The organism is Pseudomonas sp. PDM09 (assembly GCF_014852305.1).
Lineage (GTDB): Bacteria > Pseudomonadota > Gammaproteobacteria > Pseudomonadales > Pseudomonadaceae > Aquipseudomonas.
In genome coordinates this window covers 1-55,911 of sequence record NZ_JACVBI010000007.1, presented here as the reverse complement: position 1 = coordinate 55,911, position 55,911 = coordinate 1, and the positions used below count along the sequence as shown (strand labels likewise).

Here is a 55,911-nt window from a genome sequence, read left to right as displayed (position 1 = left end):
GGGTGTCAGCATGCCGTTGGTGTCGCTGCGTCTGGAAGGCTGGGGGTACGGCTCGTTCGCGATCGGCGTGATGGCGGCGATGCCGGCCATTGGCGTACTGCTGGGGGCGAAGATCTCCAGCCACCTCGCGGCCCGTCTTGGCACGGCCAATCTGATGCGCCTGTGCCTGTGGGCCGGGGCGGTGTCCATCGGTTTGCTGGCAGTGTGGCCGAGCTATCCGGTCTGGTTGGTGTTGCGGTTGATGATCGGGGTGATCCTGACCCTCGTCTTTATCCTCGGTGAAAGCTGGATCAACCAACTGGTGGTTGAGCAATGGCGCGGTCGACTGGTGGCGCTGTACGGCAGCAGTTACGCGTTGAGTCAGCTGGCCGGGCCGTTACTGTTGGGGGCGTTGGGCACCGAGCATGATTATGGTTTCTGGGTCGGCGTCGGTTTGCTGATGACGTCACCGTTTCTGCTGTTGGGCCGCGGCGGCGCACCCACCAGCGAAGCTTGCAGCGTAACCCTCGGTGACTTGTTGACCTTCTGCCGCGGCTTGCCGGCGATTGCCTGGGCGGTGTCGCTGTTCGCGGCGTTCGAAGCGATGATCCTGACCTTGCTGCCGGTCTATTGCCTGCGTCAGGGCTTCACCACGGAAATCGCCTTGGCGATGGTCAGTACGGTGGTGGTGGGTGATGCCTTGCTGCAATTGCCGATTGGCGCGCTGGCCGATCGCTTGTCGCGACGTACATTGTTTACCGGTTGCGCGATGCTCTTGTTGCTGTCGAGCCTGGCGATTCCGTTGCTGATCGACACGCTGTTGATCTGGCCGCTGTGGGTGTTGTTTGGCGCCAGTGCCGGCGGCTTGTTCACCTTATCGCTGATCTTGATTGGCGAGCGTTATCGCGACGATGCCTTGGTGCGCGCCAATGCCCATATCGCACAGTTATGGGGAATTGGTTGCCTGATCGGGCCTTTGGCAGCCGGTGCCGGGAGCCAGTGGATCAGCGGGCATGCCTTGCCGTTGCTGATGGCGGCGGGCGCGTTGGGGCTGGTGATTCTGGTATCGCGGCAAGGGGCGTTTGGTGTGGTGCAGCCGGTATAGATCAAAAGATCGCAGCCTTCGTCAGCTCCTACAGTTGAAATGCGATCCCTGTAGGAGTTGCCGAAGGCTGCGATCTTGGCAATTGAAGCTACAACATCCGCTCCAGGCCGACCATGCTGCTGAGCCATGAATTGAAGTGTCGCCACCAACCCCCCGGTTCTTTGGTCAATGTGTGCTGCTTGCCGTCATCTTCGGTGACCCAGACGATCTGACCCTTTTCCAGCCGGGCCTGATAGCTGAGGGCTGGCGCCATACCCTCCAGTGCCAGTTCACGCACTCGTCCGGCGAGCTGCGGGTTGTCCACCAGTACCCCGACTTCGGTGTTCCACAGTACCGATCGCGGGTCGAAATTGAACGAGCCGATGAAGGCTTTCTGTTGGTCGAAAATCATCGCCTTGCTGTGCAGGCTGGAGTCGGAACTACGGTAGGTCCCGCTGTGAAACAGGCGCGGCCCGCTGCCGCTATCACCGTTGTCGCCGGGCTGACGGCGTAATTCGAACAGCTGCACTCCATGCTCCAGCAAGGCTTTGCGATAAGGTGCGTAACCACCGTGCGTGGCCGGTACGTCGGTGGCTTCCAGTGAGTTGGTCAGCACACTGATCGATACGCCGGCATCGGCGCGACCGGTCAGGTAAACCAGCCCCGGTTGGCCGGGTACGAGGTAGGCCGAGACCATGATCAGCTCTTTGCTGACCCCGTTGAGCTCGGGCGCCAACTGGGTGCTCAGCAACAAGTGCGGATCCGGCTCGCCCTTGGACAATACCTTGCTCGGTGCGTCCCACAATGCCTGGTTCCAGGCCCAGATCAGCTCCCTGCGCCAGACATCCAGGCGCGGGTGAGTGGTGTAGGCCATCAACTGCTGATAAAGCGCGTGGTTCTGTTTGCGCGTTTCCTCCAGGGATTCATCCAGCCGGGTCCGGGTGTTTTTCAGATCCCTGGCTGTCGGCTTGGTCGAGAGAAACTGCTCGATCGGCTTGCTCAGGGCGCTGTTCCAGTACTGATCGAAGCTGTGCCCCAGTTGCTCTGCAACCGGGCCGACACCAAGCATGTCGATGTCGGTGAAATTCAGGTTGGGCTCGGCATTGAAATACTCGTCCCCCAGGTTGCGCCCGCCAACGATCGCCGCGCTGTTGTCCGCCACCCACAGTTTGTTATGCATGCGCCGGTGTTGCTGCGACAGGTTGAAGAACCGGCCCATCGTTCGCGTAACGACGGTGCTGCGGCCCAGGTGCAGCGGGTTGAATACGCGGATCTGAATCTTCGGATGGGCGGCGAGGGTCGCGATGATCCGGTCCAGGCCATCGCTGGTGGTGTCGTCGAGCAGAATCCGCACCCGCACGCCGCGGTCGGCGGCCTTGAGCAGCTCGCTCACCAGTATTCGTGTGCTGATGCCGTCATGGACGATGTAGTACTGCAGATCGAGGCTGCTTTGAGCGTTGCGAATCAGCTCGGCGCGGGCGGTGAAGGCCTCGGCGCTGTCGGAGAGCAAGCGAAAACCCGATTGGCCCTTATAGGGGAGGGCCTGGGCCTGGATCGAACGGCCGAACGCCGAATCGGCCGCTGGCAGGGCCTGACTCGGTTCGCGAGGGACATTGAGTGTTGTACAACCACCAAGGAGCGAGGCGAGTAACAGAAGAGCAAGCAGGGGCTGTCTGATTCTCACGGAGCGTATTCCGGATGGTGGCGGTTAGCATATGGACGCCGCATCCCGAAGAAAGGTCAGTCAGTTTCCGCGAGCAGTTTGATGGCTGTCGCACCGACCTTGCGCACTGCTTCTTCGATCTGCGGGGTTGTTTTGGCAGCGTAGTTCATCCGCAGACAGTTGCGGTATTTGCCAGAGGCGGAAAAGATGCTGCCGACTGCAATCTGAACGCCTTGGTCATGCAGCGCCCGATTGAGTTTCAGGGTATCGAAGCCCTCCGGCAGTTCGACCCACAGCATGAAGCTGCCTTGCGGACGGCTAGCCCGGGTACCGGCGGGGAAGTAGCGGGTTACCCAGTCGATCATCGCGTCGCGATTGCGCTGGTATTGCGTGCGCATCTTCCGCAAATGCGGTTCGAAGTGCCCGGCCTTGAGAAACTCGGCAATCGCAATCTGCGGTTGCGGCGCGGTGGAGCCAGTGCTGATGTACTTCATGTGCAGCACCCGTTCCAGATAACGGCCCGGTGCGACCCAACCAATGCGCAGGCCTGGTGCCAGGGTCTTGGAAAAAGAACTGCAGAGCAGGACGCGGCCGTCTTCGTCGAAGGATTTGATCGTGCGTGGGCGAGGGTAGGTGTAGGCCAGTTCGCCATACACATCGTCCTCGATAATCGCCACGTCAAAACGCTGTGCGAGCGTCAACAGCGCACGTTTGCGCGCCTCCGGCATGATGTAGCCCAACGGGTTGTTGCAGTTGGGGGTCAACTGTATGGCCTTGATCGGCCATTGTTCCAAGGCCAGTTCCAAAGCCTCGAGACTGATGCCAGTGAGCGGATCAGTAGGGATTTCCAGGGCTTTCATGCCCAGGCCTTTGAGCGTCTGCATGGCGCCGTGAAAGCTCGGTGAGTCCACCGCCACGATGTCACCCGGCTCGCAGATGGCGCGGATGCTGGTGGACAGCGCTTCGTGGCAACCGGTAGTGATTACCAGATCGTTGGCGCTCAACTGGCAGCCGGAATCGAGCATCAGGCGAGCGATTTGTTCGCGCAATTCGAGGGTGCCGTAGATGTTGTCGTAATACAGACCGGGCATGTCCTGCCGACGGCTGATTCGGGCCAGGCTGCGCAGCAGCGGTTTCATGGTCGGCGTGGTAATGTCCGGCATGCCGCGCCCCAGTTGCACGACGTCCTTGCGCGGTACGGCGCGGATCAGTTCCAGCACTTGATCCCATTGCGAAATATCCACTGGCCGTTGGGCTGGCCGGCCAACCGCTGGCAGCTCTGGCAGTTCGCGACTCACCGGTACGAAGTAACCGGACTTGGGTTTGGGCATAGCCAGACCTACGTCTTCCAGCACTCGATAGGCCTGCTGCACCGTGCTCAGGCTGACCCCGTGTTCGACACTCAGCGCTCGCACCGAGGGCAACCGGTCGCCGGGGCGATAGAAGCCTTGTTCGATACGCGTGCCGAGCAACTCGGCGAGATTGACGTAGAGGGTCATGGCGCAGTCTCGGTGTGAGTGATTCGGTTAACCAGTACAGATGAGGCAAAAATATGTAATTCAGAGGCAGAAACAGAAAATCTGTATGGAGTTAATACACCATTGTTGAATCTGTAATGCTTTTCGCCGTCCGCGCATCATGAAAGCTCTGGCTACCCAAGTAAACAGGAGCAATGAAAATGAACGGCTTGAGCGATGTGCGGCTGACGTTACACAGTCAGGAACTGGCGGCAGGGCAAAAAAACGGCACACGCGAGGCGGTGATGCGCAACGCACCGTCCTGCCTGGGTCGCTGGGGCCTGTTCTGGCATCGTCTGCACACGCGCAAGGTGTTGCTGACGTTGACACCGGAGCAGCTCAACGATGTCGGGTTGAGTCGAGAGCAGGCGCGGGAGGAGGGGCTTAAGCCGTTCTGGCGGATCTGAGTTTTATGACGTTCTTGCGGGCCTCATCGCGGGCAAGCCCGCTCCCACAATGGTTGCTGGTGTTCACAAGAATTGTGTTCACCGCTAATCCCTGTGGGAGCGGGCTTGCCCGCGATGAGGCCCGTAAGAACGCAGCTAACCGATCAGACCAACTCCTTCAGTCGATGCCACAACATCCCCAACGCCAACAGCGGAGAACGCAAATGCTTGCCCCCCGGGAAGGTGATATGTGGCACCCTGGCAAACAGGTCGAAACCACCGCTCTGCTGGCCGCTAATAGCCTCGGCCACCAATTTCCCCGCCAGATGCGTGGCGTTCAGCCCATGACCGGAATAAGCCTGGGCGTAATACACATTCGGCTGCTCCTTGAGCCGACCGATCTGCGGCAGGCGATTGGCGCCGATACCGATCATCCCGCCCCATTGATAGTCGATTTTCACCCCGGCCAGTTGCGGGAACACCGCCAGCATCTTCGGTCGCATGTACGCGGCGATGTCTTTCGGGTCGCGTCCTGAATAATGGCAGGCGCCGCCGAACAGCAAGCGTCGGTCCGCCGAGAGTCGGTAATAATCCAGCGCCACCCGTTGATCGCAGACCGCCATGTTTTGCGGCAGCAGCGCGTGGGCTTGTTCTTCGCTCAAGGGTTCGGTGGCGATGATGTAACTGCCGGCGGGCAGCACCTTGCCGCCGAGTTGCGGATTGAGATCGTTGAGGTAGGCGTTGCAACCCAGCACCAGCGTCTTCGTGCGAACCGTGCCCTGGGCGGTGTGGACTTTGACCTCGGGGCCGTAATCGATGCGGGTCACCGCCGATTGTTCGAACAGCCTCACACCCAATTGCCCGGCGGCCGCCGCTTCTCCGAGTGCCAGGTTCAAGGGGTGCAGATGCCCGGAGCCCATGTCGATCAAACCGCCGACGTAGCGCTCGGAACCCACCACGCTGTGCATTTCGTGGGCTTGTAGCAGACGGGTTTCGTAACGGTAACCGAGGCTGTGCAGCTCGATGGCGTCTTCGGCGAAGCCTTCCAGTTCGTGAGCCTTGTTGGCGAGGTCGCAGTAGCCCCAGGTCAGGTCGCAAGGGATCTGAAAACGCTCGATCCGCTGTCGGACGATTTCCACCGCTTCCAGGCCCATCAATTTCATCTGACGCACACCGTCTGCACCGATCACGTTGGCGAACTGGTCGAGACCATGGCCGACACCGCGAATCAACTGCCCGCCATTGCGTCCGCTGGCGCCCCAACCGATCTTGTGCGCTTCCAGCAGCACCACGCTGAAGCCGCGTTCGGCCAGTTCGAGGGCGGTGTTCAGCCCGGAGAACCCGCCGCCCACCACGCACACGTCCGCCACCAGCTCACCTGTGAGCACCGCAAGATCGGGCTGCGGCAGGCTGCTGGCGGCGTAATAAGAGGCCGCGTGTTGATGGTTCGAGGCAGGTTGCTGAACGGGGGCGTTCATGTGGTCATCCTGGGTGCATGTGTTTGAAAAAGTTGACGGAGCATAAGCCGCCGCTTCGGACACGGGCAACACCGGTCGGTTGGCGCTGTCTGGATCGGGTTTTTTGCGTCAGAATCCCGGTCTATTTCGTATTCGGTCACCGCTTCGATGAGTTGCAACAGTCAGAAAATTCGCACGCTGCGCCAACAGATTCCCTCTTTCGAGTGCGTGCCCGGCTGCCATGACTGCTGTGGGCCGGTGACCACCTCGCCCGAAGAAATGTCCCGCCTGCCGCGCAAGACCCGGGCGGAGCAGGATGCGGCGATGGATGAACTCAATTGCGTCCATCTGGGCCCCAATGGCTGTACGGTGTATGACGAACGACCGCTGATCTGTCGGCTGTTCGGTACCACCAAGACATTGCCATGCCCTAACGGGCGGCGACCGGTGGAGCTGATCCATCCGCGGGTCGAGAAGCAGATTCACGAGTACATGGCCAGCACCCGGCAGGTGTTGGTGTAGGGGTGATCGTTCCCACGCTCTGCGTGGGAATGCCTCAACGGACGCTCCGCGTTCGGCTCTTGGGACGCAGAGCGTCCCGGGCTGCATTCCCACGCAGAGCGTGGGAATGATCGGGTGGGTCAATCCGGAATCGGCAGGTTCAAGCTCTCTTTCACTTCTTCCATCACGATATAGCTTTTGGATTCGCGCACATGCGGCAGCTTGAGCAGGATGTCGCCCAGCAGTTTGCGGTACGAGGCCATTTCGGAAATCCGTGCTTTCACCAGGTAATCGAAATCCCCTGACACCAAATGGCATTCCAGTACGTGGGGCAGTTTCAGCACCGCGCGTCGGAACTCTTCGAAAGTATCGCCGGATTTGTAGTCGAGGCTGATCTCGACGAACACCAGCAGGCTACCCTTGAGGTGCTGCGGATTCAGGCGGGCGTTGTAGCCCATGATGATCCCTTCGCGCTCCAGTCGCCGTACCCGTTCGGTGCAGGGCGTGGTGGAGAGGCCGACCTTTTCCCCGAGCTCGGTGAAGGAAATGCGCCCGTCCGCTTGCAGGATCCGCAGGATGTTGCGGTCGATCTTGTCCAGCTCACGTTTGGTCTGAGTGTTGGTCCGCATAGGGGATGCGCCTCCGTGAAAAGGGTTTTTGCCGAGAATTGTCGCCAAATATAGGCACTTATATAGTGAAAAGCACTGGCTAATCTTTTTTAAACTGCCCACATCTTCGGTCTGCACAATAAACGTCAGCGGTAAGCCGCGATGAGGGATATGAAAATGCGCGTTCTGGTCTTGGGTAGCGGCGTCATCGGTACCGCCAGTGCCTATTATCTGGCACGGGCTGGCTTTGAAGTGACGGTTGTCGACCGCCAACCAGCGGCGGCCATGGAAACCAGTTTCGCCAACGCCGGGCAGGTTTCGCCGGGTTATGCCTCGCCGTGGGCCGCGCCGGGCGTACCGCTCAAAGCCATCAAGTGGTTGTTGCAGCGTCACGCGCCATTGGCGATCAAGGCCACCGCCGACATCGACCAATACCTGTGGATGGCGCAGATGCTGCGCAACTGCACCGCCAGCCGTTATGCGGTGAACAAGGAGCGCATGGTGCGCCTGTCCGAGTACAGCCGTGACTGCCTCGACGAATTGCGCGCCGAAACCGGCATTGCCTACGAAGGCCGCAGCCTGGGAACTACCCAGCTGTTCCGCACCCAGGCGCAGCTTGATGGCGCCGCCAAAGACATCGCCGTGCTGAAAGAGTCCGGCGTGCCGTTCGAACTGCTCGACCGCGCCGGCATTGCCCGGGTCGAACCGGCCCTGGCCAGCGTCACCGACATCCTCGCCGGTGCGTTGCGCCTGCCGAATGACCAGACCGGCGACTGCCAGATCTTCACCACTCGCCTGGCCGAAATGGCCACGAAACTGGGTGTGGAATTCCGTTTCGGCCAGGATATTCAGCGCCTCGACTTCGCCGGTGATCGCATCAACGGCGTGTGGATCGACGGCAAGCTGGAAACCGCCGACCGCTACGTGCTCGCTCTCGGCAGCTACTCGCCGCAATTGCTCAAGCCGTTGGGCATCCGGGCTCCGGTGTATCCGCTCAAGGGTTACTCGCTGACCGTGCCGATCATCAACCCGGCGATGGCCCCGACGTCGACCATTCTCGACGAGACCTACAAGGTCGCGATCACCCGTTTCGACAATCGCATCCGCGTCGGCGGCATGGCGGAAATTGCCGGTTTTGACCTGTCGTTGAACCCGCGTCGACGCGAAACCCTGGAGATGATCGTCAACGACCTTTATCCTCAGGGCGGCGATCTGCCCCAGGCGAGCTTCTGGACCGGCCTGCGTCCGACCACTCCGGACGGCACCCCGATTGTCGGCGCCACGCCGTTCAAAAATCTGTTTCTGAATACGGGCCACGGCACGCTCGGCTGGACCATGGCCTGTGGTTCCGGTCGTTTGCTGGCTGACCTGATGGCGAAGAGAACACCTCAGATCAGCGCCGAAGGCCTCGATATTTCCCGTTATGGCAACAAACTCAAGGAGTCCGCAAAACATGTCAATCCAGCGCCAGCTCACCAATGAGCGCATGAGCCAGATCGTTGTCCACAACAGTACGGTGTATCTGGCAGGGCAGGTCGGCGATGACATGAGCGCCGGGATTGAACAGCAGACCCGTGAAACCCTCGCCAACATCGAGCGTTTGCTGGATCTGGCCGGGACTGACAAGAGCCGTCTGCTGTCAGTGACGATTTACCTTAAAGACATCGACGCGCACTTCGCAGGCATGAATTCGGTGTGGGACCAGTGGCTGCCAAAAGGCGTCGCCCCGGCCCGCGCTACCGTTGAATCGAAGCTGTGCGAACCGCAAATCCTGGTTGAGCTGTCGGTTGTCGCCGCGCTGCCATAACGCTCAGCCAGAAAGATCCCTCTCCCGGCGCTGTTGGCGGTTCACGCTGTCAGCCAGCGCCGGTTTTTTTTCAATGACCGACTAGAAGTCTGCCGCCATGCGTCCAGCCCGTGCCCTGATCGACCTTCAAGCCCTGCGCCACAACTACCGGATCGCCCGTGAAGTCACGGGGGCCAAGGCCCTCGCGGTGATCAAGGCCGATGCCTATGGTCATGGCGCGGTACGCTGCGCCCAGGCGCTGGAAGCCGAGGCGGACGGGTTTGCCGTGGCGTGCATCGAAGAAGCGTTGGAGCTGCGTGCCGCCGGCATTCGTGCACCGGTGTTGTTGCTGGAAGGTTTTTTCGAAGCCGATGAGCTGTCGTTGATCGTCGAACATGACTTCTGGTGCGTGGTGCATTCGCTGTGGCAGCTCGAGGCCATCGAAAAAGCCGCGCTGAGCAAACCGATCACGGTCTGGCTCAAGCTCGACTCGGGCATGCATCGGGTCGGCCTGCATCCGGCGGATTACCAGGCGGCCTATCAACGGCTGCTGGCCAGCGGCAAAGTGGCGAAGATCGTGCTGATGAGTCACTTCGCTCGCGCCGATGAGCTGCACTGCCAGGCTAGCGCCGAGCAGGTTGCGGTGTTCGAGGCGGCGCGTCAGGGGTTGTCGGCCGAAATCAGCCTGCGTAATTCGCCGGCGGTGCTCGGTTGGCCGCAGATTCCGAGCGATTGGGTGCGCCCAGGCATCATGCTCTACGGCGCAACGCCTTTCGAAGAGGCCAATGCCGTGGCGTCTCGCCTGCAACCGGTGATGACCCTGGAATCGAAAGTGATTTGCGTGCGTGAACTGCCGGCTGGCGAGCCGATTGGTTACGGCGCGAAATTCATCACACCCAAGCCGATGCGCGTGGGCGTGGTGGCGATGGGTTATGCCGACGGCTATCCACGTCAGGCTCCGACCGGTACGCCGGTGATGGTCGCCGGGCAGCGCAGCCAGTTGATTGGCCGCGTGTCGATGGACATGCTCTGCATCGACCTGACCGACGTGCCGCAAGCCGGCCTTGGTTCGACCGTCGAGTTGTGGGGCAAAAATATCCTCGCCAGTGACGTTGCGACGGCCGCGGGCACGATTCCTTACCAGATCTTCTGCAACCTGCGTCGAGTGCCGCTGCTCTATTCCGGGGCCTGACGAAAAACGTTCCCGACCGAAAGTCGCTTCGCCAAACAGGATTCAGGCCCAAGTGTTGTAAATACTGAACGCTGTCGCCATGATAACGCTCAATATTTCTGCAACCTGAATTCCTGGAGGCTCCAGCATTGGACGTCGGTGAACGACTGCAATCGATCCGTAAGCTCAAAGGTCTTTCCCAGCGTGAGCTCGCCAAACGCGCGGGTGTTACCAACAGCACCATTTCGATGATCGAGAAGAACAGCGTCAGCCCCTCGATCAGTTCGCTGAGGAAGGTACTGGGCGGGATTCCCATGTCCATGGTCGAATTCTTTTCCGAAGAAATCCTGCAGGAAATCCCGACTCAGATCGTCTACAAGGCCCACGAGCTGATCGATATTTCCGATGGTGCAGTGACCATGAAACTGGTCGGCCGGGCTCATCCGAGCCGGGCTATCGCGTTCCTCAATGAAATCTACCCGCCAGGCGCCGACACCGGTGAGGAGATGCTCACCCATGAGGGCGAGGAAACCGGGATTCTGGTGGAAGGTCGGCTGGAACTGGTGGTCGGGCTCGAAACATTTGTGCTCGAAGCCGGCGACAGCTACTACTTTGAAAGTACCAAGCCACACCGTTTCCGTAATCCGTTCGATGCTCCGGCGCGACTAATCAGCGCAGCTACCCCGGCGAATTTCTAAGAGAAGAGGCGTCCTGCCCGGATTGTGGAGACGCCCCTGCTGTATTTCCTTCCCACGATAAGACCCCTTCGACTTTGGGGTTGTTTCAGTGTGACGGGCTTACCGCTATACTTGCGCCCGCCTGCGAACCGTGGCCGTGGGCGTGACTAGCCACCATTGAGGGTGTACGCGTGAACCTAATTATGAAAATGCTGGCCGCACCAGCAACCGTATTGGCCCTTTGGGCAGTCAGCGCACAAGCTGCGACCAACGACGATATTGCTAAACGTCTTGAGCCCGTTGGCCAGGTTTGTGTGCAGGGCAAAGAGTGCAAGGGGATGGAAGTCGCTGCTTCTGCGGGTGGTGGTGATGCCAAAACCCCTGACTCAGTGATTGCAAAACATTGCAACGCATGCCACGGCACCGGCCTGTTGGGCGCGCCGAAAATCGGCGATGCCGCCGCCTGGGGCGAGCGCGCCAAGAAAGAAGGCGGCCTCGACGGCTTGCTGGCGAAAGCAATCTCCGGCCTCAACGCAATGCCGCCAAAAGGCACTTGCGCCGATTGCACTGATGGCGATCTCAAGGGCGCCATCCAGAAGATGTCCGGTTTGAAATAAGCCTGTCTTCAACGAAAAAGCCGCTTTCCAGCGGCTTTTTTGTGCGTGCGATTTTCCCCTGAGGCTATGCTTTGCAGCAAAGACCCGGCAAGCTCGGTCCAACCCCAATTCATGGAGCGGCGGGAGGATCAGATGGTGCAGTTGTGTTCTATCGAACAGGCGGTCGATGACGTCCTGGCGCGGTTGCCGGCGCATATCCACATGGGATTGCCGCTGGGGCTGGGCAAGCCCAATCACTTCGTCAACGCGCTGTATCAACGGATCGCGCAACTGCCCGAGCGGCAACTGACGATTTACACCGCCCTGTGCCTCGGACGCCCGCCATTGGGCGATGGCTTGCAAAAGCGTTTCCTCGAACCCTTCATCGAGCGAGTGTTCGGCGATTATCCGGAGCTGGATTTCCTCGCCGATTTGCATCGCGACAGCCTGCCGGACAACATTCACGTCCATCAATTCTTCCTGCAGCCAGGCAGCCTGCTGAACAGCACATCGGCCCAGCAGGATTACGTCAGCAGCAATTACAGCCACGCGGCCCGGGACATCAATGCCGCCGGCTTGAACCTGATCGCGCAACTGGTCGCCAGCCACAGCGAGCATCCCGATCGCCTGAGCCTGAGCTGCAACCCGGACATCACCCTCGACCTGTTGCCGATGATTGCCAAGCGCCGGGCGGCGGGGGAAACGATCCTGATGGTGGGGCAGGTACACAACGATTTGCCGTACATGCCCGGCGATGCGGAAATCGGCATCGACACCTTCGACCTGCTGATCGACGCGAAGGACAACACCACGCTGTTTTCCACGCCGAACATGCCGGTGGGTTTTCAGGATCATTTCATCGGTCTGCACGCCAGCACGCTGGTGCGCGACGGCGGCACCTTGCAGATCGGCATCGGCGCCATGGGTGATGCCCTGACGGCAGCGTTGCTGGCGCGGCAGGCTGACAGTGACGGTTACAAGGCGTTGCTGGCGGATCTGAATCTCAGCCAATGGGCGCAGTTGATTGAGCGCGAAGGGGGTATCGAACCGTTCGCCAAGGGCCTTTACGGTTGCAGCGAAATGTTCGTCAACGGCTTGCTGGTATTAGCGGATGCCGGGATCGTGCGGCGCAAAGTCTACCCGGACGTGGCGACCCAGCAGCAGGCGAATGCCGGGACGCTGGACGAGGCGGCGCAGACTGACGGCATCTCGGTGCATGGCGGATTTTTCCTCGGGCCGCGCAGTTTCTACGAGCGCTTGCGCGAGTTGCCGCAGGCTAAGCGGCTCGAATTCAACATGACCCGCATCAGCTACATCAACGAGCTCTACGGTCAGGAGGAACTCAAACGCTTGCAGCGCCTTGATGCGCGCTTCATCAACACGGTCTTCACCATGACCTTGCTCGGCGCCGGCGTGGCCGATCAACTCGAAGACGGGCGGGTGCTGAGCGGCGTCGGCGGGCAATACAACTTCGTCGTCCAGGGCCATGCGCTGGAAGGCGCGCGTTCGATACTGCTGCTGCGCAGTTGGCGCGAGTCGGGCGGTGAAGTCAGTTCGAATATCGTCTGGGAATACGGCCACTGCACGATCCCACGACATCTGCGGGACATCGTCGTCACCGAGTACGGCATCGCCGATTTGCGGGGCAAGACCGACGCGGCGGTGATCGAAGCATTGCTGAACATCAGCGACTCACGCTTCCAGCCGGGGCTGATCGAGCAGGCGCAGAACGTTGGCAAACTGCCGAAGCATTTTCGACTCGATCCGCGTTTCGCCGACAACAGCCCACAGCGGTTGCAAGCCATTCAGGCGCGGCATTCGAATCTGTTTCCAGAATATCCGCTGGGCTGTGATTTCACCGCTGAGGAACGGGATCTATTGCGGGCGCTGAACTGGTTGAAGAGCAAGTTCAAGCTCACCGAGATTCTGGAATTGGGTAAGGCTGCGCTGGATGCGCCAGCGGCTTCGGAGTTTCCGGTGCATCTGGAAAGGATGCAGCTGACGAAGCCGGAGGGGTTGAAAGAGGATTTGTTTCAGCGGTTGTTGCTGACCGGCCTGAAGGCGACCGCGTAATAACGGCCACCACAAAAACCTGTGGGAGCGGGCTTGCCCACGATGGTGGTGGAACAGCCAACATCAATGTTGAATGTTATGACCTCATCGCGGGCAAGCCCGCTCCCACAGGTTCGGTGATGCAGCGGGTTTATTCGATGAAGGTTACAACGCCATCCTTCAGCGACTGCACCCGCGCCAACGATTCAACGCGATAACCTTGGGCGTCCAGTTCCGCACGCCCCCCCTGGAACGACTTCTCGATCACGATACCCAAGCCGGCCACAGTCGCGCCGGCCTGTTTGATGATCGAGATCAGCGCTTGCGAGGCCTTACCGTTGGCCAAAAAGTCGTCGATGATCAGCACGCGGTCGCTGCTGGTCAGGTGGCGCGGGGAGATCGCCACGGTGCTTTCAGTCTGCTTGGTGAACGAGTAGACGGTCGCCGACAGCAGGTTTTCAGTCAGGGTCAGGGACTGATGCTTGCGGGCGAAAATCACCGGTACGCCAAGGTTCAGGCCGGTCATGATCGCAGGCGCGATGCCCGAGGCTTCGATGGTGACGATCTTGGTGATGCCCGAATCCTTGAACAGCGAGGCGAATTCGTCGCCGATCAGCTTCATCAGGGCCGGGTCGATCTGGTGGTTCAGAAAGGCGTCGACTTTCAGGACCTGGTCGGAAAGCACGATGCCTTCTTCGCGAATTTTCTTGTGCAGTGCTTCCATGAAGCTTTCCTCTACTGACGCCATGTGCGCCTGGCGTGTAAAAAGTGTGCGGTTAAAAAGTGCTCAATTCTAGCGCTTTAACATCGCGCGTATATCCGCCAATGCGGTATTACCGCGCACGGCTTTGACTTCAACGGGAGTGTCGTCATTGCCTTCCCAGGCCAGGTCGTCCGGCGGCAATTCATCGAGGAAGCGACTCGGTGCGCAGTCGATGATCTCGCCGTATTGCTTACGCTTGGCAGCAAAGGTGAACGCCAACGTCTGACGCGCTCGGGTAATCCCGACGTAGGCCAGGCGGCGTTCTTCTTCTATGGTGTCGGCTTCGATACTGGAGCGGTGCGGAAGGATTTCCTCTTCCATGCCCATGATGAACACGTAGGGAAATTCCAGGCCCTTGGAGGCGTGCAAGGTCATCATCTGCACGCCTTCGGCGCCGTCTTCCTCTTCCTGCTGACGCTCCAGCATGTCGCGCAGGACGAGTTTGCCGATGGCGTCTTCGACGGTCATCTCGCCTTCTTCGTCTTTCTCCAGGGTGTTCTTCAGCGCCTCGATCAGGAACCAGACGTTACCCATGCGGTAATCGGCGGCCTTGTCGCTGGAGCTGTTGGTGCGCAGCCAGTTCTCGTAGTCGATGTCCATGACCATGCTGCGCAGGGCGGAAATCGGGTCCTCGCCGGCGCATTGCTCGCGGACCTTGTCCATGAAACGCTTGAAGCGTGACAGGCGATCGGTGAAGCGCGTGTCCAGATGCTCGCCCAAACCGATTTCGTCGGTGGCAGCGTACATCGAGATTTTTCGCTCGGTGGCGTAGTTGCCCAGCTTCTCCAGCGTGGTCGAACCGATCTCCCGGCGTGGGACGTTGATCACCCGCAGGAAGGCGTTGTCGTCGTCCGGGTTCACGATCAGGCGGAAGTAGGCCATCAGGTCTTTCACTTCCTGACGCCCGAAAAAGCTGTTGCCGCCGGACAGGCGATACGGAATCTGGTGGTGCTGCAGCTTCAGCTCGATCAGCTTGGCCTGGTAGTTGCCGCGATACAGGATCGCAAAATCGCTGTAGGGCCGATCCGTGCGCAGGTGCAGGGTCAGCAGTTCCACCGCCACGCGCTCGGCTTCGGCGTCTTCGTTGCGGCAACGGATCACACGGATTTCGTCGCCGTGGCCCATCTCACTCCACAGCTGCTTTTCGAATTCGTGCGGGTTGTTGGAGATCAGCACGTTGGCGCAGCGCAGAATGCGGCTGGTCGAGCGGTAGTTTTGCTCGAGCATGACCACTTTCAGGGACGGGTAGTCGTCCTTGAGCAGCATCAGGTTTTCCGGGCGGGCGCCGCGCCAGGCGTAGATCGACTGGTCGTCGTCGCCCACCACGGTGAACTGGTTACGCTTGCCGATCAGCAGTTTTACCAGCAAGTACTGGCTGGCGTTGGTGTCCTGGTATTCGTCCACCAACAGATAGCGGACCTTGTTCTGCCATTTTTCCAGGATGTCGTCGTGTTCCTGGAACAGTTTTACCGGCAGCAGGATCAGGTCGTCGAAGTCCACTGCGTTGAACGCCTTGAGCGTGCGCTGGTAGTGGGTGTAGACGATGGCGGCGGTCTGTTCCTTGGGGTTGCGCGCGTTTTCCAGGGCTTCGGGCGGCAGGATCAGGTCGTTTTTCCACGAGCCGATCATGTTCTTGATCTCGTCGACGCCGTCGTCGCCCGAGTATTCCTTCTGCATGATGTCGGTCATCAGGGCTTTGACGTCGGTCTCGTCGAAGATCGAGAAGCCCGGTTTATAGCCCAGCCGCACGTGTTCCTTGCGGATGATGTTCAGGCCCAGGTTGTGAAAGGTGCAGACCGTCAGGCCGCGGCCTTCACCGCCCTTGAGCAGGGTGCCGACCCGTTCTTTCATCTCGCGCGCGGCCTTGTTGGTAAAGGTCATGGCGACAATGTATTGGGCGCGGATGCCACAGTTCTGGATCAGGTGCGCAATTTTGCGGGTGATCACGCTGGTCTTGCCGGAACCTGCGCCGGCGAGCACCAAAAGAGGGCCGCCGACGTAGCTCACGGCTTCTTGCTGCCGGGGATTGAGTCGGGACATACGAAATCAGGGAGTCATTAGCGAAATGGGCCGGCATTTTAACAGGCTCAGCGAATTGTGCTGCTCTCTCCGACTTGTGACGTAACACGCGATCTCTAATTGCCGGTTTTGATACTTTCACGCAGGATGCGTAGTGAATTTGCGTCTAATGTTCGTATTCAAGACGCAAAAGCTGTGTTTGATAACCGATGTCATTTGGTCATTGGTTACCCGCGCGGCATAATGCCCGCCGCCTACATCTTTGCAGAGTCTAGGAGCTAGCTTGTCTACGCCTGTCGAACCCTTGCGTTTGCTGCTACTGGCCGAAGAGCCAGCGTGGGCAGCGTTGTTGCGCGAGTGTCTGGCTCCGATGGGGAGTTCGGCTGTGCTGCTCAGCGCGCCGAGCTGGGAGTCGGTCAGTAGCCTGTTCGATGACAACCGCAGCGCGGTGTTGTTGACGATTCCCGCTCTGCAGCCAGCACCCGGCCGTTGCAACTTGCCGACGGTGTTGCTGCTCGACCACGAGCCACTGACACCGCCCGACGGTGTGAGCGACTGGTTGGTGCGCAATCTGCTGGACCCCGGCATGTTGCGCCGCTGCCTGCGCCATGTGCGTGAGCGCGGCGTGCTGGAAAACACCTTGCAGCGTCTGGCCGAGCAGGACCCGTTGACCGGTATCGCCAACCGTCAGGGTTTCCAGACCTTGCTGGCGGCGCGCCTGGCCGAAAACGATGGTCGGGGCCTGGCCCTCGGTCACCTCGACCTCGACAACTTTCGACACGCCAACGACGCGCTTGGCCATCAGGCTGGCGATCGGCTGATCCTGCAAGTGGTCTCGCGGCTGAAAAGCCAACTGGAGGCCAGCGATCAACTGGCGCGGCTGGGTAGCGATGAATTTGCCCTGCTGATCGACACCCGCCGCGCCCCTCAGCGCGCCGAATGGATGGCCGAACGCATTACCGAAGCCCTGTCCGAACCCTATTGGATCGACGGCGAAAGCCTGTTGATCGGTTCCAGCCTCGGCATCGCCCATGCACGAGCGCAGGCCGGCGCCGACCCGTTGATGTGGCACGCGCACATTGCCATGCAGCAGGCCAAGAGCACTCAGGGCTGCACGTTTCACGTCTTCAACGAACGGATCAATCGTAATGCCCGCAGCATCGCTGACCTCGAAAGCGAGCTGCGCCGGGCCTTGCGCCGCGATGAGCTGGAGTTGCATTACCAGCCTCGTCTGAACCTTGAGGACGGCCAGATCGTCGGCCTCGAAGCGTTGGTGCGCTGGCGTCATGGCGAACGCGGCTTGTTGCCTCCCAGCGAATTCGTGCCATTGGCCGAGCAAAGCGGCTTGATCGTGCCGCTGGGTTACTGGGTGATTTCCCGGGCCCTGCGGGACATGCAGGCGTTGCGCGAACGAGGTCTGCCAGCGCTGCACATGGCAATCAACCTGTCGTTCCGGCAGTTCCAGGACAGCCAGTTGCTGTCGACCCTGAGCCGGCTGATTGCCGAGCGAGGCGTCGAAGCGCAATGGCTGGAATTCGAACTGACCGAAACCGCGGTGATGCGTCGCAGCGATCTGGTCAAGCAGACCATGGATGCCCTCGGGCGTTTGGGCGTGCGCTTCTCGCTGGATGATTTCGGCACCGGGTTTTCTTCGTTCGTGCACCTCAACAGCCTGCCGATTGCGTTGTTGAAGGTCGACAAGAGCTTTGTCGGCGGCATGGAAGAGCGGGAAGAGAATCGCAAACTGGTGCACGCGATGATCAACCTGGCACACAACCTCAACCTCGAAGTGGTCGCCGAAGGTGTGGAAACGCCAGAGCAGCTGGATTTGTTGCGCGGCTTTGGTTGCGATCAAGTGCAGGGGTACCTGATCAGCAAGCCGTTGCCTTTGGCGGAACTGGTTGAGTACCTGACGTTCGGCAGCAGTCAGCAGCCTGCACTGGAAGTCGTGGTTTAAACACGGACAAATGTGGGAGCGGGCTTGCTCGCGAAAGCGGTGTATCAGTCAACGTAGATGTCGACTGACACACCGCTTTCGCGAGCAAGCCCGCTCCCACAGGGGATCTCAATCTGGCTGGGCGATTTGGAAACTCGCCCCTGACGACGGCTCACGCCGAATCATCCGCTTCATCTTCCACTCAAACGCCAGCGTCAGGCTCACCGCCGCACACGCCAGCCCCAGCGCCAGACCCCACCAGACCCCCGTTGGCCCCCAATTCAAATGGAAGGCCATCCACCAGGCGGCGGGTGCGCCGATCAGCCAATAGCAACCCAAACCCACCAGGAATGTGGTCTTGGCATCCTTGAGTCCGCGAATGCAGCCCATGGCGATGGTTTGTGTGCCGTCAAACAGCTCGAACCATGCCGCCACCGCCAACAGGCTTACGGCCAGGTTGATGACTTCGCGGAACGCCGGGTCGTTGTGGTCCAGGAACAAGCCGATCAACTGATGCGGCAGCAGCCAGAAGACCATCGCAAAACCCAGCATTGCCGCCGCACCAAAGGCGATCCCGACCCGTCCGGCCAGCCGCGCATCAAGCAATTGCCCGGCGCCGTAATGTTGGCCGATGCGCATGGTGATCGCGTAGGAAAGCCCCGCCGGAATCATGAACGCCACCGAGACGATTTGCAGGGCGATCTGGTGCGCCGCCAGTTGCGTACTGCCCATGGTGCCCATGCACAGCGCGGCGAAGGCGAATAGACCGACTTCCACCGCATAGGTGCCGCCAATCGGCAGGCCCAGGCGCCACAGTTCCTTCAAGTACTGACGGTTGGGCCGCGACAGACCCTGGCGCAATGGATACGCGTCGTAGGCCGGATGCCGACGAATATGCAGCGCGAGCGCCAGCGCCATGAGGTTGGCAACGATCGCCGTGACCAGGCCGATGCCCACCAGGCCCATTTTCGGCAGACCGAACATGCCGGTGATCAACGCATAGTTGAGCAGGAAATTGGCCACGGTGCCGGCGAGGCTGATGACCATCACCGGTGTCGCCCGGCCGATGGCGCTGGTGAAACCACGCAGCGCCATGAAGCTCAGGTAGCCGGGCAGGGCGAACGGCAGGATCAACAGAAACTGGCCGGCAGCCTGGACGTTGGTTTCGGTCTGGCCGAACAGCAGCAACACCGGTTTGAGGTTCCACAGCAGCAAACCCGCCACCAGCGCCATCAACCATGCCAGCCACAACCCGGCTTGGGTCAGCCGCGCCGCGCCGATGATGTCACCTGCGCCCTGACGGATCGCTACCAGGGTGCCAACGGCCGCAATCACGCCGATGCAGAAAATCGACACGAACGAATACGTCGCCGCGCCCAGACCGCCGCCGGCCAGTGCTTCGGGGCTCAGGCGCGCCATCATCAATGTGTCGGTGAGGACCATCAGCATGTGCGCCAACTGCGAGGCAATCAACGGCCCCGCCAGCCGCAGGATGGCCCAGAGTTCACTACGCGCTGGATGCTGCATGATCATCACGCTCGATTGTCAGAGAGAACAGGAAGCGTCGATTCTCGGCGCTCTGCGGGGTTTTCACAAAGGGATAAAAAGGATGGGTGGCATGATTAAAACTCATGCAGGGGAGTTTCTGATAAGTTGGTTCCATCGCGCTATAGGAGCCTTCCTGATGTCCCGTCGTCTTCCTCCCTTGTATGCCCTTCGAGCATTCGAAGCGGCGGCGCGGCATAGCTCGTTTACTCGCGCGGCCGAAGAACTGTCGATCACGCAAAGTGCGGTCAGTCGGCACATTCGTACGCTCGAAGAGCATTTCGCCTGTCGGCTGTTTCATCGCAGCGGGCGCAACCTGCAACTGACCGAATCGGCGCGGCTGATCCTGCCCGGCATTCGCGAAGGCTTCACCGCCCTCGAGCGGGCCTGCAATACCTTGCGTGCCGAAGACGACATCTTGCGCATGAAAGCCCCATCGACCCTGACCATGCGCTGGCTGTTGGCGCGGCTCAGTCGTTTTCGGCACCTGCGACCGGGGAACGAGGTGCAATTGACCAGCGCCTGGATGGACATCGATACGGTGGACTTCAACCATGAACCCTTCGACTGCGCCGTCATCCTCAGCAACGGGCATTTTCCACCGGACTGGGAGGCAACTTTCCTGTTCCCCGAAGAACTGATTCCGGTGGGCGCGCCGAATCTTCTGAAGGATCAACCGTGGGACGTTGCGCGCCTGGCCAGTACCGAGTTGCTGCACCCGACGCCGGACCGCCGCGACTGGCGCAACTGGCTGGAGCGCATGGGCCTGACCGATCAAGTCTCGCTCAAGGGTGGGCAGGTGTTCGACACGCTGGAGTTGGGCATGATCGCCGCTGCCCGAGGTTACGGCGTGTCCATGGGCGATTTGCTGATGGTGGCGGAGGATGTCGCACAGGGACGTTTGAGTCTGCCGTGGCCGACGGCCGTCGCCAGTGGTGAGAATTATTACCTGGTCTGGCCGAAAACTCGCCCCGGCGGCGAACGTTTGCGTCGCCTCAGCGATTTTCTGCAGGGCGAAGTCCGGGCCATGGAATTACCGGATGTCGAACGTCTGGGTTGAATCGATGGAGCCGCCGCAATGGCGGCCTTGAGCCATATCCCCGTTAATTACTCAAGTATTCAGCTTTGCCGCCGAAAATCTGCTGATGGGACCTTGGTGCAGGTTCCGTGTTTTCCCCACCATCAGAAATTTTGCCGAGTGTGCGATGGGATCAGAATGATCCGGCCACTGGGTCAGGAGCTGTCATGTCTCAACCTCGTGCTCGGATTGCCTCACAGCTGGGTCTTGCGCTTGCCGTGATTCTGGCGATTGTCATCAGTGGCAGTACCGTGTTCGCCCTGCGCTCGCTGGACACCGCGAACCTCGCCACCCGCGAAGAGCATCTGGCCAGTGAGGCCCGCCTGCTTGCCGATCAGTTGAGCACCTTTCACGGCACCTTGCGTGAAAGCACCCAGCGCCTGGCCGGCCTGTTCGAGAAGCGCTTCAGCGCCGGTTTGAGCGTGCATCCGGATGAGCCGGTGACCGTGGCGGGCGTGCAGACTCCGGGCCTGCACTTGGGCAGTGAAGTGTTGAACAACAACTTTGCGGAAGTCGACGAGTTCAAGCAGATGACCGCTGGTGTCGCGACCGTGTTCGTGCGCAGTGGTGAAGAGTTCATTCGGGTCAGCACGAATGTCACCAAACAAGACGGCAGCCGTGCCATTGGCACTCTGCTCGACCACGCGAACCCGGCTTACGCCCGTTTGATGGCGGGGCAGAACTACGTGGGGCGAGCGTTGCTTTTCGAACGCTTCTACATGTCGCAGTACACCCCCGTACGCGACAGCAGCGGCAAGATCATTGCCGTGCTGTACGTAGGATTCGATTACACCGACGCGCAGAACGCGCAGTTCGCCAACCTCAAACGCTTCCGCATCGGCCAGACCGGCTCCCTGGCGTTGCTGGATGAACAAGGCAAATGGCTGGTGCCGATTGCCGGGGTGCAAGCGCTGGATCAGGCGGTCCCGAGCATTGTCGGTCTGACCAAGACACCGGGCAAAGGCGATTTCTGGAACGACACGTCGCAAGATTTTTACAGTGTTGCCGTGCCGTTCGAAGGCGGGCCGTGGTCGGTGGTGGCGAGCATGCCGAAAACCGAAATCCGCGCCGTGACCTGGAGCGTCGGCATTCAATTGGCGATCGGCAGCCTGCTGGCGATGTTGCTGGCAGTCGGTTCGGCTGTCTGGTTGCTGCGCAGCAAACTGGCGCCACTGGGTGATCTGGTGCGTCAGGCCGAAGCCTTGGGTGCCGGTGATTTGAGTGTTCGCCTGAACGTGTCGAGCAATGACGAAATCGGCCAACTTGCCCGCGCCTTCAACCAGATGAGCCAGGCTCTGTCGACCATGGTCGAGCACATCCGTAAAGCCTCGGGCGAGGTCAACAGCCGCGCCCAGGCGTTGTCCGGTTTGTCCGGTGGCGCCTATGAAGGGATGGAGCAGCAGTCTGGCGAAATCACCAGCATGGCCGGCGCCGTAGAAGAATTCAGCGCCACCTCGTTGAACATTGCCGACAACATGGGCAACACCCAGCGACTGGCGCAGGAAAACGCACAGCAAACCCAGATCGGTCGTACGTCGATGGACGAAGCGTCCTCATCCCTGGAGCAAATCGCCGGTGCTCTGAACAGCACCGCGACGGTGATCAATACCTTGGGGCAGCGCTCCCAGGAAATCGGCGGCATTGTCGGGGTGATTACCGCGATCGCCGAGCAAACCAACCTGCTGGCGCTCAACGCCGCCATTGAAGCCGCCCGCGCCGGTGAGCAGGGCCGCGGATTTGCGGTGGTGGCCGATGAGGTGCGCAACCTGGCTTCACGTACCCGCCAGGCCACAGACGAAATTTCCGGGATGATCCAAAGCATCCAGCAGGAAACCGGCAACGCCATCAGCACCATGGAGCAGGGCAACGTGCTGATGCAGGAAGGCCTGTCGCGCAACGCCAACGTCGCTTCGGCACTGGCACGGATCGATGAACAAAGCCGCTCGGCCGGTCAGCAATTCGCCGCCATCACTACCGCGACCCAGGAACAAAGCAGCACCGCGACCTTGCTCAGCAGCAATCTGCAAAGCATCGCTTTGGCGAACAGTGAACAGCGCGAAGTGGTGTCGAACCTGGCTGTGACTGCCAAAGAGCTGGAGAAGCTCGCGGCGGACTTGCGGCATGAGGTTGACCGGTTTCGTTGAGTCGCCTCTGAAATCCCTTCGCGAGCAAGCCCGCTCCCACAGTAGATCTGCGGTGAACACAGTATGTGTGAACACCCGAGATCAAATGTGGGAGCGGGCTTGCTCGCGAAGGGATCGACCTCAATTCAAGGATTTGTCCCAAATCTGCGGATCAATTCCTCTCTAGTCGTCTTCCTTGGCATTTAGCACCAGTGTCTCGATTTTTATGCTTGCTGAAACGTTTCTTCAAGTCTATAAAATTGGCACAACTCCAAGAAAGGCTGCTGCCATGACCCCGCTCAAACTCTTCGTTGCCCTCAGCGCACTGTCCGCTGCTTCCCAAGCCATGGCCTGGGATTATGTTTTGCTCGACACCGACAAAGCCGCCCAGAACTGGCAGATCACCAGCCAGCAACTCGGCGTGAAAACCGACAAACCTTTCAGCGTCACCCTGCGCACTTTGCACGGTGGGCGGCAGGAGGGCGTCAGCATCGTCGACATCGATAACGGCACGATGAAACTCTCGGTGGTGCCGACTCGTGGCATGAACGTCCTGCAGGCCTCGGTCGGCGATGTGCGCATGGGCTGGGATTCGCCGGTCAAGGAAGTGGTCAACCCGTCCTTCATCGAACTCAACGGCCGTGGTGGCCTGGGCTGGCTGGAAGGTTTCAACGAACTGGTCACCCGCTGCGGCTACGAATGGGTCGGCCACCCCGGCATCGACAACGGCGAACTGCTGACCCTGCACGGTCGCGCCGCCAACATTCCTGCGAACAAAGTCACCCTGCACATCGATGAAAAACCGCCGTACGCCATCACCCTGCGCGGCGAACTGAAAGAACAGGCGTTCAAGAAAGTCGACTTCTCCGTCGCGACCGAACTGGTCACCGAACCTGGCAGCGTAGCGTTCGCCCTCAACGACACTCTGACCAACAACGGCGACTATCCGAAGGAATACCAAGCGCTGTATCACAGCAACTTCAGCACCCCGTTCCTGGAGCAGGGCGCCCGCTTCGCCGCGCCGGTTAAGCAAGTTTCGCCGTTCAACGACAAAGCCAAAGGCGATCTGCCGGACTGGCAAACCTACCGCGCACCGACCAAGGACTACGACGAAACGGTTTACAACGTGGTGCCGTATGCCGATGCCAAGGGCGATACGTTGACCGTGCTGCATAACAAGGCCGGTAGCCTGGGTGTCTCGGTCGGCTTCAATACGCAAACACTGCCCGTGTTCTCCCTGTGGAAAAACACCGATACCCAAGGCCAGGGCTATGTCACGGGGCTGGAGCCTGGGACGAGTTTTTCCTACAACCGCCGGTATCAACGGCCACTGAACCTGGTGCCGACGATTGGGCCGAAGGAACAGAAGCAGTTCGGGATCAGCTACAGCTTGTTGGCGGATAAGGCGGCTGTGGATAAGGCGTTGAAGCGGGTGAGCGAGATTCAGGGTGGGCGGGAGACTGAGGTGCGGCAGACGCCGTTGGTTGATCTGACCAAGGGGTGATGCTGACTCTATGCCTTGGGCCACTGGCCGCTTGACGCTGCTCTACCTGGTTTTCAGCGCATTGGCCAGGCGCAGCATGGCGGCTTCGATTTCATAAGCGGTCAAGGACGAGTAACCCAATAGCCAACCTTGTTTCTTCTGATCGCCGGCGTACAACCGGCTGAGGCCGGAAAGCTGCACGCCCGCGCTGGCTGCCTGGCGGATGGTTTTTTCCTCCGACCAGCCATCATGCAGCAGGCAGGGAATTTGCAGCCCGCCCTGGGGGCGCAAGGCGGTCACGATGCCGTCCAAATGCTTGCCAATGGCGTCGAGCATGATGGTTCGGCGCCCGGCATAGAGCTTGCGCATGGCCCGGACATGGGCGTTGTAATGGCCGTCTTCCATAAAACGCGCCAGGGTCAGTTGCAGGATTTGGGGCGTATGGCCGTCCATCATGCTGCGCGCGTAGGTGAAGGCTTTGATCAACTCGTGGGGCAAGACCATGTAGCCCATTCGCAACCCGGGGTAGAGGGTCTTGCTGAAGGTGCCGAGGTAGAGGGTGCGCTGGTATTTGTCGAGGCCCTGCACGCAGGCGGTCGGCTGCCCGTCGTAATGAAACTCGCTGTCGTAGTCATCTTCGAGGATCCATTTGCCCTTCTCTGCGGCCCAGTTGATCAGCTCGAGCCGGCGTTCCAGCGGCAAGGTCGCGCCGGTGGGGTATTGATGAGAAGGCGTGACATAGACGCAGTTGGCGCCGCTGCGATCGGCGTACAGCAGGTCGGTGCGTATGCCCAGTTTATCGACATCGATGGGCAGAACCTTGGTCTCGGCGGTTTCAAAGGCTTTCCTGGCACCAAAATAACCCGGGTTTTCCAGCAGGATCGGTTTGCCGGCGTCCACCAACAACTGCGCACACAGAAAGAGTGCTTGGCGAGTGCTGCTCAGCACCAGGATCTGGTCGGCGGAGCACTTGGCCCCACGTTCGAGGTTCAAGTAGGTGGCGATGGCCTTGCGCAGCGGCTCGGCACCTTGCGGGTCGCCGTGCAGCAGCACGTTGGCGCGATAGTCCTTCATCACCTGGCGTTGCAGGCGCTCCCAGACATCGGTGGGGAAAGTGCGGGTTTCCGGCAGGCCGGTCGCAAACGCCTTGATCACCTGCTGATCAGTCACGCCGCCACTGTCGAAGATCATCCGCCCGCGCTGGCTCAATCCCGCCCCCGGTGCCGCCTGGTTGCCTTTGACCTCTTGCGCCTTGATGCGTCGGCGCGCTGCGCCGCGCAATTCGGTACCCAGCGTTTCACAGACATAACTGCCAGCCCCCTCGCGCCGCACGATAAAACCGTCGCGGTGCAGTTGCACATAGGCGTTCTCAACGGTATCGCGGGCAATCCCCAGTGACTTGGCCAGGACCCGAGTCGCAGGCAGCTTCAAGCCTGGTTCAAGGGCGCCTTCGAGGATCAATGCACGCAATGCGCGTTGAATCCGCTGGTGCAGATCCAACAGCTGAAACTCGACATCGCTGAGGCGCATTTTGAGCGTTTCCAGTTCGAACGTTCTAGCCATGCGGTCTGCTCTGATTGAATAAATTGGCCTGTAGTAGCAGGCCATCCTATCCGTAGAATCCGCCCCTCGCCACTGCCTCTGCGCTCGGTCATTTCAGCGCTATAAATCCCCTCACCCGGGCCAACACCTCGTTTGCAAGGAGCAAAGCAATCGTGTCTTCTTCAGCATCCCCATCGCCCCTGCGTTTACGCGATCTTCTGCATCCGATCGTCGCCGGGCTGATTTCAGTCATCGTCAACTATGGCGGCACGTTCATCCTGGTTTTTCAGGCCGCCAAAGTCGCCGGGCTCAGCCCCGAGATGACGGCGTCGTGGGTATGGTCGGTGTCAATTGGCGTGGGTATTACCGGGCTGTTTCTCAGTTGGGTGAGTCGTGAGCCGATCATCACTGCCTGGTCGACACCCGCCGCGGCCTTTTTGGTCGTCGCGCTGTCGACTACGCCCTACGCCGAGGCAGTAGGTGCGTACATCATTTCAGCCGCCGCCTTCGTGCTGCTGGGTTTGTCCGGCTGCTTCGAAAAAGTCATCCGACTGATTCCGTCGGGTGTGGCTGCGGGTCTGCTGGCCGGTATCTTGCTGCAGTTCGGTATCGGCGCATTTGGTGGCATGAGTCTTGACCCGGTGTTGGTCGGGTTGCTGATTGCCGCTTACGTTGTGCTCAAGCGCTTTACCGCGCGCTACGCGGTGGTGGGCATTCTGGTGCTGGGGTTGGCGTTTCTTCTGACGCAGGGCCGTGTAGAACTGTCGGGGCTGGCGCTGCAATTCGCGGCGCCGGTATTCACCCAGCCTGAGTTTTCGATCAATGCGCTGCTCAGCGTGGCGCTGCCGCTGTTTCTGATCACCCTCACCGGCCAGTACATGCCGGGCATGCTGGTACTGCGCAACGATGGTTTCAGTACCAGCGCTAACCCTATCCTGACTGTCACGGGGTTGGGCTCGCTGCTGATGGCACCCTTCGGTTCCCACGCCTTCAACGTCGCGGCGATCACTGCGGCCATCTGCACCGGCAAGGAAGCCTCGGAGGATCCGTCCAAGCGCTGGGTCGCCGGGGTTGCCGCGGGATTGTTCTACATCCTCGTAGGGGTTTTCGGGGTGACCCTCGCCGCAGTGTTCATGGCGTTCCCGCCCACCTTCATTACGACGCTGGCCGGGCTGGCCCTGCTCGGCACTATCGGCGCCAGCCTGGCCAGTGCCATGGCTGACGTCAAAACCCGCGAAGCCTCGCTGATCACCTTTCTGGCGTGCGCCGCGAACATCACCTTGCTGGGGATCGGTGGGGCGTTTTGGGGATTGCTGATTGGTATGGCGGCCTACGCCTTACTCAATGGGCGCTTGCCGCGTCGCGAGGCGGTGGTCATTCCGACTGCCGACGCTGTTGTGACAACCAAAGGAGTCACCCATTGATGCTCGATCAATTGGAAGAAACCGTCACCCTTCACGAGCGTCATGGCCGTTACCCACAGGCCACCAGCGTTGAGGACTTTCGCCGCAACCTGGCAGCCGTGCAGCAGCGAATCGCCAATGCCTGTCAGCGGGTCGGACGTGATCCGGCGAGTGTGCGCCTGCTGCCGGTCAGCAAAACCTTTGACGAAGCTCATCTGCGTCTGGCCTATGCCGCCGGCTGCCGGCTACTGGGTGAGAACAAAGTGCAGGAAGCGCAGCGCAAATCGCAGGCGATGGCCGATCTGGCCGATCTGCGATGGTCGGTTATCGGCCACCTGCAAACCAACAAGGCCAGGCAGGTGGCGCGTTTTGCCAGTGAGTTTCAGGCGCTGGACAGCCTGCGAGTGGCCGAGGCTCTGGATCGTCGCCTGCACATCGAGGGGCGCCAACTGGATGTGTTCGTTCAGGTCAATACCTCCGGCGAAGCCAGCAAATACGGCTTGGCGCCCGAAGCCGTCGCGGACTTTTTGTACGCCCTGCCGGCGTTCTCGGCGTTACGGGTGCGTGGTTTGATGACGCTGGCGCTGTTTTCGGCCGACGTGGTCCGTGTCCGCCCTTGCTTTGTACGGCTGCGCGAACTGCGCGAGCGCTTGCGCCAGCACGCCCCGGCGGGCGTCGGGCTGGAGGAACTGTCCATGGGCATGTCTGGTGACTTCGAAATCGCCATTGAAGAAGGGGCGACCGTGGTGCGTGTCGGTCAGGCCATCTTCGGCGCACGTGCCATGCCGGATGCCTACTACTGGCCGACCGCGGATGCCCGTCCGGAAAGTGACGAGCACACAGGAAGCCATCCGATGCCCTCTGCACCGTTGTAAACCGGCTTATTTTTCCAACCAAGGACCCCTTCATATGTACGACTCAACGCTGACCCTTGAAGCATTCGACGCCGAGCTGTGTGAGGCGATTCATAACGAAGAACATCGTCAGGAAGACCACGTCGAACTGATCGCTTCCGAAAATTACGCCAGCCCTCTGGTGATGAAAATCCAGAGCACCGTGCTCACCAATAAATATGCCGAAGGCTATCCAGGCAAGCGCTACTACAGCGGCTGCGAATATGTCGATGTGGCCGAGCGTCTGGCCATCGAGCGGGTCAAGGCCCTGTTCAACTGCGACTACGCCAACGTGCAGCCGCATGCGGGTGCACAGGCGAACGCCGCGGTATTCCTGGCGTTGATCAATCCCGGCGATACGGTGATGGGCATGAACCTGGCCCAAGGTGGCCACCTGACCCATGGCAACCCTTCAAACTTCTCGGGCCGTCATTACAAGATCGTTCCTTATGGCCTTGACCCGGAGACGGGCTTTCTCGACTACGACGAGATGGAACGTATTGCGCTGGAAACCCGGCCGAAGATGCTGATCGGTGGTTTTTCCGCCTACTCCCGGTACAAAGACTGGGCGCGCATGCGGGCGATTGCCGACAAGGTCGGAGCCATTTTCTGGGTCGACATGGCCCACGTCGCAGGGTTGGTCGCCGCGGGAGAATACCCGGACCCATTGCCGCATGCCCATGTGGTCACCAGCACCACGCACAAGACCCTGCGGGGCCCACGGGGTGGCTTGATTTTGTCCAAGGGGCAAGATGAAGCATTCTACAAAAAACTCGATTCTGCGGTATTCCCGGGTGTTCAGGGCGGCCCATTGATGCACCAGATCGCCGCCAAAGCCGTCGCTTTCAAGGAAGCACTGAGGCCCGAGTTCAAAACCTATCAGATCCAAGTGGTGATCAACGCCCGGGCCATGGCGGCCGTGCTGCAAGAGCGGGGTTACAAGATCGTCTCCGGTGGCACCGACAATCACATGATGCTAATCGACCTGTCCGACAGGCCCTATACCGGCAAGGAAGCCGATGCGGCACTGAGCAATGCCTACATCACCGCTAACAAGAACTCGGTGCCCAACGACCCGCGCTCACCGTTCGTGACTTCCGGGCTGCGCATCGGTACCCCAGCCATCACCACCCGTGGTTTCGGCGTGATCGAATGTGAACAATTGGCGGGCTGGTTGTGCGACGTACTGGACGCCCTGGAAAACGGCGACAGCGAAAGGGTCGGGCACCACGTGCGCGAACAGGTGGTGGAGCTCTGCCGCCGTCATCCTGTCTATCGTTAACCCTGTTACTCCGGGCTATTACCAGGCTGATGTCCATCATTGGGCGAAAAACCAGGCGCGCGGCAAGGCGCCTGGGACGAACGGGTGCATCCGATGCCAACCTGTCGCGTCTCTAGCTGGGTGCTGATGGCCGATATTGCAGTGCTTCGGCGACGTGGCTGCGACTGATAGCGTCTACTTGTTCCAGATCCGCCAGGGTGCGGGCGACTTTCAGTAGGCGGTGAGCTGCACGAAGCGAAAGGGTTAGTCGCTCGCAGGCGCTTTCTAGCCAGCCTTCATCTGCTTTGGATAACGCACAATGCTGGCGTAGCCCTGGCAGGTCGAGAAAGGCGTTAGCGCAGCCCTGACGCTGCTGCTGACGCTCCCGGGCCTGGGCGACCAGGGCAGAAGCGCTGGCCGTGTCGTCACCGGCCTTGATCGGGTTCAGCGCCGTGCTTTCCCGGGCTACGGTCAAATGCAGGTCGATGCGGTCCAGCAGTGGCCCCGACAGTTTGTTGCGGTAACGCTGGACCATGTCCGGTGTACAACTGCATTTACCACTGGGCTCGCCAAGATATCCACAGGGGCAAGGATTCATCGCCGCGACCAGTTGAAAGCGTGCCGGGAAGCGTACGCTGTCCTTGGCGCGGGAAATCACGATGTGGCCGGATTCCAGTGGCTCTCTCAACACCTCCAATACCTTGCGATCAAATTCCGGGAGTTCATCGAGGAACAGCACTCCGTGGTGGGCGAGGGTGATTTCGCCAGGTTGCGGTTTCGAGCCGCCGCCCACCAGTGCGGGGCCTGAAGCGGAGTGGTGTGGCTGTCGGAAGGGACGCTGTGGCCAATGACTCAGCGGCACACAACTGGCGACCGATTGAATCGCCGCGACTTCCAGTGCTTCACTCTCGGCCAATGGCGGTAATAGCCCTGGCAGACGACTCGCCAACAACGTTTTTCCCGTCCCTGGCGGTCCGCTGAACAGCAGGTTATGAGCCCCCGCCGCCGCAATCAGCAAGGCTCGCTTGGCCGCAAGTTGCCCTTGCACTTCGTTCAAGTCTGGATAGGGTTTGCTGGCGTAGAGCAAACCGTTGGAAGCGTAGGGGGCGATGGGCGTGTGGCCATTGAAATGCGCGACCGCTTCCAGCAAATGATCCACCGCAATCACCTTCAACCCCGAAGCCAGGCAGGCCTCCTCGGCATTTGCCCGCGGCACCACCAGCGTGCGCCCGGCCTTGCGCGCCGCCAGCGCTGCCGGCAACACCCCACGAACCGCCCGCACCGCGCCCGACAGCGCCAGCTCTCCCAGGCACTCCACATCATCCAGCGTCAATGTTGGCACTTGTACACTGGCCGAGAGAATTCCCAAGGCAATCGCCAGATCGAATCGCCCGCCATCCTTTGGCAGATCGGCTGGGGCGAGATTCAGCGTGATACGCCGCGCCGGAAATTGCAGACCTGAATTGATGATCGCGCTGCGTACTCGATCTTTGCTTTCCTTCACCGCCGCCTCAGGCAGCCCGACCATGGTCAGCGACGGCAAGCCGTTGGCCAGGTGCACTTCTACGGTGACGGCGGGTGCTTCCACGCCGACCTGGGCGCGGCTGTGGACGATGGAGAGGGACATGGTCGTTCCTTGAGCTGACGAGGACCGCTTCCTGCGGTTTTTTGAAGGGTAGTCGTGGGCGGATGATTTAGCGTGGCGGCGGAGTAACCAAACTTTCGCAGGATGTTGCTGGGGGAGCTGATTCCAGTCAGTTAAGCCGTAACGCAATCCGTAGCAGCTGGCGGAGCCTGCGTTCGACTGCGCAGCAGTCGTAAATTCAAGTTGTGCGGTCTGCCTGATGCACCGCGTGATCTGATTTCACGACTGCTTCGCAGCCGAACGCAGCCTTCGGCAGCTGCTACAAAGGTTATGTAGCGGCTGGTATTTAGGCGTAATCAGCGGCGGCAGCTATTTTTTTTTGTAGGACCGGTCTTGGATAAATGAAGGACTTCGGTGAAAACTCACGAACGCACTTGTCGGATCGAGGTGGCTGCTTATGATCACAGCTGATCGAGCCCTCAGGAGGGGAAATGAGCAATTCTGGAATGCGGCCGATTCATCCTGGCGAAATCCTTGAAAAGGAGTTTCTAGTGCCTCTGGGCATTACGGCGGCTGGGTTAGCTAGCTTGTTGAATGAAGGCGCGGGTGACGTGGGAGCCCTTGTGATGCAGGAGAGTGGTATCAGTCCTGAGCTCGCAAAGAAGCTCTCGCTCTACCTGAAAACCACGCCCGAGTTCTGGCTAAACCTGCAATCGACCTACGATCAGCGCAGAGCCGAAATCGAGCGAGGGTGAGCTTCGGGTAATTAAAAAGACTGCAGCACCCACGAAGCACGCTTCCACCACGGTGCATTGACCGGACTTCGCGGTCGTTCCTCATTCGGCAGCAGCTGCGGAACATCCTGCAACCGAATCCACGGCTGGTTATTCCAGTGCAGCAAACTCAACGACATCTGCGGCCAATTCAGCAGGCTCAGTATAGGGCGCTCTGTTGAGGCGGGTTGTTGGGCGTCTCTGAGGGCTGGCACTACGTCGTGGGTCAGCCATTCGCGCAGGCCTCGGTATTCGGGGCAGTAGTGGTAAACCAGTAACGCGTAGACGCCGGATTCGCTGATCAGCAGAGTGTTTTCGATGGCTCCGTGGATGAGCATTTGTACGGTTTGGTGTTGGTCGGGATCGAGTTTGCGTAGCGCTCGTTCGTCGAGGAAAAGGCGGAGCAATCGGCCGAGGTCGCGGGCGCTGAACCAGGGTTGGTTTTCCAGGAGGAGGGCGTGGAGGTGGAGTTTGTGGCGGGTGAAGATGTGGGGGGTTAGATAGTTTTCGTCCATGGTGCAGTACCCAAATTTCGCTTGATAAATAACTGCCGTTTATCGTCGCCAAACAATAAGGGTGGCAGCTGTGTGCGGGTTGGCGAACCGGCCAAGCGAATACCGGCAGACCCTAAGGTCTCCCACACACAGCCGCCATAATTCGGATCGAGGAAGAAATACCTGATATCGAACAAGGTTGCGGTGCATAGCTTGGTATCCAGGTCGCCAAACCCAGTGCTGAACATTCAGCATTGGGTGAGCTTAGAAACCGGGGCTTTGCGGCGCAATCGGACGGCGGTGGTTTTCTTGTAGGACTCAGCCTGGAATTAGCGCTGAATGATCGTTCCCACGCTCTGCGTGGGAATGCATCCCGTGACGCTCTGCGTCACATCTGGAGCGGAACGCGGAGCGTCCCTGGCGGCATTCCCACGCAGAGCGTGGGAACGATCAGTTACTCGGCGTCAGCAGGAGGATTGAGCTTCGCTTCAAGTTCCGCCACTTTCGCCTCCAGGCTCTCCAACCGTGCCCGGGTGCGTGCCAGCACGACCATCTGGCTGTCGAATTCTTCCCGGCTCACCAGATCCAGCTTGCTGAAGCCGCTCTGCAACAAAGCCTTGAACTGGCTTTCGATTTCGCTTTTCGGCAGTGGGGTGTCGCCGCTGAAGAGGCGGGAGGCGGTGCCGCTCAGGGCGTCGAGGAAGTCTTTGGGCGCGAGCATGGGGAATGTTCCTGTCAACAATGGCGGGCAGTGTACCACGCAGTGTCTATAGTCAATCTCGGCAGCTGCGATGCACGCTTTTCGCGCAGTCGAATGGGCAGTCGCGCACTGTTGTTGTGCGTAACGGTTGCGTCAATCGGGTGAAAGGCTCTTCGGCAGCGGCCAAGGTATTGAAATCAATGGGTTTTGGATAGATGGCAAGCTTTCTGCTTAGTCGCTGGTGACCCATGCACTGATGCAGTCGCTGTGACGAATGCAGTGCGCCAAGCGGAACGGGGGAAGTTTCGTGCGGAGTGGTTAGCTGGCGTCGGACGGGCAGGTAAGGCCGAACGATGCGTTACAAAGCCAGGCACTGCGCTTAGACTTGAGTCGGGTTTGTTTTCCTGGGGCAAGTCCACCAATTCGGGAGAGAGTTTTCATGAAGCTAGTCACTGCCATCATCAAGCCGTTCAAACTGGACGACGTGCGCGAGTCGCTGTCCGAGATCGGCGTGCAGGGCATTACCGTTACTGAGGTCAAAGGCTTCGGTCGGCAGAAGGGTCACACCGAGCTGTATCGCGGCGCGGAGTACGTGGTCGATTTTCTGCCCAAGGTGAAGATCGATGTCGCCATTGACGACAAGGATCTGGACCGGGTTATCGAGGCGATAACCAAGGCTGCCAACACCGGCAAGATCGGTGACGGCAAGATCTTCGTGGTCAATCTGGAACAGGCGATTCGCATCCGTACCGGCGAAACCGATACCGACGCAATCTAAGCCGCCACAAACCCAACGCCCCAGGAGAAAACAATATGACTCTGCGTAAAATCGCAGGGCTAGGAGCCCTGTTGTCCCTCGTAATGCCCGGCCTGGTCATGGCGGCAGACGAAGTGGCGGCCCCAGTCCTCAACTCCGGCGATACCGCCTGGATGATGACCTCGACAGCCCTTGTGCTGTTCATGACCATTCCCGGTCTCGCGCTGTTCTACGGCGGCATGGTTCGCTCGAAAAACATTCTTTCCGTGATGATGCAGTGCTTCGCCATTACCGGTCTGATCAGCATTCTGTGGGTCATTTATGGCTACAGCATTGCGTTCGACACCACCGGCATGGAGCAGGGCGTCGTCAACTTCAACTCGTTCTTCGGCGGCATGGGCAAGGCGTTCCTCGCCGGTGTCACGCCTTCGAGCCTGACCGGCCCCGCGGCGCTGTTCCCCGAGGCGGTCTTCATCACCTTCCAGATGACTTTCGCCATCATCACTCCAGCGTTGATCGTCGGTGCTTTCGCCGAGCGGATGAAGTTCTCCGCCATGCTGATCTTCATGGGCATCTGGTTCACCCTGGTTTATGCACCGATCGCGCACATGGTCTGGTCCGGTAACGGCGGCCTGATGTGGGACTGGGGCGTTCTCGATTTCGCTGGCGGCACCGTGGTGCACATCAACGCCGGTGTGGCCGGTCTGATTGCCTGCCTGGTGTTGGGCAAGCGTAAAGGTTTCCCGACCACCCCGATGGCCCCGCACAACCTCGGCTACACCCTGATGGGTGCCGCGATGCTGTGGGTCGGCTGGTTCGGCTTCAACGCCGGTTCCGCTGCCGCTGCCAACGGCACTGCCGGTATGGCGATGCTGGTCACGCAGATCGCCACCGCTGCTGCGGCGCTGGGCTGGATGTTTGCCGAGTGGATCACCCACGGCAAGCCAAGCGCACTGGGTATCGCCTCGGGTGTGGTGGCCGGTCTGGTTGCAATTACTCCGGCGGCAGGCACCGTGGGCCCGATGGGCGCTCTGGTGATCGGTCTGGCGGCGGGCGTGGTGTGCTTCTTCTGCGCCACCACCCTGAAACGCAAACTCGGTTATGACGATTCCCTGGATGCCTTCGGCGTGCATGGTATCGGCGGTATCCTCGGCGCAATCCTGACGGGTGTGTTCGCGGCACCGGCCCTTGGTGGCTTCGGCACCGTGACCGACATCGGTGCACAAGTCTGGATCCAGTGCAAAGGCGTTGGCTTCACGGTGATCTACACCGCGATCGTCACGTTCATCATCCTCAAGGTCCTGGACGCCGTCATGGGTCTGCGTATCACCGAGGAAGAAGAAGCTGTCGGCATCGATCTGGCGCTTCACAACGAACGCGGCTACAACTTGTAAGCACGCGCATAAAAAATTTGCCCGGCTTGCCGGGCATTTTTTTGTCCGGGATTTGTCAGTGAAGGAAGGGCTGAAAGGTTTTTTCATACACGTTCAGTCCTGTTTACGACGGGCGTTTTTCTGCGGCCAATGGCTTACACGATTGAAGGAATATTAGGGCCTTTGTTTTTTTCCAGAGCGCGCTAGAATGCGCCCCGAACGTGCGGAGAACAGTATGTGGCAACAGACTCTGATCACCTTGCGAGCACGGCCCCGGGGCTTTCATCTGGTAACGGACGAATTACTCGCTGGCTTGCCTGAACTCAAGGCGTGTCGGGTCGGTCTGTTGCATTTGTGGCTACAGCATACCTCGGCGTCGTTGACCATCAACGAGAACGCCGATCCGGCGGTACGTCGCGACTTCGAACGATTTTTCAATCGTCTGATCCCACAAGGAACAGACGGCTATGAGCATAACGACGAAGGCCTGGACGACCTCCCGGCGCACTTCAAGGCCAGCGTACTTGGCTGTCAGCTCAGTTTGCCGATCTCGGCAGGCCGACTGGCGTTGGGGATCTGGCAAGGTGTTTATCTGGGCGAGCACCGTGATCACGGCGGTGCCCGTAAAGTCCTCGCCACCGTGCACGGTGAAGGGGCATGAAAACCGCTGGTTACCAGTGGTGGTTGATTTTTTTCCGGCAGCCGTCGACAGACAGCAAAGCTGGGCTATAACTAATTTGCTTTTCGCAAGTCATGAGGTAGAACATGAGCGACGATGATCTGGAAAACGACGACCTCGAAGTAGGCGACGAAGACGAAACCGAAGAAGGCCTTGAAGCGGCGGCAGAAGACGTCGCTGAAGACGACAGCGGTGATGTGCCCGTTCCGACTGCCAAAGGCAAGGTCAAGGCTGCGGTATCGGTCGATGAGCTGCCGAGCGTCGAAGCCAAGAACAAGGAACGCGATGCCTTGGCCAAGGCCATGGAAGAGTTTCTGGCACGGGGCGGCAAGGTGCAGGAAGTGGAGGCCAATGTGGTCGCCGATCCTCCCAAGAAGCCTGATAACAAGTACGGTAGCCGGCCTATCTAAGCGCCTGCTTCTTGCTTGCTGAAAAAGCCCGCCGTCGCTGCGGGCTTTTTCATGGGTGGAATAAAAATCTTGGGCGGGGCGCGATCCAATGTGGGAGCGTGTACTCAGGTCAGTGTTGGGCATTCCACCGCGCCAACAACCCCGGCAACTCGTTCAGGCTACGAATCTCGGCATCCGGCGCTTTCTCGGCTTCCCACACTTTGCCCGCCGGGTTAAACCAGATTGCCCGTAACCCCGCCTGCTGAGCGCCTGCAATGTCATCGCCGGGATGGTCGCCAATATGTACCGCTGTTTCGGCGGTCGCGCCGCCACGCTGTAGCGCTTCATGAAACAGTCGCGCATCCGGCTTGGCGATGCCGATGTCTTCGGCGCACAGGGCAAACTTGAAGTAATCCGCCAGCCCCAATCGACGCACATCGGCGTTGCCGTTGGTCACCACGCCTAAGGCGTAATGCTTGGCCAGCGTCTCCAGCGTCGGCTCGACTTCAGGGAACACTTCGATCTGATGCCGCGCATGCAGAAACACTTCGAAACCCTGATCGGCCAGGTCGGATGCTTCAGCATGTCCGTAACCGGCTTCTTCCAGTGCATGGAACAACACCCGCCGACGCAAGGCACTGATGCGGTGTTTGAGGCTCGGTTCGTGGCTCAGCACTCGTTCGCGAATCGACCACAGGTGTTCCACCGGCACTGCGCCAAGGCTCGGTGCTTGCTCGGTCAGCCATTCACGCAATACGACTTCGGCGCTGGCGATTACCGGAGCGGTGTCCCACAAGGTGTCATCGAGGTCGAAGGTGATCAATTGGATGGTCATGAATCATCGCCTTTAATGCGTTTGGCCCGTGGATGGGCGCTGTCGTAGACCGTCGCCAGGTGCTGGAAGTCCAGGTGGGTATAGATCTGGGTGGTCTTGATGTCCGAGTGGCCGAGCAGTTCCTGCACCGCCCGCAAGTCCTGAGAGGACTCCAGCAAATGGCTGGCGAAGGAGTGTCGCAACATGTGCGGGTGCAGGTTCTGCCCCAGCTCGCGCTCACCGGCAGCCTTGACCCGCACCTGAATCGCCCGAGGGCCGAGGCGCCTTCCTTGCTGACTGACAAACACTGCGTCGTCCGCCGGGTTGGTCATGGCCCGCAGCGGCAGCCACAACTCCAGTGCTTCGCGAGCCTTTTTGCCCACTGGCAACAGTCGAGTCTTGCTGCCCTTGCCGAGCACCTGGACCATGCCGTCAGCTAGATCCAGCTGATCAAGATTGAGCCCGGTCAATTCAGAAAGCCGCAGGCCGGAGGAATAGAACAGTTCCAGAATGGCCTGATCCCGACGCGCCAGAAAATCATCCTCTACCGCGCCCTCAAGCAGTTGCAGCGCGCGGTCAGTGTCGAGGGTTTTCGGCAGGCGACGTTCGCCCTTGGGCGGTGCCAGGCCATTGGCCGGGTCGTGGTCGCACAGACCTTCGCGGTTCAGATAGTGATAGAGCCCACGCACCGCCGACAGCAACCGCGCCAGACTGCGGGACGATTGACCTTGGGCATGCAGGCGAGCGATCAGGCTGCGCAGGCGCTGGATGTCCAGCGCTGCCCAACTGCTGATGTTCTGTTTTTCGCACCAGCCCAGCACTTTATCGAGGTCGCGGCGGTAGGCGTACAGCGTGTGAGGCGACACCTGCCGCTCACTGCGCAGGTGTTCGCAGTAAGCGTCCAGTTGTCGTTCCATGGTCAGCGTACCGAGCGCAAGGAGCTGTTGACCCGTGGCAGCACGCGGCCCATGACTTCGGCGATGTAACTCAAAAACAGCGTGCCCACCGAGCTCTTGTAGTGCTGCGGATCGCGGCTGGCGATGGCCAGGACGCCATGGATGCCCTGATGGCTGATGGCGACGACGGCGGTGGAGCCGATCTGCTTGCGCTGTTCTTCACCGAACAGGAAGTCCAGTTCATGCTCACGCAGGCTGCCGCTGACGCTTTTGTCTTCCGAGAGCAAGCCACCGATGGCCGTTTGCGCCTCGGCATGCGTCACCCACCGGCCCACCGGCATCGGGTTGTCGCCCAGCAGGATCAGGCTGACGAAGGGCACCTGGAAGTCTTGCCGCAGGCTGTCTTCAACGCTGATCACCACATCTTCCAGGCTGGTGGCGTCCATCAGCGCGAGGATCAGGCGGCGGGTCTTGTCGAAGAGTCGATCGTTGTCCCGGGCCACGTCCATCAAGTGCGAGAGGCGATGACGCAACTCGATGTTGCGGTCGCGCAGAATCGTCATCTGGCGTTCGACCAGCGAAATGGTGTCGCCGCGCTGGTGCGGAATGCGCAGGGCCGGGAGCAGTTCTTCGTGCTCGATGAAGAAATCCGGATGAGCCTCCAGGTACGCGGCAATCGCCGCCGCCTCAAGGCTTTCGGAAGGAGATTCGTCGGGCTGTAGGGCGGGAACCTGGGGCTTGTCGGTCATGGATTTCGCTCACTCAAAGACGCACTTGTCCTTCGTATACGCGCACTGCCGGGCCGGTCATCATGACCGGTTGGCCAGGGCCTGCCCATTCAATGGACAGACGCCCGCCGGGCAGGTCGATCAATAGCGGCGAATCCATCCACCCCTGGCTGATCGCGGCCACTGCGGCAGCACAGGCGCCGGTTCCGCATGCCTGGGTTTCCCCGGCCCCGCGTTCCCAGACGCGCAACTGCGCACGGCTCCGGTCGATGACCTGGAGAAAACCGACATTGACCCGCGCCGGAAAGCGCGGGTGATGTTCGATTTTCGGCCCCAGTTCATTCACCGGTGCGTTGTTGATGTCGCTGACCCGCAACACGGCATGGGGGTTGCCCATGGACACCGCGGCCAGTTCGACCATGGTGCCGTCGACGTCGACCTGATAGCTCAGGGCCTGGCTCGGGGCGTCGAATGGAATCTCGGCCGGCACCAGGCGCGGGGCGCCCATGTTGACGCTGATCTGGCCATCGTTGCGGATGTCCAGTTCGATGATGCCGCTTTTGGTCTCGACGCGAATCAGCCGCTTGGCGGTCAGGCGCTTGTCGAGCACGAAGCGGGCGAAACAGCGCGCACCGTTGCCGCACTGTTCCACTTCGGAGCCGTCGGCGTTGAAGATCCGATAGCGGAAATCCACGTCCGGGTTGCTGGGCGCCTCAACGATCAGTAACTGGTCGAAGCCGATGCCGGTGTGCCGATCGCCCCATTGCTTGGCGTGCTTGGGCAGGATGTGCGCGTGCTGGCTGACCAGGTCGAGGACCATGAAATCATTGCCCAGGCCGTGCATCTTGGTAAAACGCAGCAGCATGGTTTTACTCCGGCAGCAGGCTTTCGCCAGCAAACAACTCGGCTACCGTCTCACGGCGACGCACTTCAAATGCCTGATCACCGTCCACCAACACTTCAGCGGCGCGGCCACGGGTGTTGTAGTTGGAACTCATGACAAACCCATAGGCACCGGCCGAATGCACGGCCAGCAGGTCGCCTTCTTCCAGGGCCAGTTGACGATCCTTGGCCAGGAAGTCGCCGGTTTCGCAGATCGGGCCGACGATGTCGTAGGCGCGAGCGGCGCTGTTGCGCGGGCGCACGGCGGTAACGTCCATCCAGGCTTGATACAGCGCCGGGCGGATCAGGTCGTTCATGGCCGCGTCGACGATGGCGAAGTCTTTGTGCTCGGTATGCTTGAGGTACTCGACCTGGGTCAGCAGCACGCCGGCGTTGGCGACGATGAAACGGCCCGGCTCGAACACCAGCGCCAGGTCACGACCGTCGAGACGCTCGCGCACGGCTTTGATGTAGTCGGCAGCCAATGGCGGCTCTTCATCGCGATAACGCACGCCCAAACCGCCACCGAGATCGATGTGGCGCAAGTAGATGCCGCAATCGCCGAGACGGTCGACCAGGCCCAGCAGGCGGTCGAGGGCATCGATGAACGGTGGCAGAGTGGTCAGTTGTGAACCGATGTGGCAATCGACGCCGACCACTTCCAGGTTAGGCAGTTGCGCGGCGCGGATGTACACGTCTTCGGCATCGGCGATGGCGATGCCGAACTTGTTCTCTTTAAGACCCGTGGAAATGTACGGGTGAGTGCCGGCATCGACGTCCGGGTTCACGCGCAACGAGATCGGCGCGCGAACGCCCAGCTCGGCGGCGACCACTTGCAGGCGTTCGAGCTCATCGGTGGACTCGACGTTGAAGCAGTGCACGCCGACTTCCAGCGCACGACGCATGTCGTCACGGGTCTTGCCGACACCGGAGAACACGATCTTGTCAGCAGTGCCGCCAGCGGCCAGCACGCGTTCCAGCTCGCCACGGGAAACGATGTCGAAACCGGCGCCCAAACGCGCCAGGACATTCAGTACACCCAGGTTGGAATTGGCCTTGACCGCAAAGCAGACCAGGTGCGGCATGCCGGCCAGCGCATCGGCGTAAGCCAGGTACTGGGCTTCGATGTGGGCACGGGAGTAGACGTAGGTCGGTGTACCAAAGCGCTCGGCGATGGCGGACAGGGCAACACCTTCCGCGAACAGCTCACCGTCACGGTAGTTAAAAGCGTCCATAGCGTTCCCTTAGTAGACGTCGTGCTTGTGGGCTTTCGACGGAGTCTGCTGCGACGATTTGGCTTGCTCTGCAGGGTCCTGATTTTCATCAGGCAGGTACAGCGGGCCTTTTTGACCACAGGCCGACACAAGGCAAGCAACCGCGACGAGCGCAGCAAGGGAAGAGATCAGGCGCTTCATGGCGAAATCCTTGAAAATGCGTTAATTGCGCCGGAGTATACCGGCCACCCGGCAGCTTGCCTATGCGACGCGGCTCCCGTCCGGCGGGCCTTCGCCGGATGTTGTCCGGCGAGGTGCAATCCCTGTGGGAGCGGGCTTGCCCGCGAAGACGTTGGTTCAGTCAACAAAGATATTGAATGTACTGACCCCTTCGCGGGCAAGCCCGCTCCCACAGGTGTACCTATATCGGTGCTTGATCGTTATCCTTTGCAATCACCGGAGCTCGCCCGTATCTTGCGGCGCTTGAGCGTGAGTAGACACTTTTTGAGGTTCCCGCAATGAGTTTGACCGAAGCCCGTTTCCACGATCTGGTCGATGCCACCCAGCAGACGCTGGAGGATATTTTTGACGAGTCTGACCTGGATATCGATCTGGAGAGCTCGGCCGGTGTGCTCACCGTCAAGTTCGAAAACGGCACCGCGCTGATCTTCAGTCGCCAGGAACCGTTGCGGCAGCTGTGGCTGGCTGCGGTGTCCGGCGGCTTTCACTTCGACTACGACGAAGAGAGCGAGCGCTGGATGTGCGACAAGAGCGAAGAGCAACTGGGCGAAATGCTCGAGCGCATCGTCAAGCAGCAAGCCGACGTCGAACTCGATTTCGAAGGCCTGTGAGATCGTGACCCAGCCCGCTCCCGTTCGTCCGCCCAAACCGCTTTACAGCAATGTCAGCCCGGCGGTGCCGTCGCCGTGCAGCGGTGTGTGTCGGCTGGATGAGCAGAAGGTTTGTCTGGGGTGTTTTCGCCATGTCGAAGACATCCGTGAATGGCGCTCGGCCGATGATGAGCGGCGGCGTGTCATCTGCGCCCAGGCCGCACAGCGCAAGACCGCCACCTGACGCCTTCACGCGACCTGTAGCAGCTGGCGAAGCCTGCGTCCGGCTGCGCAGCAGTCGTAAAACCTGAATGCGCGGTATTCCTGAAACACCGTATCACCTGATTACACGACTGCTGCGCAGCCGGACGCAGGCTTCGCCAGCTGCTACAAAAGTGTGTCGTCGCCCCTCACTTGTATATTTATTGAGCTGTGATAGTGTCCAGAGACGCCTCAACCCATCGAGGCTCGTGAAAACCCCGCCTTTTTCTGGCGGGGTTTTGCTTTTTTCGTGCAGAAGAAAGGAGTCTGCCCTGATCATGACCGCACCTTCCATCACCCTTACCCGTCTGGACGTGCAACGTCTGGAGCGCCTGATCGACAGCCTGGATGACACGCTGCCGGGCGTTATCGCGCTGCAAACCGAACTGGATCGCGCCGATACCCTGGTCGGTCACGATGAAGTACCCGCCGATGTCGTGACCATGAACTCCCGTGTGCATTGCCGTGAAGAGAGCAGCGGCAAGGACTATCACCTGACCCTGGTTTACCCCAAGGATGCCAACGCCGACGAAGGCCGGATTTCCATTCTGGCGCCGGTGGGCAGTGCTTTGCTGGGCTTGAAAGTCGGTCAGCACATCGACTGGCCGGCTCCGGGCGGCAAGACGCTGAAACTGACCCTGCTAGAAGTGGAATCGCAGCCGGCCGAGGGCGGCCACTTTCCGGAATAACCCCCCTCAGACCTGCTCGAGCGCTTCGTTCAGTGCGCGTTCCAGGTCGGCCTTGTAGCGCAGATACAGCTGGCTTGAACCCTGACCATCACCGAGCAGGCCCGACAGGTCCAGGTCGGTGATGTAGCAGCGATAGCGTTCGGTCTTGCGGCGCTGCTCGACGATTTCCCGGGCGACTACGCTGAACAGTTGGTCGCCATGTTCCAGTTCGGAAAATTCCCTCTGATTGCAATACAGAGTGACCTGCACCTGCCCTGGTGCGGCTTTGCCGACGATGGCTTGCACGTCATAGAACGGTTTGTTGACCGGGGTTTGCGGTGCCGGCCGGGCTTCGACCCGACGCGCCCGTGCGGTGCCTGAAGGCAACAACTGGTAATACAAAGTGTCCAGACTCAATGGCTGGGCGGCGTCCATCGGCAGCAAGGCATCGCGCCGGTACTGGATCGATTGCAGGAAGCGTTGCAGCGGCACCAACAGGCTTTGCTCGTCGTGATAAGGCAAACGCTGCTGCCACAGGGCATTGAATTCATCCAGAACATACACATCGGCCTGGTGTTCGTTGATCCGGTAGAACACCTGAACGCAGTCGGGTTGCCCCATGGGCAGGATCAGCGCCAGGTCGTGGTCTTCCAGTGCCATCGGGTCCAGATGAAACGGGCTGTAGCTCGCCAGTTCTTCGCCGAGGTAATCGAACAGCGCCGGCAGGGTGGCGAGGGCAATGTGATTGACCTGGCCCGGCACCAGCTCCAGCACATGGTAGTGCTGCTGGACCTGAATCAGGTAACGATGATTGAGTTTGCTCAGCAGCAGGGTCTGCGCGGTGTCGAGGATTTCTTCGACTCGCCGGGCAATGAATTGGGCGCGGTTGTGGCAGAAACAGCGCACCCGCAGCTTGGGCTGTTGTGGCCCGTCCGGCAGGGTGTTGAGGTAATCGCGCAGACAGTCGAGCAAGGCGTGAGGGCCGTCAAAACGGCTGACCAGCACTTCGTTCCAGCTATTGAGCGTGACCTGATCCAGAGTCAGCACCAGATTTTCTCGCACGCCGGCGTAACTCAGGGAATCGGTGCGCTCGGTGGTCATCAGGATGTTCAGGTCGCGATGGTGCTTGAGCGGATCGATGCCGACGTTCACCAGAATCAACACTTCGCTGGGCACACTGGCGCGCAGCAAAGGCTCTTCGGCGACAGTGGTCAGGGGCAGGGCGATGCTTTGTTGCAGGCTGCCGAGCAGGTTGAACAGTTCGAACTCGCTCAAGTCGCTGGTGCCGGGGTGCAGGGCCAGGCGGGTGCTGCTGTCGATCACGCCGTTGCGGTGGCACCAGGTGAGCAGTTCCAGCAGCTGGCGGCTGCGTTTGATCGGCGCGAAATGCTCCCATTCGTGGGCGGCCAGGCTGCCGTTGTACAAACCCCATTGGGTTTGCCCCGGTTCTTTCTTGTTTGGCGCCTGCACCAGCGTCAGGGTGTCTTCGGCCAGATCGGGGGCGATGCCCGGGTTGATGAATTCGACCTTGTCGGCCTTTCGCTCGAAGGCCGCGTACAGCCGCCGGCCCAGTACATTGAGGTCGCGCTTGTTGATCAGGCTGACGGTCTGCTCGTTGCGGGCAAACTGCGTCAGGAAGCGGTAGCTGTAATTCAGCTCGCCAACCAGGGCGCGGCGTTCGGCGCTGACCTGGCGGACTTTCCACTGGCTGCGGCTGTCGAGCAATGCGAGCTGACGCTGATCCCACTGCCATTCGTGGGCCAGGCGTTCGAGCAACGAACGTTGCCAGTTCTGGGTGCGACCGCTGCTGCCGGTGAGCTTGCGGTTGACCTTCAAGTACAGCGCACGGCGTACCAGCTCCAGGCGTTCCGGTTCGCCCCGGGCCGTGAGGTATTCCTCGATACGCCGGTACACCACGACGTATGGATCCAGTTCGTCGAGGTCCAGTTGATTGGCAAATACCGCCTGCTTGAAGCGCAGGCTCAGGCAGTGGACCTTGGGGTGTTCGCTGGCATAGACCTCGGTCAGCAGCAGTTTGAGCACTGATTTGTACGGTGACTCGATGCCTTTGAACAATTGCCAGAGCCCGGCACCGATGAACTCCCCGGGCGGGATATACGACAGATGCCCCAAGTCCAGGGTTTCGTCCGCCCGGATGAAACGCTTGGATAACAGCGTGTGGGTATAACGGTCGTACGCCGCCTCTTCATAAACCGGCACCAGCCACCAGATGGGTGTACGGCCAGCCAGCCAGATCGCGGTGCGGTAGAACTCGTCCAGCAGCAGATAGTGCTGGGTGGTGCCGCAGTCTTCCGAACTCAGTTGGGTATCGCGCTCACCGAGTATGAAGCGAGCCGGGTCGATCAGGAAGAAATGTGCCTCGGCACCCTGGCTGGCGGCCCATATCTCAAGCAACTGGCATTTCTTGCGCAGTTCTGTGAGCTCGCTTTCGCTCAAGTCCGGCCCGTGACAGACCCAGACGTCCATATCGCTCTGATCGGCCTGGGCCAAGGTACCGAGACTGCCCATCAGGAACAGGCCGTGAATCGGTCGCGGAGGATTGCTGCTGTGGCGCGGCCTGTAGAAAAACGAGCGGGTCAGGCGCTGGGCTTCAGCGAGGGTGTTGGCATCAGGTTCGAAATTCGACAGCCCGGCCGGTGTGCTGCCCGAAACGTAACCCGGTAACAGCGGATGATTAACGTGGAAGAACAGCGGCAGCAAGGTCAGCACCGTTTGCTGGCGGGTCGACAACCCTTCCATGGCACGGGCCATGCGGCCCTCGTTGAGCTTCAGAAAACGGGCGCGCAGCTGGCTGAGAACCTTGCGGTCGATTCCCTCGTCCAGATCGGGGCGGATTTCATGGGTGCGGGTCATGTCAGCTCAATCCGGCTCGCGGGGCTCGGACGTGGAGGGCTCGGGATGAGGGGCAGTTTAGCGCCTCGGCCCCGGGACTTTTAAGCTGATTTTGTATTTCTGGCGTCAGGTCTATCGCACGGCGACAGCGGGCACCAAAGTGTGCCCGCGGAAATCCCGTGACAGAGGTTTCCGTGGGCGATGCGGTGAGGCTCAGGCTGTTTCGCGCACGGACAGAATGGTTAGAACGGTTTGCACATTTTGTGCAGCGTCACGCCCCAGGCTGGTCAGATAACCGCCATCGGGTTGGGTGATCAATTCTTTATCGAACAGTCTTTGGGCGGCGGCAATGGCTTTCGGGGCAGCGGTCTGATGAATTTTCAAACCTTCCTGGGAACTGTCCAGGTTGAAGAGGGCGAGGATTTCCAGTTCGGCAACCAACTCAGGGGTAAGCGACATAAGGACTCCAGACTTTCTAGGAATTGGACGATAGCGCTCCTAAGGTGAGCCCACTCGCGCAGCATGTCCAGTGCTCGTAACAGGGTTTTTTCGCCTTGGGGTGGTTTCCAGTTTAGTCAGCGTCTGGGGTAAGGCGGTACTGATTGGTGACAATCTATGTGGAGGCGGGCTTTTGTGGCGAGGGGGCTTGCTCCCGTTGGGTCGCGAAGCGGCCCCAAAAGCTTTGCGACTGCTACGCAGCCGAACGGGAGCAAGCTCCCTCGCCACAAAAGCCCCGTGACAGGGCTGGGCTTATTTCTTTTCCGGCGGCAACTCTGGCAGCGCGCGCAGCGCGGTTTCGTACCATTCGGTGTTGAACGCGCGGTCTTCTTCGAGGATCGCGTCGATTTCCACCGCCAGCACGTGGGCCATCAGGTTGAGGATTTCTTCACGCTCGTAACCGACCAGGGTCAGCTTGTTGAAGGTCGCCTTGGCCGCTGGCGGGTTATCGCTTTCGATCTGGTTTTCGATGGCTTCGATCAGGGTATTTTCGGCGAACTCTTCTTCGTCGATCTCGATATCAGTTGGCTCGCTCATGGCAGGCTCCTCAAGTTAAGGCCGCCAGTTTACCTGCATTCAGCGCTGTGATGCTGCTGGCAAGAAGTGCCCGGGCGTTCTATAACTGGCGCTGCCAACCCCTGCACGGCCTGGAGGCTAATTAATGCTCAAGCTTTATGGATTTTGCGTCAGCAACTACTACAACATGGTCAAGCTGGCGTTGCTGGAGAAGGGGCTGCCATTTGAAGAAGTGCCGTTTTACCCCGGTACTACCCCCGAGACGCTAGCCATCAGCCCGCGCGGAAAGGTCCCGGTGCTGAGCGTCGAACAAGGTTTCATCAACGAAACCAGCGTGATTCTCGAGTACATCGAGCAGAGCCAGAATGGCACGCCGCTGCTGTCCAGCGAGCCCTTCGAGCGAGCGCAGGCGCTGGCGTTGGCCAAGGAAATCGAGTTGTACATCGAACTGCCGGCGCGCGCCTGCTACCCCGAAGCGTTTTTCGGCATGTCTGTGCCGGAGGCGATCAAGGACAAGACCAAGGCCGAGCTGCTGCTGGGGGTCGCCTCGCTGGGCAGGCATGGCAAGTTCGCCCCTTACGTAGCGGGCGACAGTCTCAGCATTGCGGATTTGTATTTCCTGTACAGCGTGCCGATGGCCTGTGCCGTGGCGCAGAAGCTGTTCGATATCGATCTGTTGGCCGGGATGCCGGCGGCCAGGGCGCTGCTGGAGCGTCTGGGGCAGAACCCGCATGTGCAGCGGATCGCAAAGGATAAAGACGCGGCGATGCCTGCGTTTCTGGAGATGATCGCGTCCAAAAAGTAGACGTGTAACGATCTTGAGAATGCCTTCGCGAGCAAGCCCGCTCCCACATTGGATCTCCAGTGTTCACAAAATTTTGCGTTCACTACTCACCTAATGTGGGAGCGGGCTTGCTCGCGAAGCTTTTGGCAATTTAACGGCTGGCGAGCAACGTCTGGCCGCGAGCAACAGCCTTCTTGACCTGCGCCGGCGCAGTCCCGCCGATATGGTCACGGGCATTCACCGAGCCTTCCAGGGTCAGCACGGCAAATACATCCTGCTCGATCTGATCGCTGAACTTGCGCAGTTCTTCCAGGCTCATTTCCGCCAGGTCCTTGCCGCTTTCCACGCCATACTTCACCGCGTGGCCAACGATTTCGTGGCAATCACGGAACGGTAGGCCACGACGTACCAGATAGTCAGCCAGGTCGGTGGCGGTGGAGAAACCGCGCAGGGCCGCTTCGCGCATCATCGCGTGTTTCGGCTTGATCGCCGGGATCATGTCGGCGAAGGCGCGAAGCGAATCGCGCAGGGTGTCGGCGGCGTCGAACAGCGGTTCCTTGTCTTCCTGGTTGTCCTTGTTGTAGGCCAGTGGCTGGCCTTTCATCAGGGTCAGCAGGCCCATCAGCGCGCCGAATACCCGGCCAGTCTTGCCGCGAACCAGCTCTGGCACGTCCGGGTTTTTCTTTTGCGGCATGATTGAGCTGCCGGTGCAGAAACGATCCGGCAGATCGATGAACTGGAACTGTGCGCTGGTCCATAGCACCAATTCTTCGGAGAAACGCGACAAGTGCATCATCGCGATGCTCGCGGCCGAGCAGAACTCGATGGCGAAGTCGCGATCGGACACGTTGTCCAGGGAGTTACCGCCGACCGCGTCGAAGCCCAGCAGTTGAGCGGTGTACTCGCGATCGATCGGGTAAGTAGTGCCGGCCAGTGCGGCGCTGCCCAGCGGCATGCGGTTGGTGCGCTTGCGGCAGTCGACCAGACGCTCGTAGTCGCGGCTGAGCATTTCGAACCAGGCCAGCATGTGATGCCCGAAGGTCACCGGCTGCGCGGTTTGCAGGTGAGTGAAGCCCGGCATGATGCTGGCGGCTTCGCGCTCGGCCTGCTCCAGCAGGCCTTGTTGCAGACGGGTTATTTCGCCCAGGATCAGGTCGATCTCGTCACGCAGCCACAGGCGGATGTCGGTGGCGACCTGGTCGTTACGGCTGCGGCCGGTGTGCAGCTTTTTACCGGTGACGCCGATGCGGTCGGTCAGGCGCGCCTCGATGTTCATGTGCACGTCTTCAAGGTCGATGCGCCAGTCGAACTGGCCGGCCTCGATTTCACCCTGGATGGTGTTCAGGCCATCGATGATGCTGTCGCGCTCGGCATCGGTCAGCACGCCGACCTTGGCCAGCATGCTGGCGTGGGCGATCGAGCCCATGATGTCGTGGCGATACAGGCGCTGGTCGAAGGTGACGGAGGCGGTGAAGCGGGCGACGAAGGCGTCGACGGGTTCACTGAAGCGGCCGCCCCAGGACTGATTGGTCTTGTCAGTGCTCATGAATTCGCTCGTATCGGCTTGAAGAAAGATGGCGTGAAACGCTGACGCGGATAATAACAGGGTTGCCAATCCTGTCGCTGACACTGGTCGACAGGTTTTTTTCTTATCGCGCCACCCCTGCTCGAAGCAAGCGATGCGGAAATTGCGCAACGATATTTCTCAATTGAGCAATATCGTCCCGGCAACCGTCTACAGTTGGACAGAGGATCAGCGCACTTCTCGATGCTGCAGCTGACTATAGAGAGAAGAGGGGTGTTCATATTGTGTATCAGCAAACCCTACGGCGATACCTCGCCAGTGCGGGCCTGGGCCGCCAGTCACGCGGCAGATAAAAATTTAGCCGCCGGTCTCGCGGCACTTTTTGGCCCTCGCGCTAGTCTTAGCGTGGATCGCGGTGACGGACGTCACTTCACCTGTCTACGCTATCCTTGTGCGAGACTCACGCAGGAATCCAGCGCAATATGAATGTCCTGATCGTTGATGACGAACCCCTGGCCCGCGAGCGCCTGAGCCGAATGGTCGGCGAACTCGAGGGATACAATGTCCTGGAGCCCAGCGCCACGAACGGCGAAGAGGCGTTGGCACTGATCGACAGTCACAAACCGGATATCGTGCTGCTCGATATTCGCATGCCGGGCCTCGATGGCCTGCAAGTGGCTGCACGATTGTGCGAACGCGAAACCCCGCCCGCGGTGGTGTTTTGCACCGGGCCCGATGAATTTGCCGTGGAAGCCCTGCAGGCTAGCGCCGTGGGCTATCTGGTGAAGCCAGTGCGCACAGAACAGTTACACGAAGCATTAAAGAAAGCCGAGCGACCCAATCGTGTCCAGCTCGCGGCCTTGACTCGCCCGGCGGCCGAAACCGGTAGCGGCCCGCGCAGCCACATCAGCGCCCGCACCCGAAAAGGCATCGAGCTGATTCCGTTGGGTCAGGTGGTCTACTTCATCGCCGACCACAAGTACGTCACCTTGCGTCATGAAGGCGGTGAAGTGCTGCTCGACGAACCACTCAAGGCCCTCGAAGACGAATTTGGCGACCGTTTCGTGCGGATCCACCGCAATGCACTGGTGGCTCGCGAACGCATCGAGCGGCTGCAACGCACGCCCCTGGGGCATTTCCAGCTGTTTCTCAAAGGCCTGAACGGCGATGCCCTGATCGTCAGTCGACGTCATGTGGCCGGCGTGCGCAAAATGATGCAACAGCTTTAGGGGCCGGGTTTCTACCCTATTACCGGACATTAAGGGCCAGGGAGGCCACGCAGTTTCTGATACAAGTCAAAGCGGATTTGGCTGAGCTGTTATTATCTGCCGTATCTATTCAGTACGGATTGATCCATGTCCTCTCGCGAAATCCGCATCGCCACCCGCAAAAGTGCCCTCGCCCTGTGGCAGGCCGAGTACGTCAAGGCTCGTCTGGAAGAGGCCCACCCGGGCCTGCTCGTGACGCTGGTGCCTATGGTCAGTCGCGGCGACAAGCTGCTTGATTCGCCGCTGTCGAAAATCGGCGGCAAGGGCCTGTTCGTCAAGGAGCTGGAAACCGCGCTGTTGGAAAACGCAGCCGACATCGCCGTGCACTCCATGAAAGACGTGCCGATGGACTTCCCCGAAGGCCTCGGTCTGTTCTGCATCTGCGAGCGCGAAGACCCGCGCGATGCCTTTGTCTCCAATACCTACACCAGCCTGGATGAGTTGCCGTCAGGCAGCATCGTCGGCACCTCCAGCTTGCGTCGCCAGGCGCAGTTGCTGACCCGCCGCCCGGACCTGGAAATCCGCTTCCTGCGCGGCAACGTCAACACTCGCCTGGCCAAGCTCGATGCCGGCGAATACGACGCCATCATCCTCGCCGCGGCCGGTTTGATTCGCCTGGGCTTCGAAGACCGCATCACCTCGGCCATCAGTGTTGAAGACAGTCTGCCGGCCGGTGGCCAGGGCGCGGTCGGTATCGAATGCCGTAGCGCCGACACTGAGATCCACGCGCTGCTGGCGCCGCTGCATCACCAGGACACGGCCACTCGTGTTACTGCCGAACGTGCTCTCAACAAACATTTGAATGGCGGCTGCCAGGTGCCAATCGCTTGCTACGCCGTGCTTGAAGGCGAGCAGATCTGGTTGCGTGGGTTGGTGGGTGATCCTAGCGGCGGTTTGTTGCTCAGCGCCGAGGCCCGGGCGCCGCGGGCTGATGCCGAGGCATTGGGTGTGCAAGTGGCCGAAGACCTGCTGAGCCAGGGCGCCGCCGACATTCTGAAAGCAGTCTATGGCGAGGCAGGGCACGAGTGACCGGCTGGCGCCTGTTGCTGACGCGCCCTGCGGATGAATCGGCGGCGCTAGCCCGTGTGCTGGCCGACGCGGGGGTTTTCAGCAGCAGCTTGCCGCTTTTGGATATCGAGCCGATTTCCGCCTCTGACACAATGCGCGAAGTGATTCAGAACCTGGATAGTTATTGCGCGGTGATCGTGGTCAGCAAGCCGGCCGCCAGAATCGCTGTCAATCTGCTCAACCAGTATTGGTCGCAACCACCGTGCCTGAAGTGGTTCAGCGTGGGCGCGGCGACGGCGCAGATTCTCGAGGATAGCGGGTTGGATGTGAGCTTCCCGGTCGACGGCGACGACAGCGAAGCCTTGCTTGAGCTTGCGCCGTTGCGCGAGGCTGTCGCCGGTCCCGATCCGCGAGTGCTGATCCTGCGCGGGGAGGGTGGGCGTGAGCTGCTGGCTGAGCGTTTACGCGAGCTTGGTGCTAGTGTCGAGTATCTGGAGTTGTACCGACGCGGTTTGCCGCAGTACCCGTCGGCAACGCTGCCAGACCGGATCGAGGCGGAACGCTTGAACGGGCTGGTGGTCAGCAGTGGACAGGGTTTTGAGCACCTGCACCAATTGGCTGGCGATGCCTGGCCGAGCATGGTGCGGCTGCCGTTGTTTGTTCCAAGCCCCAGGGTCGCCGAGTTGGCACGCGCCGCCGGGGCCCAAACAGTTGTGGATTGTCGTGGCGCCAGTGCCGCGGCCTTGCTGGCGGCGTTACGGGAACACCCCGTGCCCGTTTTCTAATGCAAAGGATGGATACGTGAGCGAAACAGCCTTGCCTAAAGATGACGTCCGGCCCGTGCTTGATGCACCGGCTGATGCACCGGTTGAAACTGCGCCACCTGCTGTTGAGCAACCCCGAGGCAACGGGTTGGCAATCGTCGCGCTGCTGTTGGGCGCGGCAGGTGTTGCCGTGGGCGGTTGGGGAGTCTGGCAGGTGCGTCACCTGCAAGCCAATAACCAGCAACAGTTGAGTCAGGTTCAGGCGCTGAACGATCAGGCCCAGAGCTTGAAGCTCAACGAGCAACGCCTGACGGCTCGTCTCGAGCAAATGCCGGCCGCCGAGGAACTCGACGCGCGCAGTCGTCTGGTCACTCAACTCCAGGGCGATCAGCAACGCCTGAATCAACGTCTGGAAACCGTCCTCGGCGCGAGCCGCAAGGATTGGCGTCTGGCCGAAGCCGAGCACTTGCTGCGCCTGGCCAGCTTGCGTCTGTCGGCATTGCAGGACATCAGCAGCGCCCAGGCCCTGGTGCAGGGCGCCGATGAAATTCTCCGTGAGCAAAACGACCCGGGGGCTTTTGCCGCTCGCGAGCAAGTGGCCAAAACCCTGGTGGCCCTGCGCAGTACCGAACAGCCGGATCGCACCGGGTTGTTCCTGCGACTGGGGGCCTTGCGCGATCAGGTGATCAACCTCACCGAGTTGGCACCTGAGTACAAGGATCGTGGCGAATCCCTGCTGGGCCTGACCGCTGATGGCGACGGCGCCAGTCGCTGGGCGCAATGGTGGGATCAGATCTCGCGTTATATCCGCATCGATTTCAACGCCGACAAGAATGTCCGGCCGTTGCTGGCAGGGCAGAGCTTGAGCCAGGTGCGTCTGGCCCTGAGCCTGGCGCTGGAGCAGGCGCAATGGGCCGCGCTCAATGGCCAGGCCGCGGTTTACACCCAGGCGTTGGCCGAAGCGCGGGACGTGCTCAAGAGCAACTTCAACCCGGACAACCCTCAGAGCAAAGTCATGCTGGAGCAGGTGGCCGAGTTGGGCAAGCAGCCAGTCACGGTGGTCACGCCAGATCTGACGGGCACGTTGAATACGGTTCAGGCCTATCTTGAGCGTCGTAACATCAACGCCGAGGAGTCGGTGAAACCTCTGGCCAAACCTGCCGCGAGCACGACGCAGGAGGCCACGCCATGAAGCGCCTCTATGTGATCGTGTTCGTGGTCATTGCGGCGGCTGCCGCGTTGGGGCTGGCGATTGCCGAGCATTCCGGCTACGTGCTGATCGCCTATAAAACTTTCCGTTACGAATCGAGCCTGTGGGCGACCCTCGCCCTGGTGGCCGTGCTGTGGCTGGTGTTCTGGGGCATCAAGGCGCTGATCGAGCTGGTGACGACTTCCGGTGGAGTGGTCAATCCATGGTCCCGGCGCAATCGCAGTCGGCGGGTGCAAGTGGCGATAGAACACGGTCAGCTGGATTTGGCCGAGGGCCGCTGGGCCAGTGCGCAGCGTCATTTGTATCGCGCAGCGGAAGCCGAGCGCCAGCCGCTGCTCTACTACCTCGGTGCCGCCCGCGCCGCGAACGAACAAGGTCACTACGAGGAAAGCGACAACCTGCTGGAGCGCGCCCTCGAACGGCAGCCCCAGGCCGAGCTGGCGATTGCCTTGAACCATGCCCAGTTGCAGACTGACCGCGGCGACACTGAAGGCGCGCTGGTAACCCTGCAAGCCATGCACGAGCGTCACCCTCATAACGTCCAGACCTTGCGCCAGTTGCAGCGCCTGCTTCAGCAGCGGGGCGACTGGTCGGCAGTGATTCGCTTGTTGCCGGAGTTACGCAAGGACAAGGTATTGCCACCGGCCGAACTGGCTGAGCTGGAGCGCCGTGCCTGGGGTGAAAATCTTTCGTTGGCGGCGCAGCGGGAAGAGGACGGAACGGTCGGTTTGCAATCGCTCAATCGCGCCTGGCAGCAACTCACCGCCGCTCAGCGCCAGGAACCGCAACTGGTGCTGGCCTATGCCGAGCAATTACGGCAACTAGGGGCACAGGTCGAGGCCGAGGAGGTCCTGCGTGCAGCCCTCAAGCGCAAATACGACAGCCATCTGGCACGCCTTTACGGGCTGGTTCGCGGCAGCGATCCGGCCAGGCAGTTGCACACCGCCGAGGGTTGGCTCAAGGATCATCCCGCCGACCCAAGCCTGTTACTGACGTTGGGCCGTTTGTGCCTGCAAAGCAGTCTGTGGGGCAAGGCCCGGGATTATCTGGAGAGCAGCCTGCGCGTGCAGCGCAACCCTGAAGCCTGCGCCGAGCTGGCGCGGTTGCTGGCGCAACTGGGTGACACCGAACGCAGTAATCAGCTGTTCCAGGAGGGCTTGGGTCTACTGGATGAGCGTTTGCTGGCGGCACCGCTGCCGGTGCCGGCTCACGCCTGATTCCCGCTGTAGCAGCTGGCGCAGCCTGCGTTCGGCTGCGCAGCAGTCGTAAAATCAGACGCCGCAGTTTGATCAGGCGGGCACGTTAAACTTATGACGACTGCTTCGCGGCCGAACGCAGCCTTCGGCAGCTGCTACAGGGCGGGAATCGCTTCGAATCCGCCACTGTTTCAGCGTTGTCATCCTTCGCCGGCAAAGTCCTACAGAGGACTACATCAAATCCTCTCGACACTGTCGGGAATTCCCTACACTTCTGGTGAAGTGTCCGTGGGGGCCTGCCTTGAAAGGCTGCTGCGCTTTCCTCTACCGTAACCGCCTGTCTCTACTGTTACGGAAAAGCGATGTCTTTGGCCTGCTCACGCTCCTTGTTTTTCATGGTTTTCATTGCAGGTGCCCTGGCCTTGGGCGTTTCCTATCACCTGGAATATGTGGTCGGTCTTAAGCCATGCGGGTTGTGCCTGTTGCAGCGGGTTTGCCTGGCGCTGCTGACGGGTGTCTGCCTGGCGGCTTCAGTGCAGGGACCTGGACGCTTTGGATCCTTCCTGTATTGGTTGCTGGGTCTGTTCTGCAGTCTGGCAGGCACCATCACGGCGTGGCGGCAGGTGGTGTTGCAGAGCGATCCGGTGCATCAGTTATCGACATGTTCGCCTGATCTGGCCGATCTGTTCGCCAGTACGCCCTGGCTGTGTGTCGTGCAGCGAATGTTCAAAGGAACCGCCGATTGCGCGGAAATTTCCTGGACGCTGTTCGACCTGAGCATCCCGGAATGGAGTTTGCTGTTCTTCGTTGCGATGATGATTCTGGGCGGGTATCAGTTGCTGCGCCTTGTCTGGATCGCGTGTCAGCGACCGCTCAGCGGCGAGTCGTCGCACCGGGCATTGGCGGGTGATTAAACACTTGTATGAACTTTATCTCCTGCGTACCTTGAAGCCATAGGCGCGCGGGCATAATCTGGCCCGCACGTGTCATTGGATTTATGTTGCTCGAATGACGCTCTGCCTGGTCGATTCTTGATCTTCAAGTGTGCGACAGGTGTAGAGCAGCATGACCCACAAGGGAAGAGAGAATCACCATGCTCGAAAGTTGTCAGAATGCTCAGGAACGTTGGGGTGGAGTGCATCTGCTGATCGATCGCTGGTTGCAGGAGCGTCACGAACTGGTTCGGGCCTATGACGCTCTCGGCGCCAAGCCCGAAGCTTTGGGCGAGAACCGAAAACCGTTGCAGGAATTCTGCGGTGTGCTGGTCGACTACGTGTCTGCCGGGCATTTCGAGATCTACGAACAGCTGACGGGCGAAGCCAAGGCGTTCGGTGATACTCGTGGTCTGGAGTTGGCCGAGACAATTTACCCGCGCATCGACGTCATCACCGAGAAGCTGCTGGCGTTCAACGACCTGTGTGACGCCGGCAAGTGTGTCGCGGAGAAATTCAAGGAACTGGGTGGCTTGTTGCACGAACGCTTCGAACTGGAAGATTGCCTGATCGAAGTGCTGCACACTGCTCACAAGGAAGAGGATTCGGTTCAGGCCTGAACCTTATCCAGTAACACCCTCAAAACGGTGCGCAAATGCGCGCCGTTTTTCGTTTGTGCGCCAGGCATGGCGCGTTGCGCGTAAGCGCAACCAGCTTGGCTGTGGTGGTCACGCTGGTGACTTGGAGGTGAAAGTCCTCTACACACCCGGCAAGGGGAAGTGTTAGCCAGA

53 protein-coding genes (1 of these 53 only partly in view) are annotated in these 55,911 nt (G+C 60.2%); 32 read left to right on the top strand and 21 right to left on the bottom strand.

The features are described from left to right. Positions 1 to 1,084, top strand: partial view of an MFS transporter gene (locus IB250_RS17610; protein ID WP_192345048.1) — the 3' portion only. It extends 59 nt beyond the left edge of the window; 1,084 of the gene's 1,143 nt are visible here — the last part of the coding sequence; its start codon lies off the left edge, out of view; it ends in the stop codon at positions 1,082 to 1,084. 88 nt (positions 1,085 to 1,172) lie between these two features. On the opposite strand, the gene IB250_RS17605 is transcribed toward IB250_RS17610, so the two are convergent. Then, positions 1,173 to 2,747: a phospholipase D family protein gene (locus IB250_RS17605; RefSeq protein WP_192345047.1), complete on the bottom strand. Its 1,575-nt coding sequence runs from the start codon at positions 2,745 to 2,747 to the stop codon at positions 1,173 to 1,175. 56 nt (positions 2,748 to 2,803) lie between these two features. After that, on the bottom strand, positions 2,804 to 4,225 hold the full coding sequence (locus IB250_RS17600; RefSeq protein WP_192345046.1) for a PLP-dependent aminotransferase family protein: 1,422 nt from the start codon (positions 4,223 to 4,225) through the stop codon (positions 2,804 to 2,806). A gap of 179 nt (positions 4,226 to 4,404) precedes the next feature. Here IB250_RS17600 and IB250_RS17595 point away from each other — a divergent pair, with 179 nt between their 5' ends. After that, the gene (locus tag IB250_RS17595) at positions 4,405 to 4,650 is read left to right on the top strand and encodes a DUF1127 domain-containing protein (RefSeq protein ID WP_192345045.1); all 246 of its coding nucleotides are present in this window, start codon (positions 4,405 to 4,407) and stop codon (positions 4,648 to 4,650) included. Positions 4,651 to 4,793: 143 nt separating this feature from the next. On the opposite strand, the gene IB250_RS17590 is transcribed toward IB250_RS17595, so the two are convergent. Then, on the bottom strand, positions 4,794 to 6,107 hold the full coding sequence (locus IB250_RS17590; protein WP_192345044.1) for an NAD(P)/FAD-dependent oxidoreductase: 1,314 nt from the start codon (positions 6,105 to 6,107) through the stop codon (positions 4,794 to 4,796). A 147-nt stretch (positions 6,108 to 6,254) separates the two neighbouring features. Here IB250_RS17590 and IB250_RS17585 point away from each other — a divergent pair, with 147 nt between their 5' ends. Then, positions 6,255 to 6,608: a YkgJ family cysteine cluster protein gene (locus IB250_RS17585; RefSeq protein ID WP_007894729.1), complete on the top strand. Its 354-nt coding sequence runs from the start codon at positions 6,255 to 6,257 to the stop codon at positions 6,606 to 6,608. A gap of 119 nt (positions 6,609 to 6,727) precedes the next feature. On the opposite strand, the gene IB250_RS17580 is transcribed toward IB250_RS17585, so the two are convergent. Further along, entirely contained in the window at positions 6,728 to 7,216 is a 489-nt protein-coding gene (locus IB250_RS17580) for an Lrp/AsnC ligand binding domain-containing protein (protein ID WP_003206849.1), read from the bottom strand. A 156-nt stretch (positions 7,217 to 7,372) separates the two neighbouring features. On the opposite strand from IB250_RS17580, the gene dadA reads away from it, so the two are divergent. The 6 genes from dadA (at position 7,373) to IB250_RS17550 (ending at position 13,498) form a co-directional block, all read left to right on the top strand. Further along, positions 7,373 to 8,677, top strand: a complete 1,305-nt coding sequence (gene dadA, locus IB250_RS17575) for a D-amino acid dehydrogenase (RefSeq protein WP_038983584.1) — start codon at positions 7,373 to 7,375, stop codon at positions 8,675 to 8,677. Next, entirely contained in the window at positions 8,649 to 9,002 is a 354-nt protein-coding gene (locus IB250_RS17570) for a RidA family protein (RefSeq protein WP_123499481.1), read from the top strand. The genes dadA and IB250_RS17570 overlap by 29 nt, the downstream gene beginning before the upstream one ends. Before the next feature lie 97 nt (positions 9,003 to 9,099). After that, complete coding sequence (gene alr, locus IB250_RS17565) at positions 9,100 to 10,173, top strand: alanine racemase (RefSeq protein WP_192345043.1); 1,074 nt, start codon at positions 9,100 to 9,102, stop codon at positions 10,171 to 10,173. Positions 10,174 to 10,301: 128 nt separating this feature from the next. Next, positions 10,302 to 10,850 (top strand): cupin domain-containing protein, encoded by a 549-nt coding sequence (locus IB250_RS17560; RefSeq protein ID WP_008073360.1) that lies wholly within the window; start codon positions 10,302 to 10,304, stop codon positions 10,848 to 10,850. A gap of 182 nt (positions 10,851 to 11,032) precedes the next feature. Then, positions 11,033 to 11,446, top strand: a complete 414-nt coding sequence (locus IB250_RS17555) for a c-type cytochrome (RefSeq protein ID WP_192345042.1) — start codon at positions 11,033 to 11,035, stop codon at positions 11,444 to 11,446. 132 nt (positions 11,447 to 11,578) lie between these two features. After that, the gene (locus IB250_RS17550) at positions 11,579 to 13,498 is read left to right on the top strand and encodes an acetyl-CoA hydrolase/transferase family protein (RefSeq protein WP_192345041.1); all 1,920 of its coding nucleotides are present in this window, start codon (positions 11,579 to 11,581) and stop codon (positions 13,496 to 13,498) included. A gap of 130 nt (positions 13,499 to 13,628) precedes the next feature. Here the strand turns inward: IB250_RS17550 and IB250_RS17545 are convergent, their stop codons facing one another. Then, positions 13,629 to 14,201: a xanthine phosphoribosyltransferase gene (locus IB250_RS17545; protein ID WP_018927509.1), complete on the bottom strand. Its 573-nt coding sequence runs from the start codon at positions 14,199 to 14,201 to the stop codon at positions 13,629 to 13,631. Positions 14,202 to 14,270: 69 nt separating this feature from the next. Further along, positions 14,271 to 16,280, bottom strand: a complete 2,010-nt coding sequence (gene rep / locus IB250_RS17540; RefSeq protein WP_192345040.1) for a DNA helicase Rep — start codon at positions 16,278 to 16,280, stop codon at positions 14,271 to 14,273. Between the two features lie 262 nt (positions 16,281 to 16,542). Between rep and IB250_RS17535 the strand changes: the two genes are divergently transcribed. Further along, entirely contained in the window at positions 16,543 to 18,216 is a 1,674-nt protein-coding gene (locus IB250_RS17535; protein ID WP_192345039.1) for a putative bifunctional diguanylate cyclase/phosphodiesterase, read from the top strand. 108 nt (positions 18,217 to 18,324) lie between these two features. Here the strand turns inward: IB250_RS17535 and IB250_RS17530 are convergent, their stop codons facing one another. Continuing rightward, positions 18,325 to 19,722: a NorM family multidrug efflux MATE transporter gene (locus IB250_RS17530; RefSeq protein WP_192345038.1), complete on the bottom strand. Its 1,398-nt coding sequence runs from the start codon at positions 19,720 to 19,722 to the stop codon at positions 18,325 to 18,327. A gap of 157 nt (positions 19,723 to 19,879) precedes the next feature. Between IB250_RS17530 and IB250_RS17525 the strand changes: the two genes are divergently transcribed. The 3 genes from IB250_RS17525 (at position 19,880) to IB250_RS17515 (ending at position 24,445) form a co-directional block, all read left to right on the top strand. Then, complete coding sequence (locus IB250_RS17525; RefSeq protein WP_007894759.1) at positions 19,880 to 20,800, top strand: LysR substrate-binding domain-containing protein; 921 nt, start codon at positions 19,880 to 19,882, stop codon at positions 20,798 to 20,800. 185 nt (positions 20,801 to 20,985) lie between these two features. Then, positions 20,986 to 22,962 (top strand): methyl-accepting chemotaxis protein, encoded by a 1,977-nt coding sequence (locus IB250_RS17520; RefSeq protein ID WP_192345037.1) that lies wholly within the window; start codon positions 20,986 to 20,988, stop codon positions 22,960 to 22,962. 268 nt (positions 22,963 to 23,230) lie between these two features. Further along, the gene (locus IB250_RS17515; RefSeq protein ID WP_008076137.1) at positions 23,231 to 24,445 is read left to right on the top strand and encodes an aldose 1-epimerase family protein; all 1,215 of its coding nucleotides are present in this window, start codon (positions 23,231 to 23,233) and stop codon (positions 24,443 to 24,445) included. Positions 24,446 to 24,487: 42 nt separating this feature from the next. Here the strand turns inward: IB250_RS17515 and IB250_RS17510 are convergent, their stop codons facing one another. Further along, positions 24,488 to 25,987, bottom strand: coding sequence for a PLP-dependent aminotransferase family protein (locus tag IB250_RS17510; protein WP_192345036.1), 1,500 nt, complete (start codon positions 25,985 to 25,987; stop codon positions 24,488 to 24,490). A gap of 152 nt (positions 25,988 to 26,139) precedes the next feature. On the opposite strand from IB250_RS17510, the gene IB250_RS17505 reads away from it, so the two are divergent. Genes IB250_RS17505 through glyA form a run of 3 tightly spaced genes read left to right on the top strand, consistent with a single transcriptional unit; the run spans position 26,140 to position 29,544 of the window. Continuing rightward, complete coding sequence (locus IB250_RS17505) at positions 26,140 to 27,390, top strand: benzoate/H(+) symporter BenE family transporter (protein WP_192345035.1); 1,251 nt, start codon at positions 26,140 to 26,142, stop codon at positions 27,388 to 27,390. Then, positions 27,390 to 28,244 (top strand): YggS family pyridoxal phosphate-dependent enzyme, encoded by an 855-nt coding sequence (locus tag IB250_RS17500; RefSeq protein ID WP_192345034.1) that lies wholly within the window; start codon positions 27,390 to 27,392, stop codon positions 28,242 to 28,244. Before IB250_RS17505 ends, IB250_RS17500 begins: the two co-directional genes overlap by 1 nt. Positions 28,245 to 28,278: 34 nt before the next feature. After that, positions 28,279 to 29,544 (top strand): serine hydroxymethyltransferase, encoded by a 1,266-nt coding sequence (glyA, locus tag IB250_RS17495; protein ID WP_192345033.1) that lies wholly within the window; start codon positions 28,279 to 28,281, stop codon positions 29,542 to 29,544. Between the two features lie 112 nt (positions 29,545 to 29,656). Here the strand turns inward: glyA and IB250_RS17490 are convergent, their stop codons facing one another. Further along, complete coding sequence (locus tag IB250_RS17490) at positions 29,657 to 31,150, bottom strand: YifB family Mg chelatase-like AAA ATPase (protein ID WP_192345032.1); 1,494 nt, start codon at positions 31,148 to 31,150, stop codon at positions 29,657 to 29,659. A gap of 449 nt (positions 31,151 to 31,599) precedes the next feature. Here IB250_RS17490 and IB250_RS17485 point away from each other — a divergent pair, with 449 nt between their 5' ends. Further along, entirely contained in the window at positions 31,600 to 31,863 is a 264-nt protein-coding gene (locus tag IB250_RS17485; RefSeq protein ID WP_192345031.1) for a HigA family addiction module antitoxin, read from the top strand. 11 nt (positions 31,864 to 31,874) lie between these two features. Here the strand turns inward: IB250_RS17485 and IB250_RS17480 are convergent, their stop codons facing one another. Together IB250_RS17480 and IB250_RS17475 are read right to left on the bottom strand one after the other, a co-directional pair. Beyond that, entirely contained in the window at positions 31,875 to 32,396 is a 522-nt protein-coding gene (locus tag IB250_RS17480) for a Bro-N domain-containing protein (RefSeq protein WP_192345030.1), read from the bottom strand. Between the two features lie 433 nt (positions 32,397 to 32,829). Beyond that, on the bottom strand, positions 32,830 to 33,096 hold the full coding sequence (locus IB250_RS17475; RefSeq protein ID WP_007894783.1) for an accessory factor UbiK family protein: 267 nt from the start codon (positions 33,094 to 33,096) through the stop codon (positions 32,830 to 32,832). 418 nt (positions 33,097 to 33,514) lie between these two features. On the opposite strand from IB250_RS17475, the gene glnK reads away from it, so the two are divergent. The 4 genes from glnK to sutA all read left to right on the top strand — a co-directional run bounded on the left by glnK (position 33,515) and on the right by sutA (position 36,294). Beyond that, a complete protein-coding gene (gene glnK, locus IB250_RS17470; protein WP_002555808.1) occupies positions 33,515 to 33,853 on the top strand; it encodes a P-II family nitrogen regulator in 339 nt (112 codons plus the stop codon). A 35-nt stretch (positions 33,854 to 33,888) separates the two neighbouring features. Beyond that, a complete protein-coding gene (locus IB250_RS17465; RefSeq protein WP_192345029.1) occupies positions 33,889 to 35,226 on the top strand; it encodes an ammonium transporter in 1,338 nt (445 codons plus the stop codon). A gap of 214 nt (positions 35,227 to 35,440) precedes the next feature. Then, positions 35,441 to 35,866 carry a secondary thiamine-phosphate synthase enzyme YjbQ gene (locus tag IB250_RS17460; protein ID WP_123500484.1) on the top strand — a complete coding sequence of 142 codons (426 nt, stop codon included), beginning with the start codon at positions 35,441 to 35,443 and terminating at the stop codon, positions 35,864 to 35,866. Between the two features lie 104 nt (positions 35,867 to 35,970). Continuing rightward, positions 35,971 to 36,294 carry a transcriptional regulator SutA gene (gene sutA, locus IB250_RS17455; RefSeq protein ID WP_123500482.1) on the top strand — a complete coding sequence of 108 codons (324 nt, stop codon included), beginning with the start codon at positions 35,971 to 35,973 and terminating at the stop codon, positions 36,292 to 36,294. 109 nt (positions 36,295 to 36,403) lie between these two features. Here the strand turns inward: sutA and IB250_RS17450 are convergent, their stop codons facing one another. From IB250_RS17450 to lptM, 6 genes are read right to left on the bottom strand one after another with little or no spacing between them, the layout of a single operon-like run. Then, a complete protein-coding gene (locus IB250_RS17450) occupies positions 36,404 to 37,108 on the bottom strand; it encodes an HAD family hydrolase (RefSeq protein WP_192345028.1) in 705 nt (234 codons plus the stop codon). After that, positions 37,105 to 38,004: a tyrosine recombinase XerC gene (gene xerC / locus IB250_RS17445; protein ID WP_192345027.1), complete on the bottom strand. Its 900-nt coding sequence runs from the start codon at positions 38,002 to 38,004 to the stop codon at positions 37,105 to 37,107. The genes IB250_RS17450 and xerC overlap by 4 nt, the downstream gene beginning before the upstream one ends. Positions 38,005 to 38,006: 2 nt before the next feature. Beyond that, on the bottom strand, positions 38,007 to 38,732 hold the full coding sequence (locus IB250_RS17440) for a DUF484 family protein (RefSeq protein WP_192345026.1): 726 nt from the start codon (positions 38,730 to 38,732) through the stop codon (positions 38,007 to 38,009). 13 nt (positions 38,733 to 38,745) lie between these two features. Beyond that, positions 38,746 to 39,576 carry a diaminopimelate epimerase gene (gene dapF, locus IB250_RS17435; RefSeq protein WP_192345025.1) on the bottom strand — a complete coding sequence of 277 codons (831 nt, stop codon included), beginning with the start codon at positions 39,574 to 39,576 and terminating at the stop codon, positions 38,746 to 38,748. A gap of 4 nt (positions 39,577 to 39,580) precedes the next feature. Further along, complete coding sequence (gene lysA / locus IB250_RS17430; protein ID WP_038980781.1) at positions 39,581 to 40,828, bottom strand: diaminopimelate decarboxylase; 1,248 nt, start codon at positions 40,826 to 40,828, stop codon at positions 39,581 to 39,583. Between the two features lie 9 nt (positions 40,829 to 40,837). Then, complete coding sequence (gene lptM, locus IB250_RS17425) at positions 40,838 to 41,008, bottom strand: LPS translocon maturation chaperone LptM (RefSeq protein ID WP_074871901.1); 171 nt, start codon at positions 41,006 to 41,008, stop codon at positions 40,838 to 40,840. Positions 41,009 to 41,325: 317 nt separating this feature from the next. On the opposite strand from lptM, the gene cyaY reads away from it, so the two are divergent. From cyaY to rnk, 3 genes are all read left to right on the top strand, one after another. Continuing rightward, positions 41,326 to 41,658, top strand: a complete 333-nt coding sequence (cyaY, locus tag IB250_RS17420) for an iron donor protein CyaY (protein WP_192345024.1) — start codon at positions 41,326 to 41,328, stop codon at positions 41,656 to 41,658. 4 nt (positions 41,659 to 41,662) lie between these two features. Next, positions 41,663 to 41,881 (top strand): DUF1289 domain-containing protein, encoded by a 219-nt coding sequence (locus IB250_RS17415; protein ID WP_192345023.1) that lies wholly within the window; start codon positions 41,663 to 41,665, stop codon positions 41,879 to 41,881. Between the two features lie 295 nt (positions 41,882 to 42,176). Further along, positions 42,177 to 42,587, top strand: coding sequence for a nucleoside diphosphate kinase regulator (gene rnk / locus IB250_RS17410; RefSeq protein WP_123500472.1), 411 nt, complete (start codon positions 42,177 to 42,179; stop codon positions 42,585 to 42,587). Positions 42,588 to 42,593: 6 nt separating this feature from the next. Here rnk and IB250_RS17405 read toward each other — a convergent pair whose 3' ends face one another. The 3 genes from IB250_RS17405 to IB250_RS17395 all read right to left on the bottom strand — a co-directional run bounded on the left by IB250_RS17405 (position 42,594) and on the right by IB250_RS17395 (position 46,454). Continuing rightward, positions 42,594 to 45,440, bottom strand: coding sequence for a class I adenylate cyclase (locus IB250_RS17405; protein WP_192345022.1), 2,847 nt, complete (start codon positions 45,438 to 45,440; stop codon positions 42,594 to 42,596). Between the two features lie 192 nt (positions 45,441 to 45,632). Beyond that, positions 45,633 to 45,878, bottom strand: coding sequence for a TIGR02647 family protein (locus IB250_RS17400; RefSeq protein ID WP_007894898.1), 246 nt, complete (start codon positions 45,876 to 45,878; stop codon positions 45,633 to 45,635). A 291-nt stretch (positions 45,879 to 46,169) separates the two neighbouring features. Then, complete coding sequence (locus IB250_RS17395) at positions 46,170 to 46,454, bottom strand: hypothetical protein (RefSeq protein ID WP_007894899.1); 285 nt, start codon at positions 46,452 to 46,454, stop codon at positions 46,170 to 46,172. Between the two features lie 124 nt (positions 46,455 to 46,578). On the opposite strand from IB250_RS17395, the gene IB250_RS17390 reads away from it, so the two are divergent. Further along, positions 46,579 to 47,238, top strand: a complete 660-nt coding sequence (locus IB250_RS17390) for a glutathione S-transferase (protein ID WP_192345021.1) — start codon at positions 46,579 to 46,581, stop codon at positions 47,236 to 47,238. 130 nt (positions 47,239 to 47,368) lie between these two features. Here the strand turns inward: IB250_RS17390 and argH are convergent, their stop codons facing one another. Continuing rightward, entirely contained in the window at positions 47,369 to 48,763 is a 1,395-nt protein-coding gene (gene argH, locus IB250_RS17385) for an argininosuccinate lyase (RefSeq protein WP_192345020.1), read from the bottom strand. Positions 48,764 to 49,224: 461 nt separating this feature from the next. Between argH and IB250_RS17380 the strand changes: the two genes are divergently transcribed. From IB250_RS17380 to IB250_RS17350, 7 genes are all read left to right on the top strand, one after another. Further along, on the top strand, positions 49,225 to 49,971 hold the full coding sequence (locus IB250_RS17380; RefSeq protein WP_007899317.1) for a LytR/AlgR family response regulator transcription factor: 747 nt from the start codon (positions 49,225 to 49,227) through the stop codon (positions 49,969 to 49,971). A 126-nt stretch (positions 49,972 to 50,097) separates the two neighbouring features. Next, positions 50,098 to 51,039: a hydroxymethylbilane synthase gene (gene hemC, locus IB250_RS17375; protein WP_192345019.1), complete on the top strand. Its 942-nt coding sequence runs from the start codon at positions 50,098 to 50,100 to the stop codon at positions 51,037 to 51,039. Further along, positions 51,036 to 51,803 carry a uroporphyrinogen-III synthase gene (locus tag IB250_RS17370; protein WP_192345018.1) on the top strand — a complete coding sequence of 256 codons (768 nt, stop codon included), beginning with the start codon at positions 51,036 to 51,038 and terminating at the stop codon, positions 51,801 to 51,803. The genes hemC and IB250_RS17370 overlap by 4 nt, the downstream gene beginning before the upstream one ends. A 16-nt stretch (positions 51,804 to 51,819) precedes the next feature. Further along, complete coding sequence (locus IB250_RS17365; protein ID WP_192345017.1) at positions 51,820 to 52,974, top strand: uroporphyrinogen-III C-methyltransferase; 1,155 nt, start codon at positions 51,820 to 51,822, stop codon at positions 52,972 to 52,974. Continuing rightward, positions 52,971 to 54,209 carry a heme biosynthesis protein HemY gene (locus IB250_RS17360; protein ID WP_192345016.1) on the top strand — a complete coding sequence of 413 codons (1,239 nt, stop codon included), beginning with the start codon at positions 52,971 to 52,973 and terminating at the stop codon, positions 54,207 to 54,209. Before IB250_RS17365 ends, IB250_RS17360 begins: the two co-directional genes overlap by 4 nt. A gap of 341 nt (positions 54,210 to 54,550) precedes the next feature. Continuing rightward, positions 54,551 to 55,102, top strand: coding sequence for a disulfide bond formation protein B (locus IB250_RS17355; protein ID WP_192345015.1), 552 nt, complete (start codon positions 54,551 to 54,553; stop codon positions 55,100 to 55,102). 179 nt (positions 55,103 to 55,281) lie between these two features. Then, positions 55,282 to 55,740, top strand: coding sequence for an Rsd/AlgQ family anti-sigma factor (locus tag IB250_RS17350; RefSeq protein ID WP_007899333.1), 459 nt, complete (start codon positions 55,282 to 55,284; stop codon positions 55,738 to 55,740). The last annotated feature ends 171 nt before the right edge of the window (positions 55,741 to 55,911 follow it).

Excerpts from the sequence above, each read along its gene's own strand:
- IB250_RS17460 (WP_123500484.1), top strand. The coding sequence starts at position 35,441 with ATGTGGCAACAGACTCTGATCACCTTGCGAGCACGGCCCCGGGGCTTT.
- IB250_RS17550 (WP_192345041.1), top strand. The coding sequence starts at position 11,579 with ATGGTGCAGTTGTGTTCTATCGAACAGGCGGTCGATGACGTCCTGGCG.
- IB250_RS17350 (WP_007899333.1), top strand. The coding sequence starts at position 55,282 with ATGCTCGAAAGTTGTCAGAATGCTCAGGAACGTTGGGGTGGAGTGCAT.
- IB250_RS17465 (WP_192345029.1), top strand. The coding sequence starts at position 33,889 with ATGACTCTGCGTAAAATCGCAGGGCTAGGAGCCCTGTTGTCCCTCGTA.
- IB250_RS17490 (WP_192345032.1), bottom strand. The coding sequence starts at position 31,150 with ATGTCCCTCTCCATCGTCCACAGCCGCGCCCAGGTCGGCGTGGAAGCA.
- IB250_RS17475 (WP_007894783.1), bottom strand. The coding sequence starts at position 33,096 with ATGCTCGCGCCCAAAGACTTCCTCGACGCCCTGAGCGGCACCGCCTCC.
- dadA (WP_038983584.1), top strand. The coding sequence starts at position 7,373 with ATGCGCGTTCTGGTCTTGGGTAGCGGCGTCATCGGTACCGCCAGTGCC.
- IB250_RS17500 (WP_192345034.1), top strand. The coding sequence starts at position 27,390 with ATGCTCGATCAATTGGAAGAAACCGTCACCCTTCACGAGCGTCATGGC.
- IB250_RS17390 (WP_192345021.1), top strand. The coding sequence starts at position 46,579 with ATGCTCAAGCTTTATGGATTTTGCGTCAGCAACTACTACAACATGGTC.
- rep (WP_192345040.1), bottom strand. The coding sequence starts at position 16,280 with ATGTCCCGACTCAATCCCCGGCAGCAAGAAGCCGTGAGCTACGTCGGC.
- IB250_RS17355 (WP_192345015.1), top strand. The coding sequence starts at position 54,551 with ATGTCTTTGGCCTGCTCACGCTCCTTGTTTTTCATGGTTTTCATTGCA.
- IB250_RS17555 (WP_192345042.1), top strand. The coding sequence starts at position 11,033 with ATGAAAATGCTGGCCGCACCAGCAACCGTATTGGCCCTTTGGGCAGTC.
- glyA (WP_192345033.1), top strand. The coding sequence starts at position 28,279 with ATGTACGACTCAACGCTGACCCTTGAAGCATTCGACGCCGAGCTGTGT.
- rnk (WP_123500472.1), top strand. The coding sequence starts at position 42,177 with ATGACCGCACCTTCCATCACCCTTACCCGTCTGGACGTGCAACGTCTG.
- xerC (WP_192345027.1), bottom strand. The coding sequence starts at position 38,004 with ATGGAACGACAACTGGACGCTTACTGCGAACACCTGCGCAGTGAGCGG.
- IB250_RS17440 (WP_192345026.1), bottom strand. The coding sequence starts at position 38,732 with ATGACCGACAAGCCCCAGGTTCCCGCCCTACAGCCCGACGAATCTCCT.
- IB250_RS17590 (WP_192345044.1), bottom strand. The coding sequence starts at position 6,107 with ATGAACGCCCCCGTTCAGCAACCTGCCTCGAACCATCAACACGCGGCC.
- IB250_RS17530 (WP_192345038.1), bottom strand. The coding sequence starts at position 19,722 with ATGCAGCATCCAGCGCGTAGTGAACTCTGGGCCATCCTGCGGCTGGCG.
- lysA (WP_038980781.1), bottom strand. The coding sequence starts at position 40,828 with ATGGACGCTTTTAACTACCGTGACGGTGAGCTGTTCGCGGAAGGTGTT.
- IB250_RS17510 (WP_192345036.1), bottom strand. The coding sequence starts at position 25,987 with ATGGCTAGAACGTTCGAACTGGAAACGCTCAAAATGCGCCTCAGCGAT.
- cyaY (WP_192345024.1), top strand. The coding sequence starts at position 41,326 with ATGAGTTTGACCGAAGCCCGTTTCCACGATCTGGTCGATGCCACCCAG.
- argH (WP_192345020.1), bottom strand. The coding sequence starts at position 48,763 with ATGAGCACTGACAAGACCAATCAGTCCTGGGGCGGCCGCTTCAGTGAA.
- hemC (WP_192345019.1), top strand. The coding sequence starts at position 50,098 with ATGTCCTCTCGCGAAATCCGCATCGCCACCCGCAAAAGTGCCCTCGCC.
- IB250_RS17480 (WP_192345030.1), bottom strand. The coding sequence starts at position 32,396 with ATGGACGAAAACTATCTAACCCCCCACATCTTCACCCGCCACAAACTC.
- glnK (WP_002555808.1), top strand. The coding sequence starts at position 33,515 with ATGAAGCTAGTCACTGCCATCATCAAGCCGTTCAAACTGGACGACGTG.
- IB250_RS17570 (WP_123499481.1), top strand. The coding sequence starts at position 8,649 with ATGTCAATCCAGCGCCAGCTCACCAATGAGCGCATGAGCCAGATCGTT.
- IB250_RS17580 (WP_003206849.1), bottom strand. The coding sequence starts at position 7,216 with ATGCGGACCAACACTCAGACCAAACGTGAGCTGGACAAGATCGACCGC.
- dapF (WP_192345025.1), bottom strand. The coding sequence starts at position 39,576 with ATGCTGCTGCGTTTTACCAAGATGCACGGCCTGGGCAATGATTTCATG.
- IB250_RS17515 (WP_008076137.1), top strand. The coding sequence starts at position 23,231 with ATGACCCCGCTCAAACTCTTCGTTGCCCTCAGCGCACTGTCCGCTGCT.
- IB250_RS17600 (WP_192345046.1), bottom strand. The coding sequence starts at position 4,225 with ATGACCCTCTACGTCAATCTCGCCGAGTTGCTCGGCACGCGTATCGAA.
- IB250_RS17450 (WP_192345028.1), bottom strand. The coding sequence starts at position 37,108 with ATGACCATCCAATTGATCACCTTCGACCTCGATGACACCTTGTGGGAC.
- IB250_RS17595 (WP_192345045.1), top strand. The coding sequence starts at position 4,405 with ATGAACGGCTTGAGCGATGTGCGGCTGACGTTACACAGTCAGGAACTG.
- alr (WP_192345043.1), top strand. The coding sequence starts at position 9,100 with ATGCGTCCAGCCCGTGCCCTGATCGACCTTCAAGCCCTGCGCCACAAC.
- sutA (WP_123500482.1), top strand. The coding sequence starts at position 35,971 with ATGAGCGACGATGATCTGGAAAACGACGACCTCGAAGTAGGCGACGAA.
- lptM (WP_074871901.1), bottom strand. The coding sequence starts at position 41,008 with ATGAAGCGCCTGATCTCTTCCCTTGCTGCGCTCGTCGCGGTTGCTTGC.
- IB250_RS17400 (WP_007894898.1), bottom strand. The coding sequence starts at position 45,878 with ATGTCGCTTACCCCTGAGTTGGTTGCCGAACTGGAAATCCTCGCCCTC.
- IB250_RS17585 (WP_007894729.1), top strand. The coding sequence starts at position 6,255 with ATGAGTTGCAACAGTCAGAAAATTCGCACGCTGCGCCAACAGATTCCC.
- IB250_RS17405 (WP_192345022.1), bottom strand. The coding sequence starts at position 45,440 with ATGACCCGCACCCATGAAATCCGCCCCGATCTGGACGAGGGAATCGAC.
- IB250_RS17485 (WP_192345031.1), top strand. The coding sequence starts at position 31,600 with ATGAGCAATTCTGGAATGCGGCCGATTCATCCTGGCGAAATCCTTGAA.
- IB250_RS17395 (WP_007894899.1), bottom strand. The coding sequence starts at position 46,454 with ATGAGCGAGCCAACTGATATCGAGATCGACGAAGAAGAGTTCGCCGAA.
- IB250_RS17525 (WP_007894759.1), top strand. The coding sequence starts at position 19,880 with ATGTCCCGTCGTCTTCCTCCCTTGTATGCCCTTCGAGCATTCGAAGCG.
- IB250_RS17545 (WP_018927509.1), bottom strand. The coding sequence starts at position 14,201 with ATGGAAGCACTGCACAAGAAAATTCGCGAAGAAGGCATCGTGCTTTCC.
- IB250_RS17380 (WP_007899317.1), top strand. The coding sequence starts at position 49,225 with ATGAATGTCCTGATCGTTGATGACGAACCCCTGGCCCGCGAGCGCCTG.
- IB250_RS17520 (WP_192345037.1), top strand. The coding sequence starts at position 20,986 with ATGTCTCAACCTCGTGCTCGGATTGCCTCACAGCTGGGTCTTGCGCTT.
- IB250_RS17360 (WP_192345016.1), top strand. The coding sequence starts at position 52,971 with ATGAAGCGCCTCTATGTGATCGTGTTCGTGGTCATTGCGGCGGCTGCC.